Source organism: Tildeniella sp. (assembly GCF_059505325.1).
On the sequence record NZ_JCACKI010000076.1, the window covers coordinates 111,418 to 168,890 of the forward strand.

Genomic DNA, 57,473 nt, shown 5'->3' on the forward strand with positions numbered 1-57,473 from the left:
GGCAGCTTTTCGGAAGCAGCAAGGCAGCTAGGTATGGCTCCGTCAGCCGTCAGTCGTGCTGTCTTGCGCTTAGAAGATGAGTTGGGGGTGCGCTTGCTCCAGCGAACGACTCGCAGTTTGACGTTGAGCGAAGAGGGCGATCGCTTTTATCAACGCTGTCAGCACATTCTCAACGACTTAGAAGAAGCCGAACTCGAAGTCAAACAAGCGCAGTCCACGCCGATCGGCACATTGCGGCTTGATCTCAGTTTTACGTTTGGCAAACTGCATATCGCTCCGGCTCTGCTGCAATTTGCCACCCAATATCCTGAACTAAAGCTGAATGTTTCGTTTAACGATCGCTTACTCGATTTAATTGAGGAAGGCATTGATGCAACGGTGCGGATTGGCATACCCAGCGACAGCAGTTTGATCATGCACCACTTAGCCACTGCATATTACGTCACTTGTGCCTCACCGCAGTATCTCGCTCAGCAGGGTACGCCGACAGCGCCCACAGACCTCTTGCAGCATCGCTGTGTCAACTTTATCTTTCCCCAGACTCGACGAGAATATGATTGGAAGTTTGAACAAGCCGGAAAAGCAATTGATCTTGCCGTGAACAGCTATCTGCAATTTGATAATTCAGAAGTCATTCTAGAGTCGGTCATTGAAGGAGCGGGTGTAGTGCAATTACCCAAATTTATTGCAGCGAAGGCGATCGCGCGGGGCGACCTGCAACCGATTCTCCAATCCTACGCACCTCAGGCTGGTTTGCCGATCGCCGTGCTGTATCCGCAAAAACGTTATCTCTCAGCTAAGGTGCGCGTCTTTATTGAATTTATGACAAAATTAATGGCTGCACTCAAGCAAATTGATGTGGTCGATTGAGAGGATTGAGGACTAACCTGCGTTTCAATCTGCAAACGCAGTGCTAAGCGAGACTGACTTCCAGGCTTCTCGTTCGGCTTGCATCAAGTTGAGTTTTTAAGTGATACCGTTGAGTGCATCTTCGCCTAACGCCAGCCGCAGCGGTGGATTACCGCTTTCGATTACCTAAATCATTGCGACAATCAAAGCTGCTGGTTTGACTTCTTTACTTTTGCAATCCAGCCTTTGTAGGACTGCAAAATCTCTGCATAGGAAACAGAACTTTCAAACAGCAGTTCTGATAATGAGGGGGCAACGCGATCGGGAAACAGTTGATGTAGCGTTTTAGCGAGTTGCTCTCTCAGCACAAACTCAATGAACAACTTAGAAGAGGATGGAAAGGCATAGTCGCCTAGTTCCACTAAAGCGTGAGCATCCGCTTTGCGGCGATCGGTAAACTGAGCGATCGCCACTGCCCAATTGTCATCAAACTCATCTAACAAGCGATCAATGATAGTGACATCTTCTAGGGCAGCGTTGCACCCTTGACCAATGGAAGCGGAGACGGAGTGGGCAGCATCCCCAATAATCAGGACGCTATCACCGTGATGATAGCGACTACAGCGAGTGGTTAAAATCCTGGAGGGCGATCGCTTCAGAAAGGTCTCTGCTTCTGCTGCGGTCATCCGTTGACCTACCTCAGGGAAACGATCGCGAAAGAATTGCAGTACCGCTTCTGGAGTCGTTAGAGCAGCAACCGGATTATTCTGAGGGGGAAAGAGGATCACACCGCTCATGCTGCCATCGAATTGATGGAGCAGCACAACAAACATACCGTCGCTTCTCCAAGAGTGGATTTTGCCTGGCTCCAAGTGCATGTGGGACGATGGATCGAGGCGAGGCAAAAGCACCGCTTTGTAGTCTGTGGAAACATAGTTCTGCTCAACCTCAAGCAGTTCTGGGTTGAGGAAATGGCTTCTTACCACCGATCGAGCGCCATCAGCTCCAATCAACAGGTCATAGTTCACTGTCAGACTGGGTGACGCTTCAGCGGTTTGGGCGGCGGTTTGAAACGTAATTGTTTTTGCGGCAAAATTGACTTCAGTACAGGAATGATTGAAGTGAAGCTTAAGACGACTGTCGGTGTATTTTTCAGTCAATTCCAACAAGGTGATGACTAAGTTGGTGCGATCGAGCGTGACCAGCGGTTTCTTTCTCGATGTCGCTCGTGTTTTGCCGTTTTGTTGATGGAAAATGGTGCCGCTCATCTCCAGGCTGATCGCTCTCACAGCATCTTCAACCCCCTCGATCTGACCCAGCGCATTCATGCCCCGTTCGGTTAAGGAAATTGGGTAGGTTCTGGCATTGGAAAACTCGATGACTCGCGGATCACTGAGGCGATCGTAGAGGTCAATCTGATACTGATCACCGCGACGCAGCAGATAGTGAGCCAGAAGCACACCACTCGGTCCAGCGCCAACAATCACAACTTTCTTGACCACACTTCCTCCAAAGCAAAACTTACTAGCTTACAGATGCAGAAGGTTAGTAGCGGAACTCACGCTTAACCTTCATGTCCGTAGGCATTCGTGATTTGTGTCGGGTCAGATCAGGCAGTTGCTCCGGCTGGTACCTTGAGCGTCGCCATGTCAATTACTAGACGATAGCGCACCTCTCCCCGCTCCAGCCGATCGAACCCATCGTTAACATCCGCAGCAGCAATCACTTCGACATCAGCAGAGATTTTGTGCTGGCTACAGAAATCAAGCATCTCCTGGGTTTCCAGCGTGCCGCCGACCCCCGAACTTGCCAGCCGTCGCCGTCCGATCGTCAGTAAAAAGGGACTAAAATCCAGAGCTTTAGGGATGCCTAAACAGCAAAGTGTGCCGTCGAGTTTGAGCGATCGCAGATATGGATCAAGCGGATGGCGAGATGAAACCGTATCGAGGATGAAATCAAAGCGGGAGGCTTGCGCTGCCATTTGCGCCTCGTCGGTGGATACGATCGCTTCGTCTGCTCCCAGCGCTTTGGCATCAACAAGTTTATCTGGAGACGTGCTGAACAGAACCACATGAGCACCCAGGGCATGAGCGAATTTCACTGCCATGTGTCCAAGACCGCCCAGCCCGACAACTCCAACCGTCTTGCCAGGTTTCACATCCCAATGACGCAGCGGCGACCAGGTTGTTACGCCTGCACAGAGCAATGGTGCAACGCTGGCTGGATCGAGACCGGAGGGAATGTGGTAGGCGAAATGGGTATCAACGACGTATTCGTTTGAGTAGCCCCCGCGCGTGATGCTGCCGTCGTGTTTATCGATGCCGTCATAGGTGGTCGTCACTCCCTCAAGGCAATATTGCTCTAACTGGCGTTTGCACGATGAGCAGTGTCCACAGGAATCAACGATCGTGCCGACAACCACCACATCACCGATGTGAAATTTCGTCACCTCCGCGCCGATCGCCGTCACCTCGCCCACCATCTCGTGACCCGGAACCAACGGAAAGCGGCTATTCCCTCGAATCGCGTGCAAATCGCTGTGGCAAACCCCGCAGAACTGAATCTTTACAGCGATGTCAGTGGGTCGCAATTCCCTGCGCTCAAATGCCCAGGCCACGAGGCGATCGCCCTGGCTGAGAGCGGCAAGTCCGTAAGACAAGCGCATTGATCCGATTGGTTTTAAGGCAGCCTTGCTTGGCATTGACGTTTCTTTCTTAATAGGGGTTGGCGACAAGCTACAACCATAGGGCGAATGTGATTTATTTACTAGATAGTACAATCGACATACACTTCTGAGATTGATGCAGCAAGGAAGCGCGACGAACTGAACGACTTAGCCGCTTTCGTGATGGTTGCCGACGAAATGAGCTTTACCCGCGCTGCGGCGAAACGCTCCATCGCCAGACCCCGCCAACGTTGACTGCGTTGATTGATGCTCTGCGACTCAAATCGGCTCATAGGCAAACTGCATAAACGGAAATGTCGTTCCAGTTTAGATCGAGAGCGAGTGTCGGATGTTTCAAAAAGTAGGCGAACCTAACAGGTGTTGAAGTCGCTTGTAAGTAGGAAGGTTCAATTAAATATAAAATCTGCGTCGGATGGGTATCGCCTTCGGCATTCAAGAAAAGCGAAGCGTCACCCATGCTGCTAAAGGTTTTGATGCGTTACGGCTATGCCTAACACATCCTACGTTTAATTTCACCCAGCTACTGAATAAGATGATGTAATCAGAATGAGCCATGAGTCCTGATGCCTTTCGCGTGCCAACCGATGCCGAAATTGACCATGCAGAACAAATGCTGGAAGTACCATTTCATCCCGACTACCGCGCCTTTCTCAAAAGCGGTAGCACGGTGGTAAATGCAGGCTTTGAGCCAGCGATCGTGCTTCCCGACTCTGGACATCTCTACCTGGTCGAAATGGCAAAAACTCAGGGCTATTTCATTCTAAACAGAGACAGAAGTGTGTTGAGACCGAATCCTGCCAGTCTTTGGGCTTGAGCTATGTTATCAAAGCCATTGTGCCGAAAAAGGTTGAGTGCGACATTACGAGCCAAAGCCCAGTTTTGCATCAAGGGCGGAGTCCGAAGGTTCTTTTCTGCATTTGGTGATCTTACGTCGAGATCAAGATGTACCCATTTTCAACGCTTCTACCTCAGTAGACTAGGAAACGCTATAGGCATGGTTGTCTTAGTACAACGCAGATGAGCTTCAACCCTATGATAAAGGTAAGAGAAAGGGGTTGCAGCGATCGAAGCTCACCAGGCTCTGGTACTGATAAACCTCGCGCGATCGCCGACGCTCGTTACTTCGCTAAGACGGTTTACTTCTAGTCTTTCCTTACTCCTCCCTCCACGTGCCACAATAGTTGGGTGCCGTAGCGGTCTGAGGAGACGACTTTGTGAGTGGCAGTCCAAATAATGTAGGCATTTCCATCATTCTGTACATCATCGGCATCATGCTGGTGCTGACGGCGGTTCTCATTGTGCTGAAGGGAATCGGCGTGTTGACGACGCTACCCAACTATGTGATTTGGGCACTGCTGCTGCTGTCTGCGGGGATTGGCATCATTGGTGGACTTCGTAACAGCCAGAGGCGCTAGAGCAGCTATGGGTCGATCGCTCAAGCCAAGCATGGTGGCATTTCTCGCAGTGCTGGCGATGACAGTGCTAGTTTGGGTTCTTCGAGGCATCGGGCTGCTGACCTTCATTCCGGGTTGGGTGCTTTGGGTACTCATTTTGCTCAGCATCCTGACTGCTATTTTGACGACAGTGCGTTAGAGGATTAGCAGTTGGATTAAGCGGATAGTTTAGACAGTTGGTTTTACTACATACAAGTGATGAACTCTTGCAGAAGAACTTGATCTTATGCCTCCCCGAAATGAAGCTTTATCTTCTGTCATAACTCCGTGGCTAGCCATTCTAGCCTCAATTATCGCTCCCTTGTGTGGACTTGCTAGCGGTGTAGATATTTTTTACTTTGGATTGTCGATAGCATCTTTTTCAGCGTTTTCTTCTGCTCTGATTATTGCGTTCATTTCTTTGCTGACTCTTTCTACTTATCAGTTGACAATCTCTAGGAAAATCACCTTTCTTCTTGCAATAGTTTTATGTATAGGTGTAGGAAAGCTTGTTGGAGAGGCAACGTATAATACTGGCATCCTTATCGAAGCCCATACGGGACCAGTCTCGGACGATGACTATTTTTCCTATGCATTAGCTGGAACGTTTAACGGCGCAATCGCTGGTTTTGGAGTAGGAAATTGGATTAAGAGTTTAGTTAGGGCAGGCATGAAGGGGCTATATCTTATTCTTCCAGTAGCGACAGGAATACTCATTGTTTGCTCTGGCATGAGTAGCCTCTTGCAAAAGTTCGACCTTAGTTTTATCTGTGCAGTATTGGGAGTAATCTTTGTGGTGATAAGCAAACCCCTTTACTCCATAAGGTGATCATAATTTGAGGCATCTGTGACATCGTGTATGTTGGTTCTGCCCGTTGCGCGATCGCCCTTGGTAGCAATCTCGGCGATTCCCTCACAACACTGGAATCGGCGCTGCAAGTTTTGGCTCATACTCCGGGGATTGCTTTGGAGGCGCGATCGCACTGGTACTTTACCAAAGCCGTTGGACCACCACAGCCCGACTACCTCAATGGTTGTGCGCTGCTGCACGTCACAATGACACCACAAGCGCTGCTCGAAACCCTGCTGCAAACAGAAGCCAAATTTGGTCGCGTTCGTCGAGAGCGTTGGGGGGCACGTACCCTTGACCTGGATTTGTTATTGTTTGGTGATGTCGTACTCGATACGCCAACGCTGCAAATTCCTCATCCGCGCATGACCGAGCGGGCGTTTGTGCTGGTGCCTTTAGCCGAAATCGCACCTGACTGGATTGAGCCAATTTCAGGAAAAGCGATCGCAGCATTAGTACAAACGGTAGACTGTTCAGAAGTCAGACTTGCTTAGCGGTCAGCAGTCAGCGGTCAGCCATCAGCCGAAACTCAAACCCGCCCTCCCTCGCTCCCTCTGCTTCCCCTTGCCCCCTCAACCCCTCACTTGTCTATGCCCCTCGGTCGTGAACCCCCTCAACTGCTCAAACAACGCCTACTCTACCAAGGGCGCAAATTTTCGTTTGAAGCCAGCCGTTACCGCTTACCCAACAGCAATGAAGGCGAGTGGGAATGCATTCGGCACCCTGGTGGCGCTCTGGCTGTGCCTGTGACTCCTGACGGTAAATTGGTGATGGTCAAACAGTATCGCTTTGCAGTGCAGGGACGGCTGCTAGAATTTCCGGCTGGCACCGTTGAACCCGGTGAAACGCCCGAAGAGACAATTTATCGTGAAATTGAAGAAGAAACGGGCTATCGTGCCGATCGCTGGCAAAAGCTCGGCGAGTTTTTCGTCGCTCCTGGCTATTCTGATGAGATTATCTACGCCTATTTAGCTCAGGATTTAACACTGCTGGAACACCCGCCGGGTCAAGATCCTGATGAGGATATTGAAACCGTTGTGCTGACGATCGCAGAGGTCGAAGAAGCCATTCAGCTAGGCGATATCGCCGATGCAAAATCGATTTGCAGCTTCGTATTAGCACGTCCTTTTTTGCAATAGTTGCTAGCGGTTGCTTAGCTGTTAGCACTTGGTTGTTAGTTGTTGGTCACTAACAACCAAAAACCAAAAACTAGAAACTTTGCCCATGTCTGACCTCATTCTGTTTTGGCACCGTCGGGATTTGCGAATCTCAGACAACATTGGTCTGGCAGCAGCTCGCGATCGTACGCAAAAAGTCGTCGGTGTGTTTTGCCTCGACCCAAACATTTTGCAGCGTGATGATGTTGCACCTGCAAGAGTGACCTATATGATCGGCTGTTTGCAGTCGCTTCAAAAGCGGTACACCGAAGCAGGCAGTCAGCTCTTGATCGTGAACGCTGAACCGCAGAAGGGCATTCCTGCACTGGCAACGGCACTCAATGTCAGCGCCGTTTTTTGGAATCTGGATGTGGAACCCTATGCAAAGGAACGCGATCGCGCCGTTCAGAAAGCCCTTCAAACAGCCGGGATCGCCTTCCAGAATTTCTGGGATCAGCTTTTACATAGACCCGATGACATTCGCACAGGTGCTGGCGATCCCTACACGGTTTACACGCCCTTTTGGCGCAACTGGAGCAGTAAGCCGAAAGCAGAGCCTGTAGATGAACTCGCTAAGGCAGAAGGCTTGACAGAGAGCGAACAAAAAGCTGTCGTCAAAGCAGGTGCGATCGAGCTACCAACCGCGAAAGATTTGGGTTTTGTCTGGGACAATGCGCTGCTGCTGGAGCCGGGAGAAGCCGCCGCACAAGAACGCCTGGAAGCATTTTGCGATCGCGCCATTGCCGATTATCAAGAGCAACGCAACTTTCCCTTCAACCCCGAAGGAACGTCACATCTCAGTGCAGCGCTGAAGTTTGGCGCGATCGGCGTTCGCACTGTATGGGCAAAGACTGCGGAAGCGGTGGAGCAAACCCGCAGCGATGAAGCTCAGGATGGCATCCGCGTGTGGCGACAAGAATTGGCATGGCGGGAGTTCTACCAGCACGTCATGTACTTTTTCCCTCAGCTAGCAGATGGTGCCTATCGCAAACCGTTTCAAAATTTTCCATGGGATAACAATCCAGAGCACTTTCAAGCGTGGTGCGAGGGCAAAACAGGCTATCCGATCGTCGATGCTGCCATGCGTCAGCTTAACGAACTCGGCTGGATGCACAACCGTTGCCGCATGATTGTTGCCAGCTTTCTCACCAAAGACCTGATCATCGATTGGCGCTGGGGTGAAAAATATTTCATGCAGAAGCTTTTTGATGGCGACCTGTCTGCCAATAATGGCGGCTGGCAGTGGAGCGCCTCAAGCGGCATGGATCCGAAACCGCTTCGCATCTTCAACCCTGCCAGTCAAACAAAGAAGTTTGACTCCGAAGCCGAATACATTCGTCAATGGCTACCAGAACTCCGAAGCATTGATACAGAAGCCCTCGTGACAGGTGACATTTTACCGTTGGAGCGCGATCGCTGTGGCTATCCAGCCCCGATCATCGATCATAACCAACAGCAAAAGCGGTTTAAGGCAATTTATCAACAACAAAAAGAGAAATAAAAATATCTTGTTCAATCCGGCGATCGCAGCGCTGATTATATGAGTTAACGATCGCCCTTATTATTTTCTTAGAAGCGTATCGTCTTGGTAAGCCTTATCGTTAGAAGCTATCTGAAAACCCGGCATTCCGTTCTTTGTGAGTTTACAAAGATAGCCTGTGGTTGCAATCGCTCAACGATCGCAGTTCTTAAAGGACTTCGGATAGCTTCTCAGGATTGCGCTCCTTGTCACAGCAAGTTATTTACTACCAGACTCAAGCATCACATCAGCCTTTTGATCAGCCAGTGGTTGCCCAAAGCCTCGCTCAATAAAGTAGCTGTTGAGAAACGTGCTGGCAAACGACAGCACAACAGGAGCGAGAATCAATGCCAGCAAGCCGTGGACGGCAAAGCCAGGGACAAAAACGGATGCTAACCAGAAGCAAATACCGTTCACCACCAGCGAAAACAGACCAAAGGTCACAAAGTTAACGGGTAGCGACAGAACACTGAGTACTGGTTTGACAACCGCATTGACAAACCCGATTGAAACCCCAGCCAACAAAGCGGCAGGAAACGTTGCGATCGTCACTCCAGGCACAGCCAGGTCAACAATCAACAGACTTAACGCCGTAATTAACGTAGTCAAAGCAAAGCCAAACATAAATTATCCTCCAAAAATTAGGTAAACAGGCGACTGTGCGTTGTCACAGCCATTCAAAACAAACATTGTGTACACGCACTAGACAGTGGTTTGTTGCTGTTTGATCGTTTCGTCATGCTTGGCGATCGCCCACACAGCGTGGACAATGCCAGGTACCCAACCCAATAGTGTGAGTAGAACATTAATGACCAGAGCGCTGCTCAGACCGTAGGTGAGAAAAACACCCACAGGCGGCAACACAACAGCAAGCACATAGCGAAGTAATGTCATCATGATTGATTGATCTCCTTAAACGACTAGACTCAAAAGCATTAGCAGTCATTGCTTTCGCTCATTCATAGTCGCAAATCTCTCTTAAAATTTCTGGTGTGGGAAACCCCTGGTTTTGGCGTAAGATACCTACCAGTCAATTCTCCGTAATCGCCCTAACCAGCTACCTCTGCACACTCCAAAGCGTTAGCCAGGCTCATGAAGCGATGAGTGCTAGTGCAGAAACGGACTTTCCTAGCCGTGCAATTGGTTTATCCTGGAGGAATACTGTTAACGGAACTTAACAGAGCCAATTTGTCCCTCGTCTACCTATGAAATGCATTATTGATCGCCGCGCCCAATTCTCCGCCAGTCACCGTTACTGGTTGCCAGAACTCAGTGAGGCTGAAAATTTTGAGCGGTTTGGTGCCTGTGCCCGATCGCCCGGTCATGGACACAACTACGTCCTCTACGCCTCAATGGCAGGCGATTTAGACGAATACGGCATGGTCTTAAACCTGTCGGATGTAAAGCAGGTCATCAAGCGCGAAGTGACCAGTCAGCTTGATTTTTCGTATCTCAACGATGCCTGGTCTGAGTTTCAGGAGACGCTGCCGACCACCGAGGCGATCGCTCGTACCATCTGGCAGCGGTTGGCGACCCATTTGCCGATCGTTCACATCCAGCTTTTTGAACATCCCGAACTCTGGGCAGATTACTACGGAAACAACATGGAAGCCTATCTCACCATCAGCACCCACTTCAGCGCCGCGCACCGTTTGGCTCGTCCTGATTTAAGCTACGAGAAAAACTGCGAAATCTACGGCAAGTGCGCTCGTCCCAATGGGCATGGTCACAACTACCATCTTGAAGTCACCATCAAGGGCGAAATTGATCCCCGCACAGGCATGATCGCCGACCTCGTTGCCGTCCAAAAAGCGATTGATGATTATGTCGTGGAACCCTTTGATCACACTTTTTTGAACAAAGATATTCCCTACTTCGCTGAAGTTGTGCCGACCGCTGAGAACATTGCCGTTCACATTCGATCACTCTTGCAACAGCCTATACGCGAGGTCGGCGCACAGTTGCACAAAATCAAACTGATCGAAAGCCCCAATAATTCCTGCGAAGTCTACAGCACTGAAGAAGAACCAGGGATGACTCAAATGTCGGTGCGTGAGCCTGTGATGGTGAAGGGGTGAGGCAAGGAGAGCGGAGGAAGCAGAGGGGGGCAGAGGAAGCAGGGGGCGCAGGACTTCAAAACGCAAAACTCTCTTCCTTGCCCCTCCGCTCCCCTGCTCCCCTTGCCATCATGTCGCCTTTGGTGACAACGATCGCCCCTTGCCTTGCTGCCTGCGATCGTCCAATCGAACAACCTTTGCTTCATTACTTTCTCGCGCCACCCGAATCAGCAGCCCCGCTGAGACGAGACTAGAAATCATGGAACTGCCGCCGTAGCTGAACAATGGTAGCGGTAAGCCTGTTGTGGGCAATGCACCTGTTGCTACGCCGATATTGAGCAGCGATTGTCCCACCATCAGCACCATCACGCCGATCGCCACGAGACGATACACCGGATTTTGTGTCTTCATTGCTACCCGGAGCGCCAGCGTTGAGTATGCCAACAGCATCAGCATCAGCGCCAAACAGCCAATAAAACCAAACTCTTCTGCAAACACTGAAAAGATGAAGTCTGTGTACTGAATGGGGAGATAGAATAGCTTTTGCTGCGATAGTCCAAAGCCTGTGCCCCAATGTCCGCCAGAGCCAACAGCCAGCAGGCTTTGCACCAATTGGTAGCCGTCCCCGGTCGCATCTGCCCAGGGATTCAGAAACGATAGAATCCGTCGGCGCTGATAGCTTCTAAAGCTGACGCTGATTACTGCCAGACCAATGCCTGCCAGTGCCGTGCCACTCATGTAGGTGTAGGGCAACCCTGCTGCCAGCGCCACAAACCACAGCAACATGCCGCAAAGTGCCGCCGTACTGAGGTTTGGTTGCAGCAAAATGCCCACCAGCACTAACCCAAAGATGCCCAACCACAGAACACGAGTGCCCCGCTTTAACCGCTCCCACTGCCCAAAAATGCGGGCGCTTTGCAGTACTAGAAATGGTTTGATCAGCTCGGATGGCTGAATCTGAAAGGAACCAAGAAAGAGCCAGCGCGTGGCACCGTTGACGGACGTACCAGCACCGGGAATCGCCGTGATCAGAATCAATCCCAAAATAATGACCAGAAACCAATCGGCAATGCCCACGATGTAGCGCAATGGCGAATGCACGACCAGGTTAAACCCTACCAGTCCTACCAAAATCCAGATGATCTGCACCTTGAAGTAGTAAAGACCATCGTTACGATCGGCATCCGCGATCGCATAGGATGCCGAAAACAAAACCGCTAGCCCAATCAACAGCCACAAAAACGTCAACCACCGTAGCCACCGTGCTTCCGATGCCCAGCCCTGAGCAGATGTATCGAAAAAGGGAATAAAGAGGCGCAGGTTCACGACAGTTAGGGGGAGAGGAGAGAGGGGGAGGCAGGGAGAGGGGGGAAGCAGGGGGAGCGGGAGAAGAAGAATGAGACCTAAATAAATTTGAGTTCAGTATAGGCTAATCAGTTTATGCCAGCTTGGTGCAAGGGGAAAGAAATTTTAGGAAGAAACGCAGAGGGCAGAAGGCACAAGGTAAAAGCGATCGCTGGCAACTGACTGCTCTTAGAGGATGTTTTAAAAGTCCAGATGCGTGTAGCTCTGGCGACTGAAGTCGCGGCTACACGCACAAAACCTGCCTACGCAGGTTATAAAACCCTTACTCTGCGGTAGTCCGCGCAGGCGGACTTTGTTTACGTAGTCGCGGTTTTAACCGCCAGACACTTTTCAAACAACCTCTTAAACTCAAAACTTTCTCTTGTTTTTCTCGGCGTTGCTGAATGGCGGGATGAATTGCTCTCATCCCTTTTCTTGAATGACTGAAGGGCTATACCCTTGTATCTTAAAAACCAGAGAGGTAGACCGCCAGCCGAAGCTTGCCTGTGTAGCCACAGTTTAGTGAAATGGTAGGAGCCGTAGACGGCAAAAGTAGTCGTGCCCGTCTGCGCGATGACGACCGAGCCTACCAGGAGTTAGCCTACTCCCCACTCCCTTGACCAGACTGGTAACGAACCAATTTACGGATACGATCGCGTGGCAACCCCAATTCTCGACTGATCGCGGCTTCGATTTGTTCTGGTTGAGTGGTTGGAAACTCAAACGTTACGGTCTTAAGCGCCGAGTTGGCTGTTTTGATCGTGACAGTCGAGTACCCCTGTCGTGCGGCGGTGACGACTGTAATGGACTGCACAGTGCGCAGCGGTTGTTTGGGTTGGCGATTGCCTTCCAGGTAAGGCGTTACCTTGTTCGATCGAGCTAATATTCGGTCTGTCAACATGCCACTGGTCAACCAAAAGCTAAGTCCTAGCAATGGCAACAAGAGCCAAAACTCTAGCCCTAACGATCGCAGTACTTGAGTCCATCGCAGTCCAGTCATGGTTAACAATCTAATTGATTAGGCAAAGTATAGTTATGGCGGTCAGCGGTCAGCGGTCGGCGGTCAGCGGTCAGTGGTCAGCGGTCAGCGGTCAGCGGTCAGCAGTTAGCGGTCAGCGGTCAGCAGTTAGCGGTCAGTGGTCAGCAGTCAGCGGTCAGCGGTCGGCGGTCAGCGGTCAGCGGTCAGCGGCTTCTCAAGCTATAACTTACTTGCCAGAGAGTAAATTAAAAGCTGATAGCTGATAGCTGATAGCTAATAGCTGATAGCTGATAGCTGATAGCTGATAGCTGATAGCTGATAGCTGATAGCTAATAGCTGATAGCTAATATCAATCCTTGTTCATTCACCAAAGCCTGTCTACCTTTCCCCGATCGCCTGAATCTGTATGCCTGAATTAGCCCAGATCGTCGTCTATCCTATCAAAGCTCTTGATGGGGTGACGATCGCCCAAACAACTATGCTAGCAAGTGGAGCGCTAAAGCACGATCGTGAGTTTGCGATCGTCGACTCACAGGGCAAATTTGTCAACGGCAAACGAACCGCAGCGGTGCATGGCATTCGCTCTAGCATCGACCTGAGTGCCCGTACCGTTTCGCTTAGCGTGCAAGACAAGCTTCAAGTAACGACCTTTCATTTGGATGCTGAACGGGTGGCGCTAGAAGCATGGCTTAGTGCTTACTTTGGCTTCCCAGTGCAACTGATTCAAAATACGCAGGTAGGGTTTCCTGATGATACAGATTCGCCTGGACCAACCGTTGTCAGCACTGCCACACTACAAGCGATCGCAGACTGGTTTCCCAACCTGAGTGTGGAAGAAGTGCGTCGCCGCTTTCGATCGAACCTGGAAATTGCTGGCGTAGAGGCGTTTTGGGAAGATAGACTCTTTAGTGAGGGCGATCGCACAGTGCCCTTTCAAATTGGTGATGTGCCGTTTGCAGGCGTTAATCCGTGTCAGCGCTGCGTTGTGGTCACCCGCGATCCCGTAACGGGCACAGGTTTGCCCCACTTTCAAAAAACCTTTGTCACCAAGCGCCAGGAAACCTTGCCCACGTGGGCAGAGGCTTCGCGTTTCAACCACTTTTTTAGGTTAGCAGTGAATACGCGCACCCTGGCTTCGCAAGCAGGAAAGGTTTTGCGAGTCGGTGAGCAGATCACGCTGACTGACTCATAGCGTCTTTCTGCCCTTTAGCGCTTTATGGCAACGAAAATCCGGTGCGTTTTTCTACGTAGTCCAGCATGTGCTGGTAGGACTCAGGGTCACTTTGCTGCGTCACGACGATCGTCGTGTTGCCATCCAAGAGCGAAAACGACACCTTTGCATTCGGCGTATAGCAAAACGCGGTGACTCGATCCAGGTCGATCACGTAGGTACTGCGCTCATAGTTAAGTTTGATCCAGTAAGCCACAAAACATCCTTGTTTCTGCCAGTTTGCGGTTCTGGGTACCGATCGTGGCTGCACGCCTACGATACCTCAACTGCCACTGTGTGAATAGGGGTGTGTACCCACCGCGATCGCTGCCTGGTTTAATGCCATGCCTGCCGGCGCTGAAGCAGTTGCCTGTTCGCCTGTGCTATCGACATTCGTGGTGTTGCCTGGTGAACGTACCAGTGCCGCCTGAATAAACCCTTTGAACAACGGATGCGGTGCGCTGGGGCGAGATTGAAACTCGGGATGGAATTGAGTAGCGATAAAAAATGGGTGATGAGGCAATTCGACAATTTCGACCAGGCGACCATCGGGCGAAGTGCCGCTGATCACATAACCCGTTTCCGTGAATAGGCTGCGGTAAGCATTGTTGAACTCGTAGCGGTGACGATGCCGCTCATAAATGACTTCTTCTTGATAGAGGTTGAACGCGAGGGTATTGGGTGTCAAACGGCAGGGATACAACCCCAGGCGCATAGTGCCGCCTAGATCAACGACATCCTGCTGTTCGGGCAAGAGGTGAATGACAGTATTGTGTGCTTCGGGGGCAAATTCGGCGCTGTGGGCATCGGGCAAAGCGGCAATATGGCGTGCCCATTCAATGACCAGGCACTGCATACCCAAACAGAGACCAAGATAGGGAATCTGGTGCGTACGGGCATACTCGATCGCCGCAATTTTGCCATCAATCCCGCGAATGCCAAACCCGCCTGGCACGATGATGCCATGCACACCGTCTAGATGATGGGCAGTTCCCTGGTCTTGAATATCTTCAGCGTTAACCCAGCGGATGTTGAGGTCGCTATCCAGGGCGATCGCCGCATGGCGCAAGGCTTCCATTACAGACAGATAGGCATCGTTTAAGCGGACATACTTCCCGACGATCGCAATTTCGACCTGTCGTTTAGGGCTATAGAGGCGATCGACCAGCGTTGCCCATTGGGTCAGGTCAGGTGGACGTTGTTCCAGTTGCAGTAAATCGAGTGCCTGATGTGCCAGTCCTTCTTTCTCCAGGTTGAGTGGCACTTCGTAAATGCTGCTGGCATCCTGAGAGGTGATCACGCACTCGACGGGCACATCGCAGAACCCCGACATTTTTTCTTTGAGTCCCGGCGGTAACGGGCGATCGCTACGGCAGACGAGAATATCGGGCTGAATACCGATCGATCGCAGTTCCTTCACCGAATGCTGCGTTGGCTTCGTTTTCATCTCACCCGCCGCAGGAATCCAGGGCACCAGCGTGACGTGCATATACAGCACATTTTGTCGTCCCACATCTTTGCGAAACTGGCGAATTGCCTCTAGAAACGGCAGCGACTCAATATCGCCCACCGTACCACCAATTTCAGTAATAACCACATCGGGGTTCGTATTCTTAGCAACCCGCAGCACCCGTTCCTTAATCTCATTCGTAATGTGAGGAATCACCTGCACCGTGCCGCCTTCGTAATCACCCCGTCGTTCTCGGTTCAGCACTGCCTGATAAATGGAGCCAGTTGTGACACTGTTGAGCCGAGACATGGACGTATCCGTAAAGCGCTCATAATGCCCCAAATCCAGATCGGTCTCGGCACCATCTTCAGTGACGAACACTTCGCCATGCTGAAAGGGACTCATCGTACCTGGATCGACGTTAATGTAGGGATCGAGCTTTAAGATCGAAACAGAGTATTGCCGCGACTTGAGCAATCGCCCTAAACTGGCTGCTACAATCCCCTTACCGATGCTAGAAACAACACCGCCCGTCACGAATACAAACTTGGTCGCCATAGAATTAGGGAAGGTTGCCTGTGGTATCCCGTTCATTCTGCCATAAGGAGCAGTTGGGGTGAGGGATGCCGTTGGGTTATCAGCTATTAGCTATCAGTGGTCAGCGGTCAGCTATTAGCTATCAGCGGTCAGCTGTCAGCTATTAGCTATCAGTGGTCAGCGGTCAGCTATTAGCTATCAGCGGTCAGCGGTCAGCTATCAGCTATTAGCTATCAGCTTTTACTTGACCTTCTGGCAATCCAGGCACAGCTTTAGAATCCATTGACTTCTGTCTCTGATTTCTGACTGCTGACCGCTAACCGCTGACCGCTAACTCAGCGCAGCGCCTTTAGTTCTTAACTAGCAGTATGCAAAAAACTCTCATTAGTATTGGCTTAATCCTTTTGAGTTTGGGTGCTGTCTCCAGTGAAGCGGCAACACCCAAACCAACAACATCAGGTGGCGCAGCACAGACCAAGCCTTCGGGTGCAGATGCCTTAACAGGGACATCGGGTGCCAGGTCGCGCGTTCAACCAGCAGGGGCAGGTGCGCTTGTCGAAAAGTGGCAAACCTTTAAGGCACCGGGTGTTGAACTAGCGTTACCAGAAAATTATCGCGGTGGTAGTCCCAATACGACAGGCTTGCAGACGCTGATTAAGGGCATTCGATCGCTCGGAACCGATTACGAGCAGATTGCCAGCATGGTGGAACAAAATCCCAGCACCTTTCTGCTCATTGCCGTAGACCCAAAGCCCGATCGTACAGGCGGGGTCACCAATGTTGTGATTAGCGCTGTTAATGTACCCGAAACCGTTACGGTCGATGCTTATATTGATGCCGCTGTACAGTCATTGCCTACACCCATTCGGACGATCGAGCGCAAAACGGTGCAGGTAGGGCAAAACTCAGCCGGACGGTTGGTGACAGAAGCCAGCGTGCCGTCCAGCGCCGCTCAGTCCGATGCCTTGAGACAGTTGATTTATGTCATCAAGCAAGGCAAGACACTGTGGACAGTCGCGTATTCAACCAGAGCAGGTGACTACCAGCAGCGACTGGCAATGTTTGAGCAAAGCATTCAATCCTTTAAAGTGCAGACTGGTCAGAAGCCAGCCAGTACAGCAGCACCGAAAAAACCAGCCAGTGCTCCACCCATCGGCAACAAAAAGCCAATACCAGTAAAGCCGATCGAAGGCAAAAAGCCGATCGCAACACCCATGCAGAATCCAAAGCCAGATGGCACTGCTGACCGAAAGAAGCCGTGAGTAAAGAGCTATCAGCTATCAGCTATCAGCTATCAGCTATTAGCTATCAGCTATCAGCTATCAGCTATCAGCTTTCAATTTACTCTCTGGCAAGTAAGTTATGGCTTGAGAAGCCGCTGACCGCTGACGGCTGACGGCTGACCGCTGACCGCTGACCGCTGACCGCTGACCGCTCAAAGACTCAATGATTTAGGACAGCGATCAAGCAAGCCGATCGCTACAATAAGGATGATACAAAGCACTATAGGAGCGCGCGGTCTTCATGCCAGGTCAACTCTTGCTAGTGGATGATGAACCAGGCTTGCGTGAGGCGGTGCAGGCGTACCTTGAAGATAGCGGCTTTATCGTTGCGGTTGCCAGCAATGCCAATGAAGGCTTAGCTCTGGCAAAGCAAACGCTACCCGATTTGGTCATCACCGACATCATGATGCCTCAGGTCGATGGCTATCAGTTTCTCAAACAGTTGCGCGATGAGCCACAGTTCAAAACAGTGCCAGTGGTGTTTCTGACTGCTAGAGGCATGACTTCCGATCGCATTCAGGGCTACAACGCAGGTGCCGATGCCTACTTATCGAAACCCTTTGATCCCGATGAATTGGTGGCGATCGTCACCAATCTGTTGCAAAAGCGTGATGTCGTGCGTGCTGCTGGCGAAGACGAACCGCGCAACATTGACGACGTGATTCGAGAAATCGAAGAAATCAAGCGGCTGTTGACGAAAGGAGGCTCGATCGCCCAGTTGCCCAACACCGTCCAAATTGATTTCACACCCAGAGAGCAAAGCGTCCTCAATCTCGTCGTGGATGGTTTGATGAACAAAGAAATTGCCCGCCGCCTCGAAACCAGCGTCCGTAACGTCGAAAAGTACGTCAGCCGACTCTTCAGCAAAACAGGCACCAGCAGCCGGACAGAACTGGTGCGCTATGCGTTGGAACATGGGCTGATGAAGTAGTTTTTGGTTGTTAGTTGTTAGTTACGCGATGTGCGACTTTCCTGAAAAGCCTGCCAAAACTGCCCTCACCCTAGCCCTCTCCCGATGGGAGAGGGAACCGGAACGGTCTGGAAGCCCTTCTCCCTGGGGAGAAGGGTGGGGATGAGGGCGAATTAGTTGCACATCGCGTTAGTTGTTAGTTTTTGGTCGTTAGTTGTAAAGCCCGTAAAGCCTTTCAGTCATACAAGAAAGGGCATCCAAGAAAGGGCATCCAAGAAAAGAAGAGAGCAGAGGCGGCAGAGGAACGCTAACTCACAACTCACAACTTTTATCCTTCATCCTTCATCCCTCATCCTTCTCCAACGCTGCCCTTGCCAGCACAATTAGCCCCTGCACTCGAATGCCGTGGCGACGAAGGGTCTGGGCAGCAGAGCGAGCGGTTGCGCCAGTGGTGTAGATGTCGTCGAGTAAGAGCACGGAACCAGTAGGATGGCGTTTGCGAAAGGCCTTGCCAAGGCTGAAAGCATCTGCCAGGTTTTGTTCACGATCGCCCGCCGAGAGCTGAAACTGAGCGGTGGTTTCGCGCGATCGACTCAGTCCTTGTTTTTGTAGCGGCAATCGCGTTTGCTCACAGAACTGTTCTGCTAACAGATCTGCCTGGTTAAAGCCCCGTTGCTGTTGCTTCGTCGGATGCATGGGAATGGGCACGACTGTAAAGGTTGTCGCTTGCTTTGTTGCACCTAACCAGGCAAGTGCCAGCCATTCTCCAAGAGGACGCGCCAGATGTGGCTTGTTTTCATATTTGAAGGCGGCGATCGTCCGTCGTAGCGCACCACTGTAACGTCCCCAGGCAAATACAGGCAGTTGCTCCTCCTGCGACCAGGCAGGGTTGGGAAGCTGGCATTGCTGAAGCTGACGCTGACAGGCTTGGCAAAAAGCAGCGGCGGTCGTGCGGTGGCAAAGCGGACATTGCGCCTGCAACACCAAATCAAGCAGCCCATTGAATCGTTTGACAAAGCCGCTCATAGTTAGAGGCACCTCAAAGCTGTAAAATTTGGAATGTAAATTTGGTAGAGCGCAGAAGACAGGGGCAGGAGTGCAGCAGTCAGCGATCGCAATTAACGGCGCTGGATACGTGACATGGCTGGCTCAAGTATGCCCAACTAGCGATACTGCTATACCTGGAAGAGCCTTGCTGATCGGTTGGTTTAAATTTCGCATGCTGTAGTGGTTCGATTGGTTGTTCGCTCAGCCGATCGCCAGCACTCAACGCCCAATGCTCAAAGCACTGATGATCATCTAGGTTCTTCAGAGGAGAGCAGAGGCAGGAACAAAGCATCTAAACCTCACTCCTCTCCCCTCACCGTCTCCCAACCGCATGATGGTAGAGGCGAAAAACTGAAGATTGATTCATGTTTGCTATCCCTTGCTACTGTGGCTAATCTCTACTGGCTCAATCAGATTCAACCGCACCATCGTGCTTTGGTTGGGAACAAAGCGTTCTACCTGAGCCAGTTGCTGCAAAAAGAGATCCCCGTCGCGCCAGGGTTTGTTGTCTCGGCTCACATGTTGCGCCAGTTTCTAGAAGCGATCGACTGGTCAGAACCGCTCTTTGCTGATCTGCCCCACTCGTCGCTACGGTTAGACATTGAGAATCCACGGCAGCTACAGGCGATCGCTCGACAGTTGCGCCAGTCGATTGAGGTGCCAGCTTTGCCAGCCGCGTGGTTGGCAGAAATCAACGACGCAATACGACAGTTGCACACGCCGATCGTTGTCTTGCGTCCCTCTCTGTTTGTCAAAACCACTGCTAGCACTGCTACCAAAGTAGGCGCGATCGCAGATGGGAGAAGTTCGGCGTTGTTTGATATCCAGATCTGTTGCGCCACTGAAGCCGATGTTGCTCAAGGGTTAAAGCGCTTATGGGCACAGCTCTTTCGGGCAAAGAGCCTGTTTTACTGGCAGCGTTTAAACATTCATTTGCAACAGGTCAAGCTAGCCGTGCTGGTGCAACCGCTTCGTTCCGCGATCGCGTCTGGTAGCGTTCAAATTCTGGATGATATGTTACAGATCCAAGCCACCAATGGACTGGGTGTGGCGATCGCCTGGGGAGAGGTTTTGCCGGATGTGTATCAGGCTGACGCAACAAGTGGTATCGTGCAGGCGCAGCAGTTGGGCAAGCGGACAATTGTCTATCAGGTGGCAGAGAGTATTGCCGCGCATCAGAACGCCAGCGAGATACAAGCACTAGAGACACACGATCGCACTAGCGCCAGCGATCGGAGGTCTCACCCCTTTGTTACTGCACCTAGCCTTGATGAACCAACCGTACCAACGGCTGAAGTCGCTCTAACCCATTATTCAACGCCTTTAGCCGCGCATCCCCACGCTCTCCCACTGCTCGCCTACTTGCCAGACGAAGCTCAACGAACGCACTTTTCGCTGAATGACACACAAATCGGCGCTCTAGTGACGCTTGTTCAACGTGTGATGGCAGACTTCAGCAACGTATCGGTTTTAGAGTGGACACTCCTGGCAGAACCAGATGAATCGACACAGTTTTGCCTGACTCAAGTCATTATGCTCTCGTTACGGACGCAAACGCTTCACAACCTGGCGTTGACACCGACTCTGATGACAGCAGCCTCAGAGCCACCCTTGAAGCAACAGGCAGAAACAGCGAGTTCAGCAATAATGACTTCCCAATCGTCTCCAATCAGCCAGTCGCAAACATTACTGGTAAACGGGCTGGCGGCAGCACAGGGGCAAGCGATCGCCAGAGCTAGAGTCATTTCACAGCTTGACGCGATCGATCCCATTCCTCCTGGCACCATTTTGGTGGCTGAAATGTTACCGCCACACTGGCTAGGGTCGATCAAACAGGCGGTTGGCATTGTGCTTGAGCAGGGCAGCATGACATCGCACAGTGCCATCATTGCAAGAGAGTTAGGTGTCCCGGCAGTGATAGCGGCTGCCAATGCCACTCAGCGTATTCAAACCGATGATCTCATCCTCATTGATGGCGATCGAGGCGCTGTTTATCGGTTAGCAGGTATGCCCGATTCTGTAGCGAGTGCGCCTGCTTTACCTGCCAGAACGATTGCTCCCAGCGATCGCCCACCGCTGAGGACGCGACTGATGGTGAATCTCAGTCAACCCGATCGCCTTGAGTCCATCGCTGCCTTGCCGATCGATGGCATTGGTCTGCTGCGCGGAGAGCTGATGGCGCTTTCAGCGTTAGAGTATCAGCATCCTTTGCAGTGGCTACAGAGTGGGCGCAGTGCTGCCCTGGTTGAATGTCTGGCGACTCGCATCAGTCAATTTGCAGCGGCTTTGGCACCGCGACCTGTGTTCTACCGTTCGCTTGATTTGCGATCGCACGAGTCTAGAGGATTGCCAGGTGGTGAAGCAGTCCCGCTTGAGGTCAACCCTACGTTGGGTCTACACGGTACGTTTAGCTACTGCCTCGATCCAACCCTATTTGAGTTGGAACTGACCGCACTGGCGCAGGTGCAATCTGCTTACTCCAATATTCACCTCTTGCTGCCCTTTGTTCGCACGGTGGAGGAGTTCTCTTTTTGCCGTCAGCGGGTGCAAAAAGCTGGGCTGGCGAACAATCCCCAGTTTCAGCTTTGGATTATGGCAGAGGTGCCGTCGGTGTTGTTTTTGCTGCCAGACTACGTTCGTGCAGGTGTTCAGGGTATTGCGATCGGCACCAATGACCTCACCCAGTTACTTTTAGGGGTTGACCGTGATAACGCTAACATGGCATCTACCTTTGATGCCCGACATCCAGCCGTCAGAGCCGCGATCGCCCAACTGATTCAACAAGCCCATCAAGCAGGTATCCCCTGTTCGGTGTGTGGGCAAGCTCCCTCTCGTGATCCTGAGCTTGTCGAAACGCTCGTCCGCTGGGGCATTACTTCGATCTCGGTTGACCCTGATGCAGTCGAGTCTACTTACTGGGCGATCGCACGCGCTGAACAACAGCATTCTTAAACGAGATGCAGTCTTGGAACTGGTATCAGGCAACGGTTGCAGGGGCAGCGCCATTGGTAGAAGCTGGGATATCCTCGCGGGTGAGGTAGGAGAAGTCAGCAAGGACTTCCTCGATCGTCATGCCAGAGGCGAGATAGGAAAGGACATCATATACGGTGATCCGCATTCCTCGGATGCAGGGTTTTCCACTGCGTTTGCCAGGTTCAAGGGTAATGATGTCTTGGTAGTTCATGGTGGCTGCTAGGGCTGCGATTGCCCCTTATTCTAGCAAGCTGCTTACCCTTCAAAAGCGATCGCAGGCACTCAAACAGTCGCGCCACTGAGAAAATGGTGCTGCTTAACAATTGAGTACGGCGATCGACGTGATTCGATAGAATGCAAGTAATTTAAAGGGGTTAGCTTTGTGCCTGCACCGATCACCCTGCAACTTCCAGAACGACTGTATCAACGCCTGGTTAACACTGCCCAGGCAACTCAGCGTCCACTCGAAGAAGTCATGATCCATGCCTTAGAAGTGGGTAGCCCTCCTGATTGGGACGATGTTCCAGAAGAATTCCAGGCTGCTTTAGCTGCTCTCGATCGCCTGGATGATGCTGCGTTGTGGACGATCGCCCGCAGTCATCAACCTTCAACTGAAATGGTTCGCTACGATGCGCTACTAGATCTCAATCAGGATGGTATCTTGAGCGATTCCGAGAAGTTTGAGTTAAGCCAACTCCGACAGTCCGCCGATGCCTTTATGCTGCGTAAAGCTCATGCTGCCGTACTGTTGCGCTGGCGCGGTCACATGGTTCCTAATCCTTAAAGTTTTGTGTCCAGCTACATTCCAGTTGAGTTACGCAATCAGATTGGGGTCAGCGATCGCAATCAATGTTGTTACTGTTTGACTCAAGCCGTCAACAGTGGCATTGATTTGTCATTTGATCACATTCTTCCGCGCTCAAAAGGTGGAGAAACAACCTTTGACAACGTTTGTTTGGCGTGTCGAGCCTGCAACGAATTCAAATCTGACCTGACCGAATTTGCCGATCCTCTCACTGAAGCTGTTGTGCTTCTGTTCAACCCTCGTCGTCAGAAGTGGACAGATCACTTTGTCTGGAGTGAGGATGGCATACGAATGGAAGGGCTAACTACAATTGGAAGAGCTACGGTTGTAGCCTTACAGATGAATCGGGCAACGATCCGAGTCGCCCGAAAACGGTGGGTATCCGGTGGGTGGCATCCACCCAAAGGCTAAGCTATGCTGCTCAAACAGTAGGGGCTATAGGCTGTACTCTTTTACGTCGACAAGGACTGACAATGCCTAAATGCTGTAAGGCGACCATGAACGCAGCCACGCGAGTTTACACCCCAAACTTCTCGTAAATGTGTTCCAGTGAGTACGGCGATCGCCGTGATTCGATAGAATGCAAGTAATTTAAAGGGGTTAGCTTTGTACCTGCACCGATCACCCTGCAACTTCCAGAACGACTGTATCAACGCCTGGTTAACACTGTCCAGGCAACTCAGCGTCCACTCGAAGAAGTCATGATCCATCAGTTAAGCCCCAGATTTGTCGATGCGGGATTGATCAAGTGCGAGTGCCTGTGCAACGGTTGCCATTACCCCGTCCCAATCGCCAGGAGTATGCTGCCGAAACAGCCGCATGGTGGGATACCAGGGGCTATCCTCACGGTGCAGCAGCCAGCGCCAATCGCCTGCAAACGGTAAAACAACCCACACAGGCTTTGCTAATGCTCCTGCTAGATGAGCGACAGCGGTATCGACTGAGATAACAAGGTCTAGCTGCGCGATCGCCCCTGCCGTAGCCGCAAAGTCCTGAAGCTGCGGACTTAAATCATGCAAACGATGCTGAAACCCATACTCAGCAATCTCTGCTGCATGAGCGCCAACCTGAAGGCTGTACAACTCCACATTGAGAGGGCATAACGCCTGCATAAAGACGGCTAAAGAGGCGGTGCGGTTGCGGTAAGACTTACGCTGTCTGGGATGGTTGAGCGCCACACTCGCCCAGACAATGCCGATTTTGAACGGGCGATCGCTGAGCGGGCGATCGAGGCTTGCTTCAACGGGCAACTGTTGATCGACACGCTGCGATCGATCAGCCTCCGGTACAGATAGATAGGGCACCCGGTTAGGGATCGTCGCTAGCGATTCGTTCAGAACGTAGGGCAAGCTCATCAGCGGCAGGTGAACATCAAACTCAGGCAGGGGTGAACCTTGCGGAATCAGTTGAGCGATCGCGGGCATGGTGGCAAAGAGACGGATCAGGTTGTCAGGGCACTCGACCATCACGCGACTCTGCTCTGCTAGAAAAGGCACGTAGCGTATGTACTGAATAGCATCGCCAAGCCCTTGCTCGGTGTAGAGCAATAGGGTTCGCCCCTCTAAAGCAGAGCCATCCCAAACGGCTCCTGGCAATGATGGGCGTTGCAGATCCTGAGCGTCCCAGCGCCACTCATATTCGCTCAAGCCCCTCTGATAGTCACCTGCTGCAAGTAGCGCCATGCTCAGGTTTAAGTGTGCCTCGGCAAATTGTGGTCTCAGGTCGATCGCCTGTTGACACTGCTCGATCGCGTCCTCCAACTGGTTCATTTCGTAGAACGCCACCCCTAGATTGTTGTGCGCGTCGGCATTCTCTGGCTCCAGGGCAAGCGCTTGCCGAAAATGAGCGATCGCTGCCTCAAACTGCTGCTGCTCCTGCAAACAAAGCGCCAGATTGTTGTGTACTGCTGCCCAATCCGGTTTAAGCGTCAGTGCCTGTTGATAATGGTTGATCGCTTGCTCACTCTGCTCCATCAACCTGAACGCATTGCCCAAGTTAAACTGCACCTCAGCATTACCTGGTTGAAGTGCTAAAGCGGTTTGATAGTGCGCGATCACCGCTTCAAACTGTCCCTGTGCTTGCAGTGCATTACCCAAATTGTTATGCGCCTGTGCATCGTCCGGTATCAGCGCGATCGCCTGCCGATACTGCGCGATCGCCGCCTCCAGGTTTCCTTGCTGTCGTAAAGCGTGACCCAGATTGTTGTACGCTTTGGCATAATTGGGTTTTAGTACAATTGCCTGCTGATAGTGCGCGATCGCCTGCTCAAGTTGGTTTTGCTTCAGCGCCAGATTGCCCGCGTTAAAATGCGTAGGAGCATGAGATGGATTGAGCCTGAGCGATCGCTGAAAATGTGCCGCTGCGGTATTCCACTCTCCCTGATCCTGCAAGACTACAGCCAGGTTGCCGTGCGCTTCAAAATGATTCGGGTCAAGGGTAATGACCGTCTGGTAGTGCTTGACGGCTGATTCAAGCCTGCCTGTTTGAGCCGCGATCGCGCCCAGCAAATGTAGCGCTGCGATCATATGAGGCTGTTGTTCCAGCACCTGACTGCATAGCCATTCTGCTTGTACTAGATTCCCCAACCGATATGCTTGCAAAGCCGTCGCCATTGCTTCAGAGATCGCTACCATTTAAAGAGGGAGTAGGGCGTAGGGAATGGGGTGTAGGGTAGAGGGTGTAGGGTATGGGAAAAGATCTCAAGAAGTCCTGAACATTAGTAGTACATTGACGCACTGGTAGTACACTGCAACTGCATCCCCAAATTTTAGTTCAAACGCACGTCCGATCGTCCCCTTTCGTTAGGGCAAGGGCTAAAGGCTAAATTAACCCAAAACTCAAAACTTTCTTACTCCTCACTCCTCACTCCTCTCCCCCTGCCCATGCTGCTTTCCCTGCGAATCGAAAATTTCGCCCTGGTAGACTACTTAGAGCTAGATTTAAGTACAGGACTGACTGTGCTGACAGGCGAAACGGGCGCAGGTAAGTCGATTATCCTCGACGCGATCGATGCCGTTTTAGGGGGCAAAGTGACCAGTCGTGCGGTTCGTACAGGAGCCGATCGCGCTGTTGTAGAGGCAGTCTTTCGGCTAGAGCCTGACCTCGTATCCTTGCTGGAACAGCACGAAATTCAACCGTCTGACGACGCTCAACTGATCTGTAGCCGCGAGATTATCGCCAGTCAAAGCAGCCAGCGAAGCCGATCGCGCATCAATGGTACGTTGGTCAACAAGCAGCAAATGGAGCAACTGCGCGATCGGCTGGTAGAACTCACAGCGCAGGGACAAACCGTGCAGATTGGGCAACCGCCTCTCCAGCGCGAATGGCTCGATAGTTACGGTGGTGAGACGTTGTTACAGCAGCGATCGCTCGTTGCTACAGCTTTCTCTGCCTATCAACAAGCGCTACAGGCATTAGAAAAGCGCCGCAAATCGGAACAAGAACGCCTCCAGCAGCTTGACCTGTTTGAGTATCAGCTTAAAGAATTGAGCGCTGCCAATCTCACTGAACCTGATGAATTGGATCAGTTGGAGCAAGAACGCAAGCGCCTCGGGCACAGCGTTGAGCTTCAGCACCAGAGCTATCAGGTGTATCAGGCTCTCTATCAGAATGATGACGGTACTGAAGCGTGCGCCGACCTGTTGGGCAAAGCCGAAACGACACTGACGGCGATGGCTGAATATGACACGCAGCTTCAGCCGATTCTTGAACTCGTCAGCACTGCTCTGGCGCAAGTAGAGCAAGCCGGACGCGAAATCAACGTCTATGGCGAAACGCTGGAATCTGACCCGCAGCGCCTTCAGGAAGTGCAGGAACGCATCGTTGAACTGAAGCAACTTTGCCGCAAGTATGGTCCCACGTTGGGAGACGCGATCGCTCTTTACCAGCGCCTCCAGGCTGACATGGACGAACTCACAGGCGGCGGTCAATCTCTAGAAGATTTGGAACGTACCTATCAGGAACGGCAGCTTGCGTTGACCGAAGCCTGTGCTGCACTCACTCAACTCCGACAAGCAACAGCCAAGGATTTGGAAGAGCGACTGGTGAACGAACTCAAACCACTGGCAATGGAAAAGGTGAAATTTCAGGTCGGTATTTCGCCAGCTTCTCCATCTGCGCTGGGAGCCGATCGCGTCACCTTTCTTTTTAGCCCCAATCCGGGTGAACCGCTGCAACCGCTGACCGAAATTGCCTCCGGTGGCGAAATGAGCCGTTTTCTACTCGCCTTACAAGCCAGCTTTTCCCAGATCGATCCCGTTGGTACTCTGGTGTTTGACGAGATCGACGTGGGCGTTTCGGGACGAGTCACACAGGCGATCGCCGAAAAACTCCATCAGCTTAGCCAACATCATCAAGTGCTCTGTGTCACCCACCAGCCGATCGTGGCTGCGATGGCAGATCAGCACTTGCGCGTGAGCAAGCAGGTGATTGAGGCGGGGAATGGAGGTGGGGGGATGGGGGATGAGGGGGATGGGGGAGCAGAGGGAGCAGGGGAAGATACGGAGGCTCAAACCTCAAACCTCAAACCTTCAAACACTCTTCCCACTCCCCACTCCCCCAATGCCGTCCGTACCGTCGTTCGTGTCACAACCCTCGACAGTCAACAACGACGGGAAGAACTGGCACAGCTTGCAGGCGGTCAGTCAACCTCTGAAGCCAGCGGCGCGATCGATGACGTTGCCTATGCCTTCGCTGACTCGCTTTTGAAACAAGCCGCGAATTTGCGGGAGATGCGATCGGGCGAACCAAAGCTTATTACGGAACCAAAGCCCGCTGCTGAAGCAAAGCCGAAAGCCACAAAAACCAGAGCTTCACGGAAAGGGTGATTGTGATGAATGGCGATCGGCAATTAATGATGGTACTAATGCTCTATTTGTGTGATTACTCGTTGAGCTATTTTATAATAGTCGTCTATGTGGGAATTACAAACATACTTCATTGCAGCGAAACTTAGAGTTGCAGACACAGCCTGTCCAGCAATTGGAATATATTTAGCAACTTGCTTTGCGGCTAGACGTACCCCAACTTTTTTAAGTACTTGCATAATTAATTGTTTGGTCAAAACCTTTCCAAGCATCTGATTACCCATTGCATCGCTAGGCTATAAACCAGTGTCTTTGTTTGAGTATCTAGATATTCAATTTGCTCAGGCAGTAAGCCAAACCGACCACTAATCTTGGGAAGCAACTCTATTAAGCATCCAACATCAGCAGCAATATCAACACCAGGAACTGGAATGATTGCAACGCCTCCGGCAATCAAGGCTCTTTTAGTAACCATTGAGCTACATTCTTTCTTGATTTGGTCGAGCTATCTATCCCGTGAGGGTGCCATACGTTCTCCTAGTTGGCTGTTGATTTGAACCAGATATTCAATTCAGTACAGCTTCAGTCTTCCCCTCTCGTGAAGCTAGGTAACGCTTAGCTCGAAACGCTCCTTTAAGTTGGAGTGCAACCAGATTGAGCCATGCTCAATCTGGTTGCACCTTGCCACTTGTTGCCTTTGGACAGAGTTGCTCTATGCAAGCAGTTTCCCGATTTCTTGTAAGGAGTGAAGGCGACGATAGATGCCTCCACTTGGCGGCTTTGCTCAAATCCCAAACGCTCCAGTGCCCGAATTGCTTCTCTGCTTGAGATTCGCGGCAGTCTAGGCATAGCTGACTTCAATGCTTGTCACAAAGCGGGGAGAGGTTTCAGGAAGAGAAAATTCCTCCAAGTAAAGCCGCGTTGCCTCTGTGACTCCCGCGATCGCCTGCTCGATCGTGTCCCCTTGATCAACCGTACCAACCTCTGGACACTCAGCGATATACATATCCTCTTCTTTGTGAAGAATCACTGTAAAGCCACGGCTTTTCATCTAAATTGCCCCATCGCTATTGTTTTCCGCTGCTTGCATTTGTCGCAGAATAGCAGCTTGAATTTTGGCATCAAAATCAGGATCGTCTACGGTTGTAATAATGTTGCGTGGACGATCGCCCAATCGATCCAGATACGCCCGAAGCGCTGCCTTGTCTTCACGATGTCTGAGAAAGTATTGTCTCAATTCCTTGTCAGACATTGCAGCGTAATTGACCTGGCTCATCAGAATACCTCCCCATTGGGCACAATCTGAAATTCAAGCGTTTCCATGTTTCCAGCCAAAACATATAGGTTGCTGGTTCGATCGTCAATACAGACAAGATGTATAGGTTGAAGCATGACGTAGGTTAGCCAATAACTAAGACGGTACAATCCCTTCAATTGAGCATCAGTCGGCATTCAAGTCACTCATCCTACACACCGCTTATTCTAACATTCAGCTTGTGAAAGGCTGGGCAGACAGTACTCTATTGAAAACACAACTGCCCCCGGAAATCACTAATTTTTTACGTATCTTCTAATACTAAAACACTCATCAAACTTTTGAAATAACTCGTTTGACTCTGCAATTCCAACCTCTTGCGCCCAACTTTCAATGCAGAACAGAAATGCCTGAAGATCTCGTTCCACGAGTGTTATTGCCTTCTCAAAATGAGAGCGCGATACGCTGATACAAAAGGCTTTGCTAACAGACTCAATGCCTCCATCTGACCAAATATGAATGACATCGCCTTGCATCTCAACCCACGGGCTTGGGTCATGCCCTAACCAGGGTGTTTCGCCTGTCTGCAAAAAATCTAGCCACTCTCGCCATGTCTCAAGACCACAGCAACAACTTGGAGAAATGGTGCCTTGCCTTTCAGATAAAATCTGTATTCCGCCTGGTAAAGCCAAACTCTCCGTTTCTAGGATTTGCTCTATGACGGTTTGTTGATTACCTAAAAGTTCTATTTGATTGTATACAGCTAATTGTGCAAAGACCAACCCGATTTCTGGATATGTCATCTCTCCACACAAGCGGATCATGGAAAAGGGTTCAAATTCTGAAACTTCCCAAGGGCAAACAAATTTACCTTTGTAATAAGGCGTTTCTATAACAGCCTGCATTTGGGTCAGTGAACTCATCAACGTCTACTGCTTTTAGAGATTGAATATTCATCAATAAGGCGCAAAAGAATCACTACTGCTAACCGAAACTGCATAACAATCAATTCTCACCGCAGAGAATGTAGAGCATTTAACTTTGCGCCTCTGCGGTAAATCTCTTGTCCGGTTCTAGCTTTCGATCGCCACTACTCCTTCCCCTTTCCTTTCAATCGCCACCTTCCCTGCCCCATCCTGCCGCTGCATCGAAGCATAGAGGCGGTTCAGCGCGTTTACGTATGCCTGCGCGGATGCGACGATGATATCCGTGTTGGCGGCGTGACCAGAGAAGATGCGATCGCCCTGACGGAGGCGGATAGTAACTTCGCCGATCGCGTCAATGCCAGCGGTGACGGATTGCACCGAGAACTCGATCAGTTCGTTGGGCACGTTCACCACGCGGTTGATGGCTTTGTAGACGGCATCGACTGGTCCTGTACCCGTCGCAGCATCGGTGAGTTCTTGACCATCGGGAGTGCGGATGGCGATCGTGGCGGTAGGGTGGGCGCGATCGCCACAGGACACCTGCACCAGTTCCAGTCGGAACAGTTCGGGAGCCTGCTGAATTTCGTCGTTGACGATCGCCTCCAGATCCCAATCGGTCACGTCTTTCTTTTTGTCTGCCAGTTCCTTGAAGCGAACGAATGCCTTGTTGAGTTCCTGATCGGCAAGGTCAAAGCCCAATTCTTTGAGGCGCGATCGAAACGCATTACGTCCCGACAGTTTGCCCAGCACGATCTGGTTGTCGGTGAGACCAATGGATTGAGCATCCATGATTTCGTAGGTCAACCGATTTTTCAGCACGCCATCCTGGTGAATGCCGGATTCGTGAGCAAAGGCATTGGCACCGACGATCGCCTTGTTCGGCTGCACCAGCATTCCGGTCAGGTTCGACACCAAGCGTGAGGTTTTGTAAATCTGGCGCGTATCGATGTTGGTGAGCGGTGCTTCAGAGTCCACCGGACGACCCAAAAAGGGATTGAAGTACTGTCGTCGCACATGCAGCCCCATCACCAATTCTTCCAGCGCGGCATTCCCTGCCCGTTCGCCGATACCGTTGATGGTGCATTCTAGCTGTCGGGCACCGTTCTTCACCGCTTCCAGGAAGTTGGCGACGGCAAGCCCCAGGTCATTGTGCCCGTGAACAGAGATGACAGCCCGATCGATATTCGGCACATTCTCTTTGATGCCCCGAATCAACGCGCCAAATTCCGCAGGCGTGGTGTAGCCAACCGTATCGGGAATGTTGACGGTGGTGGCACCTGCCGCGATCGCCCGTTCCAGCACTTGATAGAGAAATTCTGGCTCAGAGCGTCCCGCATCTTCGGGCGAAAACTCCACATCGTTGACGAAGGATTTGGCATAGGCGACCATTTCACCCGCGATCGCCAGCACTTCGGCACGGGATTTTTTCAGCTTGTACTGCAAGTGAATGTCTGATGTGGCAATGAATGTATGAATTCTCGATCGCGCCGCTGGTTTCAGTGCTTCAGCCGCTGCTTTGATGTCGTTGTGGGTCGTTCGTGCCAAGCCGCAGATAATCGGACCACCCTCAGCGCCCACGATCTCGGCAATTTTTTGCACTGCTTCAAAGTCGCCAGGACTGGAATAGGGAAACCCTGCCTCAATCACATCCACACCCAATCGTGCCAGTTGGCGGGCGATCGTCAGCTTTTCGTCGATGTTAAGTGCGGCACCGGGAGCCTGTTCGCCATCCCGGAGTGTGGTGTCGAAAATAATGACGCGATCATGATTGGGTTGAGATTGGGTTTCCATAGAGCAAAATTCCTGCTGTTATGCAAGCAACACTTTAATTATTCTAGAGGTAGGAGGAAGGGCGTGGGCGATTTATGGTTGTGGAAAGCAAAGACCGCAGAGACGCAGAGGCGCTGAGATTGAGCAATTTAGTAGTCTGATTTCTCGATTTCTTTGCGGATCGCGTTCAGGTCGATGTAGCGATCGGTCACGTTCCGCAGTTCGCGGGCGATCATGCCTTCGGTGGAGACAACGGTGATGTGGGTATTTTTGGAGCGCAGGAGTTCGATCGCCCGCTCAAAATCGCCATCACCGCTAAAAAGGATGACTCGGTTATACTGCTCAACGGTATTGAACATATCCACCACGATTTCAATGTCCAGGTTCGCTTTCTGCGAGTAACGACCGGAATTGTCGTCGTAGTATTCCTTCAGGATTTTCGTTCTCACCGTGTAGCCCAGACTGATCAAGGCATCCCTAAACCCCCTTTGATCCTGGGGGTCTTTTAGCCCTGTATACCAAAAGGCGTTGATCAAGTTTACGTCTGTATCATTGGTGAAATGCTCTAACACTCGTTTTGGATCAAAGAACCAGCCATTTTTTTGTTGAGCATAAAACATATTATTCCCGTCCACAAAAATAGAAAGACGGCTTGTTGCATAAGTCATAGAAACTAAAGACCTAAACTTTGTAGAAAATAAATGAATGACTATTGTAACAACTTGTTTTAGAGCTGTTACCAAAAAGGCAATACAGTCATGAAGTAATGACTTGGACTTAATGCAAAGACAGAAACTAATGGTTAAATTTGCCTGTAAGCCCTGCCAGCTCTCTATTTCCTGACTTTTTTAATCAAATAACTCGCTCTTAGACAGAGGCTTTCTAATTCAATGCATCCCCCTATAGAAGGATGTATCGCTCAAGACCTCTCTAAAGAGACAGTTATGGTTTGGCATAAGACGATCGACCAGTGAACATTAGAATCAGTAGCTGCTCATTTGAGAAGCATTACTAGAAGCCTGAACAGTAGTTCTATGCCCAAGAGATGGAACCATAAAGCTTACAGAAGCCAAGTGCCCTTATTATTGCAAAAATCTTCAAATCCTGCCTCGTTAGAAGCTAATTTTTCTGAGTAAGTAGCAATTAGGAAGCGTGGCTACAGAGACGGATTGCCTATGCAGGTGAGCAAACTGTATCTTGGTTCATTGATGCGAAAGCGGACTTCCCTCGATCGCCTAAGCCTAGCGGTGACTATGCCTAGCCAAGAAGAACTGCAACAGAACCAATCTGAAGCCGTTACATTAAGCATGGTATGAAAAGCAAACTAGTGGAATCTCACGATGCCTGACTGCGATCGCAGCGAGTTTGCCTACTCGTCATCGAATGGCGTTGCAGGCGTTTCAACAGGTTCTGGGTTCCACTCTAATGACGGCTCGGCAGCACGGGGTACTTTTATAGAGCTTGCGGTATAGAGCGGTTGAAACGGCACCAGTTCTAGCTGCTGAGTCTGTGATCGAGGTGGTTCTCCTCGACGGCGACGAGAAACGTTTTCTTCGTTTGTGTCTTCAGCAACCACTTCATAGAGTAAAGCAAGCTTGTCAGAGGTTTTGCCTTTGCGTAGCACTCGCCCTAACCGCTGAATATGTTCGCGGGTAGAACCTGTGCCTGAGAGGACGATCGCCACACTCGCTTCGGGTACGTCCACACCTTCGTTCAGCACCCGTGAAGCAACCAGGGTGCGATAGTCACCTGCTTTAAAGCTTGTCAGAATGTCGTGCCGTTCCTTCACGCCTGTTTGGTGGGTAATGGCAGGAACTAAAAACTCCTGAGAAATGCGATAGACCGTCGCATTATCGTCTGTAAAGATGAGCGTGCGATCGGGATAGTGCGTGGCTAGCAAATCGGCGAGGACGCGTAGTTTGCCTTCAGTACCAAAAGCGATCGCTCGTGCTTCTCGATGTGCCAGCATTGCCCGTCGTCCCGCTTTGGAACCAGCACTTGCTTGCACAAACCGCTGCCAGCCCTGGACGGAACCGAGAAAGATTTTGGCATCTTGCAAAAACTGGTTCCGTAGCTGGATCAGCTCATCGTAGCGATCGCGCTCTTTTTGCGACAGCCGTACCTTAATTTGTACCGCTTTGTGCCTCGCAAGCGCTGTGCCCGACAGTTCCTCAGCGCTTCTGCGGTAGACCTCTGCTCCAATCAGGGTGTTCAGGTCTTCGTGTCTGCCGTCCGTGCGATCGGGCGTTGCAGTTAATCCCAAACGATAGGGCGCGATCGCATATTCGGCAATGACCCGATTAAAGTCACTGGGCAAATGGTGACACTCATCAAAAATCAGCAGCGCATATTGATTGCCCAAGGTTTCCGCATTAATCGCCGCACTATCGTAGGTGGAGACGAGAATAGGCGTTCGATCTCTAGAACCGCCTCCCAATAAGCCAATCTCAACATCGGGAAACGCCGCAACAAGGTGGGCGTACCACTGATGCATCAGGTCTAGCGTTGGCACCATGATCAGCGTGCTACGTTTAGTTGCCTGCATCGCCATTTGCGCCAGATAGGTTTTGCCAGCGGCAGTGGGCAATACGACTAACCCCATTCGACCAGCAGCTACCCACGCCGCTAGAGCTTCTTGCTGGTGTGGGTAGGGTTCCATTTCCAGCTTCGGGATGAGTTCCGCATCGTGAAAGGCTTTGGCGCGATCGTCCAACTCCGTTCCTGCTGCTCGCAATGCCGTGACGAGGTTGCGATACTGCATCGCCGGGATGCGAAAGCGCTCAACGCGATCGTCCCAGGTAGCGAAGTCTAGCCACTCTTTGCCGCGCGGTGGTGGGTGAAGGATGAGAGTGCCGCGATCGTACGACAGTGTAGGAGTTCGAGCCATAAAATCTCTACCTAAGCATCGGGATCGATCCCCATTGCCCTCAGTTGCTCTGCTAATTGTGCGGCTTTTGCCTCGGCACGTTCTGCCCGTTGCCGTTCTTGCTCTGCCCGTTGCCGTTCTTGCTCTGCATTTTCGGCTCCAGTGGGAATGACCACGCCCTCAGCATTACACCAGCGCAGCCAGCGATCGGCTTTACCTTCAAACGTGCCGTCCCACAGCGTTAGACCAACGCCGATCGCCTCTAACCAGGACGTAGACATTGCTTCATAGCGACCTGCCCGTAGTTCAAACGATCGCAGCAGCATATCGCCTAACCGCTGAAGTGGGTCAAACACAAGGTAATACGCCACGCCCATCCGCGCATAGTTGTTGAGCTTACTACCCAACTCGTTACCTTCTTTGTTAGAAACAATTTCGATGACCACATCGGGTGGTTTGCCAAACTCCCAAACAAAGTAGGTGCGATTTTTCTTCTCACGCCAATCTTGTGGCACTTCCACATCCAGACTCAGAAAAACGTCTGGCACTAGCGGAGGCTGGCGAACCGCGTAAAATACGCCTACGTTAGCCGCTAGTAAAAACGATCGCTCAGGCAATACGGACGGATTACTGTACAGCGGTTCGGTCAGTAAGCGTTGCTGCTTTTCGGAGATGAGATTATCCACAGGTACATCGTCTTCGATCGCCAACTCGCTAATATCTGGCAACAGGTCAGCGTCGATCACCCCTTCCAGGTCATCGTCTTCGATCGCCAACTCGCTAATATCTGGCGACACGTCAGCCTCAATTACCACTTCTGGAGACATGGGCATATCCTCTCGTGCTACCTGCAATAGTAGCGGTTTCGGTAGAGAATTGGATGAGGGACGGTAAAAGGAAGAAGGTAAAAGGAAGAAGGCTAAAGGAAGAAGGCTAAAAATTTAACCAGTGAGCAGTGATCAGTGAAAGAAAATTGAGGATTGGAGACTGATTCCTACAACCGCTTCCCCCGCCGCCGCCGCTCCCCTTGCCTCCCCTGCTCCCTCCGCTCCAGCCCTCTAACAACTAACAACTCCTCCCACATGACTTCTTCCCCTCAGCCCACTCTTGGTATTGCGATCGTCGGTACGGGGTTTGGGCAAAAAGTCCACATTCCGGGCTTTCAAGCACATCCTCGGACGCAGACTGTAGCGGTCTACCATCGCGATCGCGCCAAAGCAGAGTCGATCGCGCAGCAATACGAGATTCCTCACGCGTGTACCACGATCGAAGCCATTGTTGCCCTGCCTGACGTTCAGGGTGTAAGTATCTCTACGCCACCATTTCTGCATTACGAACAGGCAAAAATAGTGTTGAATGCCGGGAAACATTTACTGCTCGAAAAACCAACGACGCTTTCAGCCAGAGAAGCGCTAGAGTTGCAGCAATTAGCGATCGCCAAGGGGGTCGTTGCCAACCTCAACTTCGAGTTTCGCTGCATTCCAGCCTGGTTGCGGTTGGCAGAGCTACTGGCAGAAGGCTACGTTGGTAAGCCGCGCTTGATTAAAGTGGACTGGCTCGTATCCAGTCGTGCCGATGCGTCTCGTCCGTGGAACTGGTATGCACAGAAAGCGCTGGGTGGTGGTGCGCTGGGTGCGATCGGCTCCCATACCTTTGACTATATCGCCTGGTTGTTTGGTGATATCAAACAGCTTTGCGCCCGTCTAAGTGTCTCTGTACCAGTACGTCTCGATCCCGCCAGTGGACAACTCAAACCTGTCGATGCCGATGATGTTTGCACGATTCTATTGGAGTTAGCCGATGGTACGCCCTGCCAAATGTGCTTGAGTGCGGCGACGTATCAAGGGCGAGGACACTGGCTAGAAGTGTATGGCGATCGCGGCACGCTCGTCCTCGGCAGCGGGAATCAAAAAGATTATGTCCACGGCTTCAAACTCTGGGGCAGCCATCAGGGCGAGACACTGCAAGAATTAGAAATTCCTAAGCGGCTAGAATTTCCTGAAACGTTTCAGGATGGGCGGATTGCGCCATTTGTACGCATTATCGATCGCTGGGTAGAAGGGATTGATGCAGGAGGGGCGATCGCACCTTCCTTAGAGGACGGTTATAAAGCACAGCGGTTGATGGATCGGGCACATGAGTCGCATCAAAGTGGACGATGGGTCGCTGTGGCGTGACGCGAAAACTAAATCACTACCTCACGTTTATGCTGCCAACTGCTCATGTAATTTACCGGGTCTTCACAAAACTTGGATTAGACTGAGTCCAGAAATTAACAACATTAAGCAGCAGGCTATTCAGCATGTCACAGAGTCAAGCAACCATTCTTGTCACTGGTGGTGCAGGCTACATCGGCTCTCATGCCGTCCTGGCACTTCAGCAGGCAGGTTATCGCGTCATTGTGCTAGATAATCTGGTATACGGGCATCGAGACATCGCCGAAGCGGTACTAAAGGTTGAATTGGTGGAAGGGGATACGAACGATCGCGCCCTTCTAGACAAGCTCTTTGCCACCCACAACATCAGCGCTGTCATGCATTTTGCCGCGTATGCTTACGTAGGTGAATCAGTGACTGATCCTGCAAAGTACTACCAAAATAATTTTGTGGGCACCTTGACGCTATTAGAAGCAATGCTCGCAGCCAAGGTGAAGCACTTCGTCTTCTCGTCTACCTGTGCTACGTATGGTGTGCCCACGATCATTCCGATTCCTGAAGATCATCCCCAGAACCCGATCAATCCTTACGGCGCAACGAAGTTGATGGTGGAGCGCGTACTAACCGATTTTGACAAAGCCTACGACTTTAAATCGGTCTGCTTTCGCTACTTTAATGCAGCGGGTGCCGATCCTGAAGGTCGTTTAGGAGAAGATCACAACCCCGAAACCCACCTAATTCCGCTGGTCTTGCAGACGGCACTAGGGTTGCGTGACTCGATCGCCATTTTTGGCACCGACTACCCTACGCCCGATGGCACTTGCATTCGCGACTATATCCATGTCACTGATTTGGCACAGGCTCACGTGTTGGGACTGTCCTATCTACTCAACGGTGGCAACACGACCACCTTTAACCTAGGCAACGGCAATGGCTTTTCGGTGCGCGAGGTGATTGATACGGCGCGTCAGGTGACAGGACACGAAATCACCGCGATCGAGCACGATCGTCGCCCTGGTGATCCACCTGCGCTGGTTGGCAGCGGCGATCGTGCCCGTAGTATCCTGGGCTGGAATCCTCAATATGCCGATCTACAGACCATTCTTACTCACGCCTGGAAGTGGCATCAAACGCGCCATGCGTCCTAGCAATCACAGTTTTATGCCTGACTCCAACCGCTTGCTAAGAGCTTGCTAAAAAATAACTGCACACTTTTGGATCAGCGAAAAGCTGATAGCTTTTCGCTGACGGCTGACGGCTGACGGCTGACGGCTACAGACCATGCTGTTATTTCTGTACAATTCCTGAGTGCATGGCAATGACGAGCAAACCTTAATCCCACTAATTCAATCACCGCATTCGTCTCTTGCCATCACGTGCAACTGGCGATCGAATCACGACGCATGAATTCTTTTGTCACATTTAAGTTGCGTAAACTCTCATATTGTGAATGAAGAACATAAGAGCTGTGATGTAGATTGCCACTGGAGAAGACGGCATGGCTATTGTGGATGTTGAGATGGTTCAAAGCGGCGCGATCGAGCGGCAAAATAACGAGATTTTTATCTCTTACTCCCGTAAAGATAAAGACTTTGTGCAAACTTTAGACGCATCGCTGCGGCAGCTTGGCTACAATCCCTGGGTTGACTGGGAGGACATCCAGCCAACAGAAGACTGGTGGGTAGCGATCCAGGCAGGGATTGAAGCAGCAAATAATTTTATCTTTGTGCTTAGCCCAGACTCAATCGCGTCCAAAGTCTGCGGGCAGGAACTGGAGCACGCGATCGCCAACCAGAAACGACTGGTGCCGATTATGCGGTGCGAAGGGTTCGATGTGGCAACCATTCATCCGATGCTGGCGACCCACAACTGGCTATTCTTTCGAGAGAGTGATCACTACGATCGCGCCCTTCAAGTTTTGGTAACGGCGCTAAACACTGATTTGGCACACGTTCGCGCTCACACGCGCTTACAAACACGGGCGATCGAATGGGAGCGAAAAAGCCATAACGATAGCTTTCTCTTGCGCGGCACCGATCTGGAAGATGCAGAGCTGTGGCTGGCGCAGACAGCGGGCAAGAAGCCTGAGCCAACGGAGCTGCAAGGGGCATTTATCAACATCAGCCGCAAAGCCGAGACAAGCCGACAAAAGGCTGAAGTGCTTCGTCAGCGGTTTTTAACGGGCGTTGTCAGTGCCTTCTCTGTAGCGGCTTTGGGCATGACAGGCTTTGCCTTCAAGCAAAAAATTAAAGCTGAAATCGTCTCTCAAACGTGGGCTGCCAAAAATTTTCTCACGTCGGGGCTGGAGCTAGAAGCGCTGAGCAAAGGGTTGCAAACAGGACGGCAGCTTCAGCAAATGAGCTGGTTTCTAGAACCAAGCACCCAGCTACGCGCCATCACAGCGTTACGACAGGTTCTGTATAGCGTTACGGCACAGAACACGCTCCAGGGGCATCGAGGGTATGTGATGAGCGCCAGTTTTAGCCCCGGTGGAACGGTAAGCGGAGCCATGCCTGGAGAACTGATCGCCTCCGCCAGCGCTGACCAAACCATCAAGCTCTGGAACCGGGAGGGACGACAGCTAAAAACGTTGACTGGGCATAGCGATCGCGTCAACAGCGTCAGCTTTAGCCCCGATGGCAAAACGATCGCCTCTGCCAGCACCGATCGTACCGTCAGAGTATGGAGCCGTGAAGGGCAGCTCTTACGCACCCTCAAAGGGCACAGAACAAACGTCATGAGTGTGAGCTTCAGCCCCAATGGCAATTTGCTTGCCTCTTCCGACGAAGATGGTTCTGTCAAGCTATGGGACAGCAACGGGAAAGCGGTAAGAACATTCAAAGCACACGCTTTTGCGGTTTCTAGCGTTCAGTTCAGCCCCGATGGGCAAACGATCGCCACGGCTGATGGCGATTTCACCGTACGGCTCTGGACGCTTGACGGACAGATCCTCAAAACGCTCTCAGGACACACTGAGCCAGTCATTAGCGTACGTTTCAGCCCCGATGGTAAGCGACTTGCCTCTGCTAGTGAAGACCAAACCATCAAACTATGGTCAATCGATCGGGCAAGACCCCAACAGTTTGGACGAGAGCTACAGACGTTGACTGGACATAGCGACGCAGTCAAAAGCGTGAGCTTTAGCCCGAACGGTCAACTCCTGGCTTCTGCGAGCACAGACAGCACCATCAAACTCTGGAATCTAAAGGGTGAAGTGATCAAAACCTTTCAGGGACATAGCAACTGGGTCAACAGCGTTAATTTTAGCCCCGATGGTCAAACGCTGATCTCTGCCAGCGGCGATCGCACCATCAAGCTCTGGGCGATCGAGCCACAGCCCCTCGTCAGGCTCAACGGTCACAGCGACATGGTGAACAGCGTTCGCTTTAGCCCCGATGGTCAAACCCTTGTCACAGGCAGCAGCGACAACACCATCAAGCTCTGGCACCGTCATGGTAAAGAGCGCCTGACGCTAACTGGGCATCAAAAGCGGATTCTCAGCATTGCCGTTAGCCCCGATAGTCAAACCATTGCTTCTGGCAGCGAAGACGGCACCGCTAGACTCTGGAGTATCACTGGACAACCCCTCAAAACTCTGCAAGGACATCAAGGTACCGTTTGGAGTGTCGCGTTTAGCCCCGATGGTCAGACCGTTGCCTCTGCCAGTCAGGATGGCACCATCAAACTCTGGCACCGTGACGGGCAATTACTCAAGACCCTACAAGGGCAAAGCGGAGCCGTCCTTAGCATTGCCTTCAGCCCCGATGGTCGCTTCTTGCTCTCTGGCAATAGTGACTCCACTACTATACTTTGGAGCAGCAACGGCGATGAAATCAGGACGCTTGCAGGGCACAGTGGACCCATCGGTGCAGTGACCTTTAGCCCCGATAGTCAGATCCTGGCGACGGGCAGCGATGACGGCACTGTTAAGCTCTGGAACCGGGGCGGTGATCAACTCTTTACGCTGCGAGGACACGGTGGTTTCATTATGGGCGTAGCGTTTAGCCCCGATGGTGCGGCGATCGCCACCGCCAGCACGGACAAAACCGTTCGCCTGTGGAGCATCGACGGGCAGCAGTTAGAATCCTTCGACGAGCACGAAAATTGGGTCAGAAGCGTCAGTTTTAGCCCCGATGGTAAAACCCTTGCCTCTGCCAGAAAGGACGGCACCGTGGTCTTGTGGAACCTGAACCTTGATGACATGCTAACGCGTGGCTGTACCTGGATACGCCCTTACCTCACAACTAATCCAAACGTCACCGAACCTGAACGTGCCCTCTGTCCTTAAGCTATAGCCACGATCGCTCATGTCTTGGTCGCACCGTGAGCGACTATTTCTAGCAGCGATCGTGTTCCGATTTGCAGCGATCGCGCCCTGACTGCCAGCACTGTCGCTCGATGGTGCAAGTCCGATCGGTGGACAGCAGCTTTTCTCATCTCAAACAGGAACAATCGCACTCCAAACAGCAATACTCTAAGAAAAACTTAGACCATTGCCACTCAAAACGAGAATCTCCTTATCTCAACCGCGATCGTTCTCGCTTTGAACCGGAACGTTCTCACTTCAAACAGGAACGTTCTCACTTCAAATCGGAACGTTCTTACTTCAAACCGGAACGTTCTTACTTCAAATCGGAACGTTCTCACTTCAAATCGGAACGATCGTGTTTCAAGTAGGAACGATTCCGCTGGAGTGCTGCGCGAACGCATTTCAGATAGGAACGTGCTCACTTCAAACAGGAGCGATCGCGCTTGCAACAGCAATGATTCACTTCCAAACCGAAACGATGCGAGTCGAAATCGGAACAATCCAGAACGGTAGAACCCTCGCCGTTTATGCAATGCGAAGCGCTTTTGAAACTCCCCGCTTTAACACCTTCTGGAGGGGGCTTGGGGGACGCAGCCGTCCCTCAAATTCGGGGGTTTGGGGGGCAGCCCCCCAAGGATCGGATTCCCACAGAACTGGTACAAACCCAGCAGACTTCAAACCAGAACGGTTCCTTTCCTTTCCTTCGGAACGCTATGCGAACGGAACGCTACGCGAACGGAACGCTTCGCTTTTCTTGAATGCCGTAGGCTATACGCGCTACTACCCAGAATCTTCATCCTTTCTGGAGAAACTCTGACACTTTGCGGAGAAAGCTAGAATGCTGAGGTAGAAAAAATGCAGCGCTGTCTCCGAGTTGCCCCTATGGACGCTAAAGCGAAGACGGATTTTTTTGTCAGCTACAACCAAAACGATCGCGCCTTCGCCGAATGGATTGCCTGGATACTGGAAAGTGAGGGCTATACCACCATCATTCAGGCGTGGGATTTTGGCGCAGGGGGAAACTTTGTACTAGAGATGCAAACGGCAGCCGCCGAAGCAGAACGGACGATCGCCGTTTTATCGAACCATTCGTTGCGATCGGGGTTTGTGCAGGCAGAATGGGCAGCCGCCTTTGCAAAAGATGCCACGGGGAAGGCACGACGGCTTATCCCCATTCGGGTAGCAGACTGTACCCCCCAGGGACTGTGGGCGCAGATTTTGTATGTCGATCTGGTGGGCAAGCCGGAGGACATCGCCACAGAACTGGTGCGGCAAGAGGCAAAAAAAGCCGTCAAGAAAGAGCGCGGTAAGCCGACTCAGAAACCAATTTATCCAGACTCTACACCTCATACCAAACCGATCTATCCGCCGAGTATCCTACAGAACCTCCCCTACGGCAGCACGAACTTTGTCGGGCGAGAGACGGAACTCGCGCAGATTCATGAGCAGTTGCAGCGGGGTTCAACCGTTGCCATTTCGGCAATCTCCGGGATGGGCGGCATTGGCAAGACCGAACTCGCGTTGCAGTACGCCCGCCAACACTGCCGCGAGAGTGATTATCCTGGTGGACTCTGCTGGATACGGGCACGGGAAGACGTAGGCACGCAAATTATTAGCTTCGTGCGATCGTGCCTGGAATTAATTCCCCCAGACGACCTGGAATTAATCGAAAAAGTGCGGTGGTGCTGGAGACGGTGGCGCGAAGGAGCCGCATTACTTATTTTTGATGATGTGCAGGAGTACGACGATATTGCACCGTTTCTGCCACCGCAAGACTCGCGCTTTAAGGTATTGCTCACGACGCGATCGCACTTTGGTTCGCCCGTGCAGGATATACAACTGGAGGTGCTGTCGGAGGCAAAAGCGCTGGAATTGTTGAGAGCGATCGTCAGCCAGGGTAGAGACACCACAGATCCCCGACTTCTTCAAGAAGTCGGGGATCTAGAACGGCAGCTTTGTGAGTGGTTGGGCTATTTGCCGTTGGGAGTGGAGCTAGTGGGACGGTATTTAGCCCGCAAGCCCGATCTTTCCCTCGCCGTCTTGTGGCAACGGTTGCAAGACAAACGCCTGGACGCGATCGCCTTTAAGCAAGCCGAACCGGGTATGACCGCATCGTTGGGAGTAGCCGCTGCATTTGAGTTGAGCTGGCAGGCATTGGACGAGTCCGCGCAGCAAGTCGCCGCCGTGTTGAGCCTGTTTGCCCTGGTAGAAATCCCCTGGACGCTGGTAGAACAGTGTTTGCCAACCCTGGATGCGGAGGAGCTGGAGGAAATCCGCGATGAGCAGCTATTGGGCACCCATCTGCTGAAGCGCGTGGATCAGGGGATGTACCAACTGCATCAACTGCTGCGGGAATTTTTTGCGGCGAAGCGATCGCAACGAGCAGATGACTCGGCATTGCAGCAGAGGTTTTATGAGGGGGTGATTGCTGAGGCGGAAAGAGTTCAGGAGAAGCCGGAGCGATCGCTGACCAAGGAATCGACCATCATGATTTCCCATTTGCAAGCGGCGATGGAACGGTTAGCCAGACCAGAGCAAGCACTTGATTTAGCAACATGTCTACATTGGACAGCAAGCCTCTATCACGGTCAAGGGCGCTATGTAGAAGCAGAACCGCTCTATGTCCGATCGCTCTCGATTCGGGAACAACAGTTGGGCAACGATCATCTCGACGTGGCAACCAGCCTCAATGGTTTGGCAACACTTTACCAAGCTAAAGGACGCTATGCAGAAGCAGAGCCGCTGTTTGCGCGATCGCTCTTAATTCGACAACGGCAGTTGGGCGATGACCATCCCGATGTGGCAACGAGCCTGAATAATTTAGCTCACTTGTACTACTTCCAAGGACGGTATGGGGAAGCCGAACCGCTGTTTATGAGGTCGCTGGAAATTCAGCAACGGCAGTTGGGCGACGACCATCTTGACGTGGCACAGAACCTGAATGACTTGGCAGTCTTGTACAGTTCTCAAGGACGGTATGGAGAAGCGGAACCGCTGTTTATGAGATCGCTGGAAATTCAGCAACGGCAGTTGGGCGACAACCATCTCGATGTGGCACGGAACCTGAATGACTTAGCAATCTTGTACAATTCTCAAGGACGGTACGGGGAAGCGGAACCGCTATATGTACGATCGCTGGAAATTCAGCAATGGCAGTTGGGCGATGACCATCTCTATGTGACATCGAGCCTAAACAATTTGGCTTTCTTGTACTATTCTCAAGGACGGTATAGGGAAGCGGAACCGCTCTATCTGCGATCGCTCTCAATTCGACAATGTCAATTGGGCGATGACCATCCCGGTGTGGCAACGAGCTTGAACAATTTGGCAGCGCTCTACCGATTGCAAGAGCGTTACACGGAAGCAGAATCATTTTTCCTAAAAGCCATTTCCATAAGGCAGAAACAACTTCCTGCCGATCATCCTCATCTTGCAAGGTCTTTGCACAATCTGGCAGGAGTTTACGATCAGCAAAGACGCTATCGAGAGGCAGAACGCCTTTATCTGCAAGCACTCCCGATCTTTTTGACAAAACTGGAAGCCAATCATCCCTGGGTGCAGGAAGGCACACAAAACTTTCGCGCTCTCCTCCAAAAAGCCATTCAGGAGCAGCGATCGGATGAACTGTCGGATGATGTGATGACGCGGGGGGTGTTGAGGGTGTTAGAAGAGGGGTATGGGGTGTGGGGTGTGGGAGAGGGCGATCGTGTAGGAAGGGAGGGCGATCGCAATGACGCGATCGCACCATTTCAGCGAAAATAGCAATAGTTGCGATATGGCATCTCATGTCTGCTAAAGACATTACTCACGCTATTGTTAAATGCGCGCTCGAAAAAGACGGTTGGACAATCACCCATGATCCCTACTATCTCAAAGTGGGTGGCGTTGAAATGTACATCGATTTGGGAGCAGAACTGATGATCGCCGCAGAACGCGATGATCAAAAAATTGCGGTTGAAATCAAAAGTTTTCTCGGTGCATCTTCAATTTCAGAATTTCATACCGCACTGGGGCAATTTATCAACTATCAACTTGCCCTTGAAGAAAAAGAACCGACACGAACCTTGTATTTAGACGCTCCGCTCGCTATCTACAATGAATTTTTTACCCTACTTTTTATTCAAAAAGTCATACGAAGAATGCAACTCAAACTCCTCATTTATGATGAACAACAGGAGACGATTGACGCATGGATAAACTAACCGCCTATCGAGACATGATTCAAAACCTGCTTACTGAATACAGCGATCGTCGTTCCGATCAAGAGGTCGAATCCCAATGCATCTTCGATCTTCAGCGCGATCACTACCAAGTTGTCAATGTGGGTTGGTCTAATCATCACCGCACTTACGGCTGTGTGATCCATTTCGACATTAAAGACGGCAAAATCTGGTTGCAATACAATGGCACCGAGATCGATTTCGCTCAGGCACTCCTCGATCGCGGCGTTCCGAAGTCGGATATTGTGCTTGGTTTCCAGGCTCCCCATCGTAGACCGCTAACGGGTTATGCCGTGAGTTAGTTTCGCTGGATGCAAGAAAGAGCACAAAACGTTCGCACTCTCCTTCAAAAAGCCATGCAAACGCATCGCACAGATGACCTCATGACGCGATCGGTGTTGCAAGCACTGGAAGCAGCAGTGGATTGAGGCACGATCGCGTTGCGGCACAGAGTGTTCGGGAACTTGAGTGGCTTTAGGCGATCGTCGGTGCACCAGAGACAGGTTGAAGCTTATTCATCGCCAATGATGGCACTGCGATCGAGCAAGAGCAAATCTCGCAAACTATTGGTGTCCAACTCAGTGAGCCAGTTTTCGCCTGCACCGATGACGTTTTCTGCCAGTGCCTTTTTGCTTTCGATGAGTTCATGGACTTTCTCTTCCAATGTGCCGTTGCAGACGAATTTGTGTACTTGCACATTCTTGGTTTGCCCGATGCGAAAGACGCGATCGGTTGCCTGATTTTCCACTGCGGGATTCCACCAGCGATCGAAGTGGAAGACGTGATTGGCACGAGTCAGGTTTAAGCCTACACCACCTGCTTTCAGCGACAGAATAAAGATGCGAGGTCCTTGAGGATCATGCTGGAAGCGATCGACCATTTCCTCGCGCTGTTTCTTCGACGTGCTGCCGTAAAGGAACAACGTTTCTCGTCCCAACTGACGCTCCAGATGCGCTTTCAACAGCTTGCCCCATTCGGCAAACTGGGTAAAGATGAGCGCGCGATCGCCCTCTGCCACCACTTCTTCCAGCATTTCTTCAAGCCGCTGAAGCTTGCCAGAGCGGGTGAGAAAGGCTGAAGTATGAAGGCTAAAGGCTAAATCACCGTCACTGCTTTTATCCTTGATCCTTGAGCCTTTATCCTTTCCTTCCCTGCCTTCTTCCTTCAAAAAGAGGGCTGGATGGTTGCAGATTTGCTTCAACTTCACCAGCAGCGCGAGAATGATGCCTTTGCGCTGAATGCCTTCGGCGGCTTCGATCTCAGCTAAGGAGCGATCGACGGTGTGCTGGTAAAGGGATGCTTGTTCAGACGAGAGTCCGCAGAAAACCGTCATTTCTTGCTTATCAGGCAAATCTTGGATGATGTCGCGATCGGTCTTGAGGCGACGGAGCAAGAAGGGCTGGACGAGCGATCGAAGGGTTTGCAGAGAGGCGGTATCGCCATAGCGCTCGATCGGGGTAGCAAAGCGCCGCTGGAAGAAGTTTTTGGGTCCCAGATAGCCTGGATTCAGGAAGTCCAGAATTGACCATAGTTCAGACAAGCGATTTTCGACCGGGGTGCCCGTTAGCGCAATGCGAAACTGCGCGTCAAGCTCCCGGACTGCCTGTGATTGTTTGGCATCGGGGTTTTTGATGTTTTGCGCTTCATCCAGCACCACACCTTGCCACACGATCGTTTGCAGATCTTTGCTATCCCGCTGCACCAGCGCGTAGCTCGTAATAATGAGATCCTTACCCTGTGCTGCTTTGGCAAAGGCTTTCCCTTGCGGTCGCTTGTCGCCGTGATACAAGAAAGCGATCAACGTGGGAGCAAATTTTTTGACCTCACGCTCCCAGTTGCCGAGTACTGACGTTGGGCAAACCAGCAGTGTGGGATGCTCCAAGGTTTTCTGCTCTTTGAGGTGCAGCAGAAAGGCGAGGAGCTGAATGGTTTTGCCCAAGCCCATATCGTCCGCAAGGCAGGCACCCAAGCCCCATTGTTCCAGGAATGCCAGCCAGCCAACGCCTCGTGACTGGTAGGGACGCAGTGTGCCCCGAAAGTTTTTGGGTGTGGGTAATGCCTCAATCTGGCGATTGCCGCTGAGGGTGGTGATCAGTTCTTGCAACGGACCCGATGCCTCGAAGCTCACTACGGGTAGCTTTTCGATCGTCTGCGTATCCCCGGTACTAATCCGCAGCGCATCCTCCAGAGACAGGGCGGTCTGGTCTTTGCGGCTGGCGAAAAAGGTTTGGGCAGCGCGAATGTCTTGGGGACGGAGTTCGACCCATTCGCCGTTGATTTCAACCAGGGGCGCGTTGAGGGCAACCAGGCGATCGAATTCCGCTTTAGACAGGCTTTGCCCACCAATCGATAACTCCCACCGAAAGTTAAGCAGACTTTGCAAGCCCAGCCGTACCTGACCTTTGTTGAGCTTTGCCGACTGTGCCTGAATTTTTAGCCCCAAACGACTTGCCCAGCCGCCCTGATTTGCCAGACTCGGCGGCAGCACTACACCAAGCCCGCTATCCTGCAAGCGCCACGCCGTTGCTTTGATAAATTCGTATGCTTGCAGTGCCGTGAGCGCACAAAACTGGGGACGTGGTGCCTGCAAACTCGGTTCAATTGGCGCATAGAGGCGAGACGCAAGCCCCAAACCCATCAGCAGCGTTTCCTGCGGACGATCGATCGATCGACCCTGGTAATGCAATTGCTCCACCGGGTTGCCCCAAATCGTGGGTGCATTCACCAAAAACGTCTCATCATCCGCTGACTGTAAGAAGTATTCTAGTCTCCACTGATTCTGACCTGCTTGACTCTGACCTGATCGAGGCTGACCCACTTGAGGTGGATGCAAATACAGACAGGTGCGAAACAGATTTTGCTGTACGCCCTGAAGCTGCAAAGGTGCCGTCCAGTTTGCCAGCGCGGTCTCTAGAGCATCCAGCCCAGCCACATTCTCAGCAACAGGTACGATCGCCCCCTCTTGCCCTAATGCCTGTAGCCACGATCGCACCGCACCCGACATTGTTTTTTCTGCCGAAGCTGATAACGAGTGCTGCTGAGCCAAGAGCCTGATTTGAGCATCCAGAGTGCTGCTGAGAAAAGCTTGGAGGAGAGCCTGGGGCGGCGTAGGCAGTGGGAGAGCGAGAGAGCAGCTTTGCGTTTTGACTGCTTTTGCGTTATTTGCCTCCTCTCTGCGTCTCTGCGTCTCTGCGGTTGCCTGCCCGTTACCTTCGTCCTCCTGCTCATACAACCGACAGGCAACAGGCATTCGATCGACAAAATGCTTCCATCGCACCTGATCAACGGCACTATCCAACAGCGGTTGCCAACGCGCCCAGGCAGTTCGCTCTCCTCGCTCTAACCCTGGCAAAAACTTTGATCGCGCCAGCAAATCCAAACTCCAGCGAGCAGTATGAGACCAAAAGCGCAGATCACCACTGAGAAAGGAGTCATCCACATCAACGGTGCCTAACGGCAAGGAATTGAGAAAGGTAATGGCGGCGATCGGGTCAAGACAAAGCCCCTCGACGCGCCACGGATAAAGGAAGCGATCGCGATCGTCGACAGTGGCATTCTCCACCACGGCAGAATGCTGCGGGACGATCGCGCCCGTCGGCAGTTCCAGTTCATCCTCTGCCAGATAGGATGGCACTGCCAATACCTGCGTCTGCCATTGACCAGACATCGTGGTGGCAAGTGTCGCTACCGCTGCTTCTTGAGTGGAGCGCGATCGTCTTGCTTTAGAGGCAGTAGCAGTGGATCGATCAGCGATCGGTTGTAAAAACGATTCTGGAAGGTGAAGGTGATTGGTTTGCTGTCGCGATCGCAACAGCGCCTGCAACTCCGTGGGAGACATTGCAAAGGGGTGGGTTTGCAGAGTCATGTCTAGATGAGTCAACCCAGCAGCGTAGGGTATCTCAGGTGTGATTCTGCGCCAGACCTCGCCCCAAAGAAAGAGGTAGCCTTGAGCTGAGGCAGCGTGTTCACCAGAACCGTGCCTCGTTTCCGCCTCTGCCTGAGAGTAAATGAACCAGCTACCGTGTAAAATTGCCATGCGCGTTAGAGAAGTTCAGACTGCGCTGAAAGAAGTTGAGCGTTTGAAACGATGTTGTAAAAGCGCTGTGGTGATCAATAAAGACAATAAGCTCTCCAAGAAAGAAACTTATGCCGCGCGATTTTCAGATCATGCTTTACCTGCTTCAAGCTTGATTAACTCCATCTCATGCAATCAGTGTTGCTACTGCAACGGTGTCAATTGATGGCATTGAACAGTACATTCGCCGCTGTTAAAGCAATGTCCAGGACGTTTGCGAGAATCAACGTTGCAATCGTTTGCCGATGTGGAAGTCCAAAAAGCGAAAAGAGTCAGGTTTAAGGTGCCGCTATCACAGTTTTTAAAGACAGCAAACCGTCCAGCCGAAAGCCATTGTCACTGCAAAATTGATGTACACGACATCGTTCATGGTGTGCCTTTTTTCTACACATTTCCTTACAAAACTAATCAAGTGTAGACATTCATAGCGCTCAAAGCGAAATGATGGACAACCTCCTGAAAATTCGCAAATCCAGGTTTAGCCGCCGCGATCGCCACTGCATCATCCATCTTTATTGTACAACCTGAAACCTGATGTCAGAGTACCGAAAGCGCGTAAGCTTGGTTTACTTCCACGGACTGCTTCAGCATAGACCCTAACGCTAAAACATCTGCTGCTCCTTGCTGTTCGCCACTATCTTTGAATTTTCGTTCAAGCGCCTTTTCAAATTCTTTAACATTTTGAATGGCTTACTTTTGGCGATCGGTTGCATTCAAAGCCGTATCTGAATATCAATGCTACGATTGCGAAAGAAAACAAAAAGAGCGATGAAGAAGGATAACACACTACATGAAAGAATTTGAGAAGTCGATATCCTTTGATGGTAGGGATATTCGGCTGAAGGTTGGTTTACTCGCTCCACAAGCAGGCGGAACCGTCCTCATTGAATCGGAAGACACTGCTGTATTGGTCACTGCAACCCGCGCCGCTGGACGAGAAGGGATTGACTTCCTCCCGCTGCTGGTCGATTACGAAGAACGTTTGTATGCCGCTGGGCGCATTCCTGGTGGCTTTTTGCGGCGTGAAGGTCGCCCGCCCGAACGCGCCACGTTGACAAGCCGTTTGATCGATCGCCCCTTGCGTCCTCTCTTTCCCGGTTGGCTGCGCGATGATATTCAAGTTGTTGCGACCACGATGTCGATGGACGATCGCGTGCCGCCCGATGTGCTGGCTGTTACAGGCGCGTCGATCGCCGTACTGCTGGCAAAGCTACCGTTTAACGGACCAATGGCTGCCGTGCGTGTGGGCTTGGTTGGTGATGATTTCGTCATTAATCCCACCTTTAGCGAAATCGAAGCGGGTGACCTGGATCTGGTGGTTGCAGGTACGCCAGATGGTGTGATCATGGTCGAAGCGGGTGCAAACCAGCTACCAGAGCAGGACATTATTGAAGCGATCGACTTCGGCTACGAGGCAGTGCGTGACTTGATTCAAGCACAGCTAGACTTGCTGCAAGAATTGGGCATTGAGCAGGTCAAAGAAGCACCTCCGGAGGTCGATTTGACACTCGAAAATTTCATCAAAGAGCGAGCCACGCAACCAGTGAAAGAGGTGCTGGGTCGCTTTGAGAAAGATAAAGCGGTGCGGGATACGGCATTGGATGAGATTAAGGCATCGGTGGTGGCGGCGATCGCCGAACTGCCTGATGAAGATCCGGTCAAACTGGCAGCCGCTAAAGCGCCCAAAGCGTTGAGCAACACCTTCAAAGAAGTCACCAAAACGCTCATGCGTCGCCAGGTGATTGAAGACAAAGTGCGGGTAGACGGTCGCCAACTGGATGAAGTGCGTCCGATTTCGTGTCGGGTTGGCGTTTTGCCACCACGCGTACATGGCAGCGGGTTGTTTAACCGGGGACTCACGCAGGTTCTATCAGTCGTCACGCTGGGTACGCCTGGTGATGCCCAGGAAATGGATGACCTCCATCCTGATGAGAAAAAACGCTACCTGCATCACTACAACTTCCCGCCCTACTCGGTGGGTGAGACACGCCCTATGCGAACCCCTGGTCGTCGTGAAGTCGGTCATGGTGCCCTGGCAGAACGTGCCCTCATTCCCGTTTTGCCCAAGAAAGAAGATTTTCCGTATGTCCTGCGGGTCGTCTCCGAAGTACTGTCCTCCAACGGTTCCACATCAATGGGATCGGTCTCCGGCTCCACCCTGGCGCTGATGGATGCAGGCGTTCCCATTACTAAGCCTGTGAGCGGTGCGGCGATGGGTTTGATCAAAGAAGGCGACGAAATCCGCATTCTGACCGATATTCAGGGCATTGAAGACTTCCTGGGCGACATGGACTTCAAAGTAGCGGGTACGGATACGGGCATCACCGCTCTCCAGCTTGACATGAAGCTGAACGGTCTACCGTTGGCGGTTATCGCTCAGGCAATCAACGAGGCAAAGCCTGCCCGACTGCACATCCTGTCCAAGATGCTGGAGGCAATCAATCAGCCACGCGCTGAAATGTCGCTCTTCGCACCGCGCTTGCTGACCATCAAGATTGATCCCGATATGATCGGTATGATCATTGGTCCCGGTGGTAAGACCATCAAAGGTATTACTGAAGAAACCGGAGCCAAAATCGACATCGAAGATAGTGGCATTGTCACGATTTCGTCGATCGATGGCGAATCGGCGAAAAAAGCACGCAGCATCATCCAGGGGATGACGCGCAAGCTCAACCAGGGTGATGTGTATGTCGGTAAAGTGACTCGTGTGATTCCGATCGGTGCGTTTGTCGAGTTCCTTCCCGGCAAGGAAGGCATGATCCATATCTCGCAGTTGGCAGACTACCGCGTGGGCAAGGTGGAAGATGAAGTGAATCTTGGCGATGAAGTAATTGTCAAGGTGCGCGAAATCGACAGCCGGGGACGCGTCAACCTCACGCGTTTAGGGATTCACCCTGACGAAGCGTCGGCAGCTCGTGAAGCGGCGGCTGTAGTTTAAGCCAGTTCGGGCTGAAGCAAGAACGATCCCCCACCGTTTTAAGGGGGATCGACCGCTCAAGCGCTTCGAGCGACTGTTTTAGCTCGATCGCTACCTAGACTTTATACACTCACTGGTAGCAGGTGCGGTTTTGATGGCACGATCGCAGTCCCAACTGCCGGAGTGGTTGCATTGGTTAGACTCATGCCCCAGTACAAACACCTGGGCGATCGCCCATTGCTTCAAGCTTCAGCACGGCGATGTGGTATACACTCCCCATCAAACCTCTGGGCGCGGGCAGTATGGACGAGTCTGGCATTCTCCACCTGGCGTACTGACCGCTAGCTTCGTTCTGGAGCCGATTCCCGTTGCACAATTGCCTGTGATCAGCCTGGGAGCAGGGCTAAGCGTAATTTATGCTGTTGAAGATTTGTTGCCCGCTTTGCAAGGCACTCTACGCTTGAAGTGGTCAAATGACGTGCTACTAAACGGGTGCAAGCTAGCAGGTATTCTGTGCGAAGCGACTGCCAATAGCAACATGGGACGCGTTATCGTCGGTATTGGGCTAAACTGTTGCGTTGATTTTGAGCAAGCTGGTCTGGATGCTGACACGATCGATCAGGCAATTAGTTTGCACCAGGTTATCCCGATCGTCCCTGACACACTGCTGCTATTAGAACGCCTACGTCATTATTTACTGCAAACAGCAGGTTTACTTAAGCCAGAACACGACACTGAAAGTACTGGATTAACGGTATTATTACCCGCACTCCGAAATCGTGATGCACTGTTAGGTCATCTCATTTGCGTCGATACAGGTAGCGAACGGGTTGCCGGAGAAGCAGCCGGAATCAGTGATCGCGGTCATCTCCTGTTGCAACTGCCCAACGGCGAAGTGCAATCGTTCGTATCAGGACACATTCTTTGGAAAGAGCGTGAGGGGCGATCGTCGTATGAGGCTACCCTACTTGAAGCCAAAGTCCTTGCAGTGCCGCAAGACGCTTAAGCCATTTTATTGGTGCGCTTTCTTGAATGTTTGAGACAAGCAGTGAAAGCGATCGATCGCTTACAGCCAGGTAGCGAGATAGGAGTGATATACGGTGTATTTAATAGTACATTTGCTCATATTTGTGGTAAACCTGGAAAATATACGGAAAGATTCTGCCTATCCACCTTCAGCCGCGTATTCTGCGGAAAGATTCTACCTAACCACTAAATTTAGGGCATTATGCTGAATCATTCTGACCATCTACCCAGTGCGGGATCTTAGGCAGAAAGTTTCCGTCTAATAATAGTTCGACTGCTTTGTTCTCGTGGTAAAACGTAGTTTCAGAATTTTCGGTTAGCGTTCAGCATTAATGTTGTTGTAAGGCAGATATGATTATGTCTTGAGATCATCGCTCGACGCTCGGTATTGGATTTAGTGTTAGGCTGCTTGCAGTATCGTCAGTAAAAGGGAGAAATCATGAATCCTGAAACAGAAAAACTGATGCAGCAATTAGAACAGCCATACGAAGGGGTTGAAATGAAGCCTTTGTATACGGCTGTGGTCACGGTAACGCCTGGTCAAGAAGGCCATGCTCGGATGTCGGGTCATGCGAAAAGTGCTGATGGATTACTAACTTTAGACCTCGCGATGCCACAAGAGTTGGGAGGGCGTGGTCAAGGAACCAATCCAGAACAACTATTTGCTGCTGGATACGCCGCTTGTTTTCATGGAGCACTTGCATTAGTTGCCAGAAAAATGCGGGTTGATGCGTCTCAATCAGCAGTGACGTGTGCAATCACGATCGGCAGAGATCCAGCAGATGGTGGATATAGACTTGCGGCTGATTTGAAAGTGGAGATGCCAAACTCAGACCGCGAAAAAGCAGAGCAGGTTGTGGTTCAAGCCCATCAACTCTGCCCATACTCCAAAGCAATTGCTGGTAATGTTGACGTGAAGCTGACAGTAGTTTGATGGGTGCATTGGTGCATCGGTTACGGTCAGCAGTCGAACAATTCGGTTGCAGCGGACGTGAAATGTTTTCGTCTATCGCTAAAATTGGTTGGTCGCCGCTGAACCGCATCGTTAGCTGGCTTCGGTTACGGGTGGGGCGGTAGTTGGGAGGCTATCTGTCGGAGTTTTATGCTTGGAGAGTAGTTGAAGGCATCACTCTTTGATTATGGATAGATGAAAAGCACTGGAGTTCATACATGACCTTTATCAAGAGACTCCTCTCGATCGCAGTCTTCATTTTCTGCTTTTTGACTGCAATTGTTCTATTTGCCGTTTCAATTGATAGCACCATTACGGGCGAAGACAAGATCTTTAGCGATATATTCCTTTTTATTATCGGCACTCTCTCATTTCTATTTGCAAGATGGCTATGGCGCACTGCTAAAGCGACAGTGCATCTTGATCCGATTGAGATTACCGATTCTGTAATTGGAGACATTCAATCTAGTCCAATATCATGATCCACTCCCTATGATTGCTTTGGGGCGGGTGCAGTTTTGATGGAAGCCTTCAGACAGTCAGATGCAAATCGGCAATAATGTATGCGATTCAAGTATTCAACCACTAGCCCAGCCCAAAACGAATTTGACAGCTTGCCAAGACTTCCATTACTGCTGCGTCGAGAAAATCAGGAATTGGAGCGGTTGGGTTGGTGGATAGTGGAGCTACAGTGAATGTCTTACCCTACGAATTTGGTTTAGAGTTGGGAGGGATTTGGGACGATCTCAGAGCCATCATTCAAATTTTTCCTCGAATTCGATGTTTGCTTCTACCGTTCAAAACTGGAGTTTGAAGTCAAACCTAAATCCTCGTAGCCAGCCAGCTAACAAGTCGCTGCACCGGAACGTATAAAGGTTATTTGTGGGAGTTCAAAGTTACCTGCGTCCGCTCATCTCAATCGTTAGCCCGCTGGATTACGGTTGCGGCAGGTTTTTGTAGGATGTGTATAGCCTACTCTTCGAGAAGCAAGCTACGGCATGGCTGCGCTAAAGGCGACAGCCGTAACGCATCACAAGCCCCGGAAGCGATGCGTGACACTGCGCTTTTCTGCGATGCTGGCACGGCTTTACATATCGTACGCAAGCATCCGGTTTTATTAAATCCACGATCCTAAGCAACCGCCTAAAGTAGTCATCTTAATTGGATGGTGTCCAACCTTGCATCACATTGGGTCGAGGTACAGAGAGCGGAAAAAGCATCTGGAAGGCGGCTTTGCGATCGACTTGCGGTTCAGCCGCTAACCGCCACAGCGTCTCGTAGAAGAAGAACGACACGCCTGCAAACTCCTGTTGCCGCACTGCCTGGACTTGATCGCGTACCTGCCGCATCGGTACGGTACGCTTCTTCAGCCCGGTTAAAATGCCGATGCCCGTTGGAATATGTTGTCGAGCCGCTTGAAGTTCTGGTGCTTTAAGCTGTGCCGTAAACGCTTGCAGATCATTCCCATAGACCTGAAGCACTAATTCTTCGATCAGCCCTTGCTGCTCCCATGTGCGCCAGTCTTGCAGCGAGTTGTTGTATGAAAAGTCGTAGTTATTGGGTGACAGCGTGAGTAAAACATCGTTCTTCCGCGCTTTGATGGCACGAAAAAGCTGCGTTGTGAAGCGGGTGATTTTGTTTGCCCGCCAGCGTACCCAGGCAGGATCTTTAGGATTAGTTGGCGGCGCTTTACCCTGATGTTCACGCTTGTAAAGCTGCACGGTGTAATCATCATAGCCAAACTGGTAAGGCAGCCCAAAATGGTCGTCCAGCTGAATACCGTCGATGTCGTACTTGGTGACCAGTTCCAGAATGAGGGTCTGAATCAACTGCTGCACCTCTGGTTTAAAGGGGTTGAGCCAAACGCGAGGATAAATGCCTTCTTGCCAAACCTGTGTACCGTCCTGCTGCTGCGTCAACCAATCGGGATGCCGGATTGCCAGTGCCGAATCTTCGGGTGCCATGAAGCCAAACTCAAACCAGGGAAGCACTGCGATCCCCTTCTGGTGAGCCTGCTGCACGAGTTCTGCTAGAGAATCGCGCCCCTCTAGCCCGATCGGTCGTGGGTCAACGGCAGCACCGATCGCCTGCTTTGCGACAGCACTGGGATAGGTTGTGTAACCCCAGTTCCAAACAGCAGGATACACGGTATTGAAATGAAGCTGAGCCAGTTGCTGTACCGCATCCTTGAGCACTGTCGGGCTAAACAGCACCGCACTATCAACATTGGTTAGCCAAACGCCACGAATTTCACTGCGAGGGGCGATCGTACGTCGAGAAGTGGGTTGTGCAGTTGTTGGCATCACCACACTGACCAGCAGTAATAAACTCCCCACCAATAGCAGCAAGAAAACTCTCAGCCTGGACTGCCATGCCTGCTGATATCTACTGTTTAGTAGAAATTGCCTGGCATCATGCAGCGATCGACTTAGTTGTTGGATAACCACACGTATCATGAAATTGTCTTTAAAGAGAAAAGAACTAGGCTTTTGGTTAACGGTTCGGTTGAGCGGTTGCAGATTGCCTCGCACAACAAATGAGAAGACTTTCAATTGTCCGCTCTAAGCGGGTTGTTCTACTGTTGGCACTTATGAATAGAATTCTTCGTACTCATCATGGTCACCAATCCAAAACCATGTAACTGTGTCCCTCTCTAGAACACCAAGCGCACGATGGCTTCGCGTCACTCGTACTGACCAAATTCCTTCTTTGCTGTTGATGCACTTGAAATGTAGCGATGGATGAAATGGGTTCTCTGACCACAATCGGTATGCTTTTCTTGCTCCTGCTCTTGCTTCATCACTCAGTTCTCGATAATTCTCCCAAAAGGCGGGCAGCGTTGCTGACTTCATAGCTGCTCATAATTCATCGGGACTGATTGACCCGCTGCAATCTCTTGTTTTGCTTTCCGAGCTGCCGCAACTAAATTCTCTTGTGTTCGCTTAAATGAAGCATCCCATCGCTGCTCATCTTCCAAATCAGCAATGTATTCCCGAATGTGATCTGCAACTTTTTCTTGCAAGTCATCCGGTAAAGATTCAACCATCTTGACAATTGTTGTGATAGCAGGGGAAGACATAAGCCGATTTGGAATGATTCAGTAA

The 57,473-nt window shown here is 51.4% G+C and carries 54 protein-coding genes and 2 pseudogenes (1 of these 56 running past the window's edge); 29 read left to right on the forward strand and 27 right to left on the reverse strand.

The window, feature by feature from the left end; translation table 11 throughout:
• A protein-coding gene (locus AC5JO6_RS28540; RefSeq protein ID WP_496084436.1) for a LysR family transcriptional regulator crosses the window boundary here: on the forward strand, nt 1-870 show its 3' portion. It extends 48 nt beyond the left edge of the window; only the last 870 of its 918 coding nucleotides appear in the window; its start codon lies beyond the left edge, outside the window; its stop codon occupies nt 868-870.
• Between the two features lie 182 nt (nt 871-1,052).
• Here the strand turns inward: AC5JO6_RS28540 and AC5JO6_RS28545 are convergent, their stop codons facing one another.
• The 3 genes from AC5JO6_RS28545 to AC5JO6_RS28555 all read right to left on the reverse strand — a co-directional run bounded on the left by AC5JO6_RS28545 (nt 1,053) and on the right by AC5JO6_RS28555 (nt 3,807).
• Complete coding sequence (locus tag AC5JO6_RS28545; protein ID WP_496084437.1) at nt 1,053-2,351, reverse strand: FAD-dependent oxidoreductase; 1,299 nt, start codon at nt 2,349-2,351, stop codon at nt 1,053-1,055.
• Between the two features lie 107 nt (nt 2,352-2,458).
• Complete coding sequence (locus AC5JO6_RS28550) at nt 2,459-3,550, reverse strand: NAD(P)-dependent alcohol dehydrogenase (RefSeq protein WP_496084438.1); 1,092 nt, start codon at nt 3,548-3,550, stop codon at nt 2,459-2,461.
• Nucleotides 3,551-3,615: 65 nt separating this feature from the next.
• Nucleotides 3,616-3,807, reverse strand: coding sequence for a hypothetical protein (locus AC5JO6_RS28555; RefSeq protein WP_496084439.1), 192 nt, complete (start codon nt 3,805-3,807; stop codon nt 3,616-3,618).
• Nucleotides 3,808-4,088: 281 nt separating this feature from the next.
• On the opposite strand from AC5JO6_RS28555, the gene AC5JO6_RS28560 reads away from it, so the two are divergent.
• The 7 genes from AC5JO6_RS28560 (at nt 4,089) to AC5JO6_RS28590 (ending at nt 8,476) form a co-directional block, all read left to right on the forward strand.
• Complete coding sequence (locus tag AC5JO6_RS28560) at nt 4,089-4,349, forward strand: SMI1/KNR4 family protein (protein WP_496084440.1); 261 nt, start codon at nt 4,089-4,091, stop codon at nt 4,347-4,349.
• 400 nt (nt 4,350-4,749) lie between these two features.
• Nucleotides 4,750-4,950, forward strand: coding sequence for a hypothetical protein (locus AC5JO6_RS28565; RefSeq protein WP_496084441.1), 201 nt, complete (start codon nt 4,750-4,752; stop codon nt 4,948-4,950).
• Entirely contained in the window at nt 4,922-5,128 is a 207-nt protein-coding gene (locus AC5JO6_RS28570) for a hypothetical protein (protein ID WP_496084442.1), read from the forward strand. The genes AC5JO6_RS28565 and AC5JO6_RS28570 overlap by 29 nt, the downstream gene beginning before the upstream one ends.
• Nucleotides 5,129-5,215: 87 nt before the next feature.
• Complete coding sequence (locus tag AC5JO6_RS28575; RefSeq protein WP_496084443.1) at nt 5,216-5,797, forward strand: hypothetical protein; 582 nt, start codon at nt 5,216-5,218, stop codon at nt 5,795-5,797.
• 26 nt (nt 5,798-5,823) lie between these two features.
• On the forward strand, nt 5,824-6,312 hold the full coding sequence (folK, locus tag AC5JO6_RS28580; protein WP_496084444.1) for a 2-amino-4-hydroxy-6-hydroxymethyldihydropteridine diphosphokinase: 489 nt from the start codon (nt 5,824-5,826) through the stop codon (nt 6,310-6,312).
• 96 nt (nt 6,313-6,408) lie between these two features.
• Entirely contained in the window at nt 6,409-6,957 is a 549-nt protein-coding gene (locus AC5JO6_RS28585; protein ID WP_496084445.1) for an NUDIX hydrolase, read from the forward strand.
• Between the two features lie 85 nt (nt 6,958-7,042).
• The gene (locus tag AC5JO6_RS28590) at nt 7,043-8,476 is read left to right on the forward strand and encodes an FAD-binding domain-containing protein (protein ID WP_496084446.1); all 1,434 of its coding nucleotides are present in this window, start codon (nt 7,043-7,045) and stop codon (nt 8,474-8,476) included.
• Between the two features lie 237 nt (nt 8,477-8,713).
• Here the strand turns inward: AC5JO6_RS28590 and AC5JO6_RS28595 are convergent, their stop codons facing one another.
• Entirely contained in the window at nt 8,714-9,118 is a 405-nt protein-coding gene (locus AC5JO6_RS28595; protein ID WP_496084447.1) for a phage holin family protein, read from the reverse strand.
• Nucleotides 9,119-9,196: 78 nt separating this feature from the next.
• Nucleotides 9,197-9,388, reverse strand: a complete 192-nt coding sequence (locus AC5JO6_RS28600; protein ID WP_496084501.1) for a YqaE/Pmp3 family membrane protein — start codon at nt 9,386-9,388, stop codon at nt 9,197-9,199.
• 311 nt (nt 9,389-9,699) lie between these two features.
• Between AC5JO6_RS28600 and AC5JO6_RS28605 the strand changes: the two genes are divergently transcribed.
• Nucleotides 9,700-10,572, forward strand: a complete 873-nt coding sequence (locus tag AC5JO6_RS28605; RefSeq protein WP_496084448.1) for a 6-carboxytetrahydropterin synthase — start codon at nt 9,700-9,702, stop codon at nt 10,570-10,572.
• A gap of 108 nt (nt 10,573-10,680) precedes the next feature.
• On the opposite strand, the gene AC5JO6_RS28610 is transcribed toward AC5JO6_RS28605, so the two are convergent.
• Nucleotides 10,681-11,877 (reverse strand): FtsW/RodA/SpoVE family cell cycle protein, encoded by a 1,197-nt coding sequence (locus AC5JO6_RS28610; RefSeq protein WP_496084449.1) that lies wholly within the window; start codon nt 11,875-11,877, stop codon nt 10,681-10,683.
• Nucleotides 11,878-12,496: 619 nt separating this feature from the next.
• A complete protein-coding gene (locus tag AC5JO6_RS28615) occupies nt 12,497-12,895 on the reverse strand; it encodes a hypothetical protein (RefSeq protein ID WP_496084450.1) in 399 nt (132 codons plus the stop codon).
• 35 nt (nt 12,896-12,930) lie between these two features.
• Here AC5JO6_RS28615 and AC5JO6_RS28620 point away from each other — a divergent pair, with 35 nt between their 5' ends.
• Together AC5JO6_RS28620 and AC5JO6_RS28625 are read left to right on the forward strand one after the other, a co-directional pair.
• A complete protein-coding gene (locus tag AC5JO6_RS28620) occupies nt 12,931-13,137 on the forward strand; it encodes a hypothetical protein (RefSeq protein ID WP_496084451.1) in 207 nt (68 codons plus the stop codon).
• Between the two features lie 143 nt (nt 13,138-13,280).
• A complete protein-coding gene (locus AC5JO6_RS28625; RefSeq protein ID WP_496084452.1) occupies nt 13,281-14,066 on the forward strand; it encodes an MOSC domain-containing protein in 786 nt (261 codons plus the stop codon).
• 22 nt (nt 14,067-14,088) lie between these two features.
• On the opposite strand, the gene AC5JO6_RS28630 is transcribed toward AC5JO6_RS28625, so the two are convergent.
• On the reverse strand, nt 14,089-14,301 hold the full coding sequence (locus tag AC5JO6_RS28630; RefSeq protein ID WP_496084453.1) for a hypothetical protein: 213 nt from the start codon (nt 14,299-14,301) through the stop codon (nt 14,089-14,091).
• A gap of 66 nt (nt 14,302-14,367) precedes the next feature.
• A complete protein-coding gene (gene pyrG / locus AC5JO6_RS28635; RefSeq protein ID WP_496084454.1) occupies nt 14,368-16,092 on the reverse strand; it encodes a CTP synthase in 1,725 nt (574 codons plus the stop codon).
• Nucleotides 16,093-16,439: 347 nt separating this feature from the next.
• On the opposite strand from pyrG, the gene AC5JO6_RS28640 reads away from it, so the two are divergent.
• Both AC5JO6_RS28640 and AC5JO6_RS28645 read left to right on the forward strand, forming a co-directional pair.
• Nucleotides 16,440-17,333 carry a hypothetical protein gene (locus AC5JO6_RS28640; protein ID WP_496084455.1) on the forward strand — a complete coding sequence of 298 codons (894 nt, stop codon included), beginning with the start codon at nt 16,440-16,442 and terminating at the stop codon, nt 17,331-17,333.
• 262 nt (nt 17,334-17,595) lie between these two features.
• On the forward strand, nt 17,596-18,285 hold the full coding sequence (locus AC5JO6_RS28645; protein ID WP_496084456.1) for a response regulator transcription factor: 690 nt from the start codon (nt 17,596-17,598) through the stop codon (nt 18,283-18,285).
• A 321-nt stretch (nt 18,286-18,606) separates the two neighbouring features.
• On the opposite strand, the gene AC5JO6_RS28650 is transcribed toward AC5JO6_RS28645, so the two are convergent.
• Entirely contained in the window at nt 18,607-19,290 is a 684-nt protein-coding gene (locus AC5JO6_RS28650) for a ComF family protein (protein WP_496084457.1), read from the reverse strand.
• A gap of 408 nt (nt 19,291-19,698) precedes the next feature.
• Here AC5JO6_RS28650 and AC5JO6_RS28655 point away from each other — a divergent pair, with 408 nt between their 5' ends.
• Nucleotides 19,699-22,263 carry a putative PEP-binding protein gene (locus tag AC5JO6_RS28655; protein WP_496084458.1) on the forward strand — a complete coding sequence of 855 codons (2,565 nt, stop codon included), beginning with the start codon at nt 19,699-19,701 and terminating at the stop codon, nt 22,261-22,263.
• A gap of 25 nt (nt 22,264-22,288) precedes the next feature.
• Here AC5JO6_RS28655 and AC5JO6_RS28660 read toward each other — a convergent pair whose 3' ends face one another.
• Nucleotides 22,289-22,495, reverse strand: a complete 207-nt coding sequence (locus tag AC5JO6_RS28660; RefSeq protein ID WP_496084459.1) for a DUF433 domain-containing protein — start codon at nt 22,493-22,495, stop codon at nt 22,289-22,291.
• A gap of 171 nt (nt 22,496-22,666) precedes the next feature.
• Here AC5JO6_RS28660 and AC5JO6_RS28665 point away from each other — a divergent pair, with 171 nt between their 5' ends.
• Together AC5JO6_RS28665 and AC5JO6_RS28670 are read left to right on the forward strand one after the other, a co-directional pair.
• Nucleotides 22,667-23,068, forward strand: a complete 402-nt coding sequence (locus AC5JO6_RS28665; RefSeq protein WP_496084460.1) for a hypothetical protein — start codon at nt 22,667-22,669, stop codon at nt 23,066-23,068.
• A gap of 6 nt (nt 23,069-23,074) precedes the next feature.
• Entirely contained in the window at nt 23,075-23,500 is a 426-nt protein-coding gene (locus AC5JO6_RS28670) for an HNH endonuclease (protein WP_496084461.1), read from the forward strand.
• Nucleotides 23,501-23,802: 302 nt separating this feature from the next.
• On the opposite strand, the gene AC5JO6_RS28675 is transcribed toward AC5JO6_RS28670, so the two are convergent.
• Complete coding sequence (locus AC5JO6_RS28675; protein WP_496084462.1) at nt 23,803-25,722, reverse strand: tetratricopeptide repeat protein; 1,920 nt, start codon at nt 25,720-25,722, stop codon at nt 23,803-23,805.
• A gap of 249 nt (nt 25,723-25,971) precedes the next feature.
• On the opposite strand from AC5JO6_RS28675, the gene recN reads away from it, so the two are divergent.
• Nucleotides 25,972-27,915 (forward strand): DNA repair protein RecN, encoded by a 1,944-nt coding sequence (gene recN / locus AC5JO6_RS28680; RefSeq protein ID WP_496084463.1) that lies wholly within the window; start codon nt 25,972-25,974, stop codon nt 27,913-27,915.
• Nucleotides 27,916-28,147: 232 nt separating this feature from the next.
• Here the strand turns inward: recN and AC5JO6_RS28685 are convergent, their stop codons facing one another.
• From AC5JO6_RS28685 to AC5JO6_RS28730, 10 genes and pseudogenes are all read right to left on the reverse strand, one after another.
• On the reverse strand, nt 28,148-28,369 hold the full coding sequence (locus AC5JO6_RS28685; RefSeq protein ID WP_496084464.1) for a hypothetical protein: 222 nt from the start codon (nt 28,367-28,369) through the stop codon (nt 28,148-28,150).
• A gap of 278 nt (nt 28,370-28,647) precedes the next feature.
• A pseudogene (locus tag AC5JO6_RS28690) lies at nt 28,648-28,743 on the reverse strand (type II toxin-antitoxin system HicA family toxin); the annotation flags it as partial.
• Nucleotides 28,736-28,945 carry a type II toxin-antitoxin system HicB family antitoxin gene (locus AC5JO6_RS28695; protein ID WP_496084465.1) on the reverse strand — a complete coding sequence of 70 codons (210 nt, stop codon included), beginning with the start codon at nt 28,943-28,945 and terminating at the stop codon, nt 28,736-28,738. The pseudogene AC5JO6_RS28690 and the gene AC5JO6_RS28695, both read right to left, overlap by 8 nt.
• Nucleotides 28,946-29,170 (reverse strand): DUF6887 family protein, encoded by a 225-nt coding sequence (locus AC5JO6_RS28700; protein ID WP_496084466.1) that lies wholly within the window; start codon nt 29,168-29,170, stop codon nt 28,946-28,948.
• Nucleotides 29,170-29,346 carry a DUF6888 family protein gene (locus tag AC5JO6_RS28705; RefSeq protein WP_496084467.1) on the reverse strand — a complete coding sequence of 59 codons (177 nt, stop codon included), beginning with the start codon at nt 29,344-29,346 and terminating at the stop codon, nt 29,170-29,172. Before AC5JO6_RS28705 ends, AC5JO6_RS28700 begins: the two co-directional genes overlap by 1 nt.
• A gap of 99 nt (nt 29,347-29,445) precedes the next feature.
• Complete coding sequence (locus AC5JO6_RS28710; protein WP_496084468.1) at nt 29,446-30,072, reverse strand: hypothetical protein; 627 nt, start codon at nt 30,070-30,072, stop codon at nt 29,446-29,448.
• A 150-nt stretch (nt 30,073-30,222) separates the two neighbouring features.
• Nucleotides 30,223-31,866 carry a 2-isopropylmalate synthase gene (locus AC5JO6_RS28715; protein ID WP_496084469.1) on the reverse strand — a complete coding sequence of 548 codons (1,644 nt, stop codon included), beginning with the start codon at nt 31,864-31,866 and terminating at the stop codon, nt 30,223-30,225.
• A gap of 128 nt (nt 31,867-31,994) precedes the next feature.
• The gene (labA, locus tag AC5JO6_RS28720; protein ID WP_496084470.1) at nt 31,995-32,513 is read right to left on the reverse strand and encodes a low amplitude/bright protein LabA; all 519 of its coding nucleotides are present in this window, start codon (nt 32,511-32,513) and stop codon (nt 31,995-31,997) included.
• Nucleotides 32,514-33,214: 701 nt separating this feature from the next.
• Nucleotides 33,215-34,732 carry a DEAD/DEAH box helicase gene (locus AC5JO6_RS28725; protein WP_496084471.1) on the reverse strand — a complete coding sequence of 506 codons (1,518 nt, stop codon included), beginning with the start codon at nt 34,730-34,732 and terminating at the stop codon, nt 33,215-33,217.
• Nucleotides 34,733-34,743: 11 nt separating this feature from the next.
• Nucleotides 34,744-35,538, reverse strand: a complete 795-nt coding sequence (locus AC5JO6_RS28730) for a Uma2 family endonuclease (RefSeq protein ID WP_496084472.1) — start codon at nt 35,536-35,538, stop codon at nt 34,744-34,746.
• A gap of 255 nt (nt 35,539-35,793) precedes the next feature.
• Between AC5JO6_RS28730 and AC5JO6_RS28735 the strand changes: the two genes are divergently transcribed.
• The 3 genes from AC5JO6_RS28735 to AC5JO6_RS28745 all read left to right on the forward strand — a co-directional run bounded on the left by AC5JO6_RS28735 (nt 35,794) and on the right by AC5JO6_RS28745 (nt 41,155).
• Entirely contained in the window at nt 35,794-36,888 is a 1,095-nt protein-coding gene (locus AC5JO6_RS28735) for a Gfo/Idh/MocA family protein (protein WP_496084473.1), read from the forward strand.
• A gap of 125 nt (nt 36,889-37,013) precedes the next feature.
• Nucleotides 37,014-38,015: a UDP-glucose 4-epimerase GalE gene (gene galE, locus AC5JO6_RS28740; RefSeq protein ID WP_496084474.1), complete on the forward strand. Its 1,002-nt coding sequence runs from the start codon at nt 37,014-37,016 to the stop codon at nt 38,013-38,015.
• Between the two features lie 350 nt (nt 38,016-38,365).
• Nucleotides 38,366-41,155: a toll/interleukin-1 receptor domain-containing protein gene (locus tag AC5JO6_RS28745; RefSeq protein WP_496084475.1), complete on the forward strand. Its 2,790-nt coding sequence runs from the start codon at nt 38,366-38,368 to the stop codon at nt 41,153-41,155.
• A 17-nt stretch (nt 41,156-41,172) separates the two neighbouring features.
• On the opposite strand, the gene AC5JO6_RS28750 is transcribed toward AC5JO6_RS28745, so the two are convergent.
• Nucleotides 41,173-41,304 (reverse strand): hypothetical protein, encoded by a 132-nt coding sequence (locus tag AC5JO6_RS28750; protein ID WP_496084476.1) that lies wholly within the window; start codon nt 41,302-41,304, stop codon nt 41,173-41,175.
• Between the two features lie 227 nt (nt 41,305-41,531).
• Here AC5JO6_RS28750 and AC5JO6_RS28755 point away from each other — a divergent pair, with 227 nt between their 5' ends.
• The 4 genes from AC5JO6_RS28755 to AC5JO6_RS28770 all read left to right on the forward strand — a co-directional run bounded on the left by AC5JO6_RS28755 (nt 41,532) and on the right by AC5JO6_RS28770 (nt 45,698).
• Nucleotides 41,532-41,993 carry a hypothetical protein gene (locus AC5JO6_RS28755; RefSeq protein WP_496084477.1) on the forward strand — a complete coding sequence of 154 codons (462 nt, stop codon included), beginning with the start codon at nt 41,532-41,534 and terminating at the stop codon, nt 41,991-41,993.
• Nucleotides 41,994-42,058: 65 nt separating this feature from the next.
• A complete protein-coding gene (locus tag AC5JO6_RS28760; protein WP_496084478.1) occupies nt 42,059-44,938 on the forward strand; it encodes a tetratricopeptide repeat protein in 2,880 nt (959 codons plus the stop codon).
• A gap of 23 nt (nt 44,939-44,961) precedes the next feature.
• The gene (locus tag AC5JO6_RS28765; RefSeq protein WP_496084479.1) at nt 44,962-45,378 is read left to right on the forward strand and encodes a XisH family protein; all 417 of its coding nucleotides are present in this window, start codon (nt 44,962-44,964) and stop codon (nt 45,376-45,378) included.
• Nucleotides 45,366-45,698, forward strand: coding sequence for a XisI protein (locus tag AC5JO6_RS28770; protein ID WP_496084480.1), 333 nt, complete (start codon nt 45,366-45,368; stop codon nt 45,696-45,698). The genes AC5JO6_RS28765 and AC5JO6_RS28770 overlap by 13 nt, the downstream gene beginning before the upstream one ends.
• A gap of 209 nt (nt 45,699-45,907) precedes the next feature.
• On the opposite strand, the gene AC5JO6_RS28775 is transcribed toward AC5JO6_RS28770, so the two are convergent.
• A complete protein-coding gene (locus tag AC5JO6_RS28775; protein ID WP_496084481.1) occupies nt 45,908-49,432 on the reverse strand; it encodes a sll1366 family intein-prone helicase in 3,525 nt (1,174 codons plus the stop codon).
• Between the two features lie 829 nt (nt 49,433-50,261).
• Between AC5JO6_RS28775 and AC5JO6_RS28780 the strand changes: the two genes are divergently transcribed.
• The 5 genes and pseudogenes from AC5JO6_RS28780 to AC5JO6_RS28800 all read left to right on the forward strand — a co-directional run bounded on the left by AC5JO6_RS28780 (nt 50,262) and on the right by AC5JO6_RS28800 (nt 55,205).
• Nucleotides 50,262-52,412 (forward strand): polyribonucleotide nucleotidyltransferase, encoded by a 2,151-nt coding sequence (locus AC5JO6_RS28780; RefSeq protein WP_496084482.1) that lies wholly within the window; start codon nt 50,262-50,264, stop codon nt 52,410-52,412.
• Between the two features lie 133 nt (nt 52,413-52,545).
• Nucleotides 52,546-53,397 carry a biotin--[acetyl-CoA-carboxylase] ligase gene (locus AC5JO6_RS28785; protein ID WP_496084483.1) on the forward strand — a complete coding sequence of 284 codons (852 nt, stop codon included), beginning with the start codon at nt 52,546-52,548 and terminating at the stop codon, nt 53,395-53,397.
• A 459-nt stretch (nt 53,398-53,856) separates the two neighbouring features.
• Entirely contained in the window at nt 53,857-54,351 is a 495-nt protein-coding gene (locus tag AC5JO6_RS28790; RefSeq protein WP_496084484.1) for an organic hydroperoxide resistance protein, read from the forward strand.
• A gap of 236 nt (nt 54,352-54,587) precedes the next feature.
• Entirely contained in the window at nt 54,588-54,851 is a 264-nt protein-coding gene (locus tag AC5JO6_RS28795; RefSeq protein WP_496084485.1) for a hypothetical protein, read from the forward strand.
• An 81-nt stretch (nt 54,852-54,932) separates the two neighbouring features.
• Nucleotides 54,933-55,205: pseudogene (locus tag AC5JO6_RS28800) on the forward strand (hypothetical protein).
• A gap of 321 nt (nt 55,206-55,526) precedes the next feature.
• Here the strand turns inward: AC5JO6_RS28800 and AC5JO6_RS28805 are convergent.
• The 3 genes from AC5JO6_RS28805 to AC5JO6_RS28815 form a co-directional block, all read right to left on the reverse strand.
• Nucleotides 55,527-56,816: a glycoside hydrolase family 10-like protein gene (locus AC5JO6_RS28805; protein WP_496084486.1), complete on the reverse strand. Its 1,290-nt coding sequence runs from the start codon at nt 56,814-56,816 to the stop codon at nt 55,527-55,529.
• A gap of 141 nt (nt 56,817-56,957) precedes the next feature.
• Entirely contained in the window at nt 56,958-57,221 is a 264-nt protein-coding gene (locus tag AC5JO6_RS28810) for a ParE family toxin-like protein (protein WP_496084487.1), read from the reverse strand.
• Complete coding sequence (locus tag AC5JO6_RS28815) at nt 57,218-57,448, reverse strand: hypothetical protein (protein WP_496084488.1); 231 nt, start codon at nt 57,446-57,448, stop codon at nt 57,218-57,220. Before AC5JO6_RS28815 ends, AC5JO6_RS28810 begins: the two co-directional genes overlap by 4 nt.
• Nucleotides 57,449-57,473: the final 25 nt, after the last annotated feature.

Coding starts and splice junctions, on each gene's coding strand:
- AC5JO6_RS28550 (WP_496084438.1), bottom strand. CDS start 3,550: ATGCCAAGCAAGGCTGCCTTAAAACCAATCGGATCAATGCGCTTGTCT.
- AC5JO6_RS28555 (WP_496084439.1), bottom strand. CDS start 3,807: ATGAGCCGATTTGAGTCGCAGAGCATCAATCAACGCAGTCAACGTTGG.
- AC5JO6_RS28560 (WP_496084440.1), top strand. CDS start 4,089: ATGAGTCCTGATGCCTTTCGCGTGCCAACCGATGCCGAAATTGACCAT.
- AC5JO6_RS28575 (WP_496084443.1), top strand. CDS start 5,216: ATGCCTCCCCGAAATGAAGCTTTATCTTCTGTCATAACTCCGTGGCTA.
- AC5JO6_RS28585 (WP_496084445.1), top strand. CDS start 6,409: ATGCCCCTCGGTCGTGAACCCCCTCAACTGCTCAAACAACGCCTACTC.
- AC5JO6_RS28590 (WP_496084446.1), top strand. CDS start 7,043: ATGTCTGACCTCATTCTGTTTTGGCACCGTCGGGATTTGCGAATCTCA.
- AC5JO6_RS28595 (WP_496084447.1), bottom strand. CDS start 9,118: ATGTTTGGCTTTGCTTTGACTACGTTAATTACGGCGTTAAGTCTGTTG.
- AC5JO6_RS28600 (WP_496084501.1), bottom strand. CDS start 9,388: ATGACATTACTTCGCTATGTGCTTGCTGTTGTGTTGCCGCCTGTGGGT.
- AC5JO6_RS28605 (WP_496084448.1), top strand. CDS start 9,700: ATGAAATGCATTATTGATCGCCGCGCCCAATTCTCCGCCAGTCACCGT.
- AC5JO6_RS28615 (WP_496084450.1), bottom strand. CDS start 12,895: ATGACTGGACTGCGATGGACTCAAGTACTGCGATCGTTAGGGCTAGAG.
- AC5JO6_RS28620 (WP_496084451.1), top strand. CDS start 12,931: ATGGCGGTCAGCGGTCAGCGGTCGGCGGTCAGCGGTCAGTGGTCAGCG.
- AC5JO6_RS28625 (WP_496084452.1), top strand. CDS start 13,281: ATGCCTGAATTAGCCCAGATCGTCGTCTATCCTATCAAAGCTCTTGAT.
- pyrG (WP_496084454.1), bottom strand. CDS start 16,092: ATGGCGACCAAGTTTGTATTCGTGACGGGCGGTGTTGTTTCTAGCATC.
- AC5JO6_RS28640 (WP_496084455.1), top strand. CDS start 16,440: ATGCAAAAAACTCTCATTAGTATTGGCTTAATCCTTTTGAGTTTGGGT.
- AC5JO6_RS28645 (WP_496084456.1), top strand. CDS start 17,596: ATGCCAGGTCAACTCTTGCTAGTGGATGATGAACCAGGCTTGCGTGAG.
- AC5JO6_RS28650 (WP_496084457.1), bottom strand. CDS start 19,290: ATGAGCGGCTTTGTCAAACGATTCAATGGGCTGCTTGATTTGGTGTTG.
- AC5JO6_RS28660 (WP_496084459.1), bottom strand. CDS start 22,495: ATGAACTACCAAGACATCATTACCCTTGAACCTGGCAAACGCAGTGGA.
- AC5JO6_RS28675 (WP_496084462.1), bottom strand. CDS start 25,722: ATGGTAGCGATCTCTGAAGCAATGGCGACGGCTTTGCAAGCATATCGG.
- recN (WP_496084463.1), top strand. CDS start 25,972: ATGCTGCTTTCCCTGCGAATCGAAAATTTCGCCCTGGTAGACTACTTA.
- AC5JO6_RS28685 (WP_496084464.1), bottom strand. CDS start 28,369: ATGGTTACTAAAAGAGCCTTGATTGCCGGAGGCGTTGCAATCATTCCA.
- AC5JO6_RS28695 (WP_496084465.1), bottom strand. CDS start 28,945: ATGAAAAGCCGTGGCTTTACAGTGATTCTTCACAAAGAAGAGGATATG.
- AC5JO6_RS28700 (WP_496084466.1), bottom strand. CDS start 29,170: ATGAGCCAGGTCAATTACGCTGCAATGTCTGACAAGGAATTGAGACAA.
- AC5JO6_RS28705 (WP_496084467.1), bottom strand. CDS start 29,346: ATGCCGACTGATGCTCAATTGAAGGGATTGTACCGTCTTAGTTATTGG.
- AC5JO6_RS28710 (WP_496084468.1), bottom strand. CDS start 30,072: ATGAGTTCACTGACCCAAATGCAGGCTGTTATAGAAACGCCTTATTAC.
- AC5JO6_RS28715 (WP_496084469.1), bottom strand. CDS start 31,866: ATGGAAACCCAATCTCAACCCAATCATGATCGCGTCATTATTTTCGAC.
- labA (WP_496084470.1), bottom strand. CDS start 32,513: ATGACTTATGCAACAAGCCGTCTTTCTATTTTTGTGGACGGGAATAAT.
- AC5JO6_RS28725 (WP_496084471.1), bottom strand. CDS start 34,732: ATGGCTCGAACTCCTACACTGTCGTACGATCGCGGCACTCTCATCCTT.
- AC5JO6_RS28730 (WP_496084472.1), bottom strand. CDS start 35,538: ATGTCTCCAGAAGTGGTAATTGAGGCTGACGTGTCGCCAGATATTAGC.
- AC5JO6_RS28735 (WP_496084473.1), top strand. CDS start 35,794: ATGACTTCTTCCCCTCAGCCCACTCTTGGTATTGCGATCGTCGGTACG.
- galE (WP_496084474.1), top strand. CDS start 37,014: ATGTCACAGAGTCAAGCAACCATTCTTGTCACTGGTGGTGCAGGCTAC.
- AC5JO6_RS28745 (WP_496084475.1), top strand. CDS start 38,366: ATGGCTATTGTGGATGTTGAGATGGTTCAAAGCGGCGCGATCGAGCGG.
- AC5JO6_RS28750 (WP_496084476.1), bottom strand. CDS start 41,304: ATGAGAAAAGCTGCTGTCCACCGATCGGACTTGCACCATCGAGCGACA.
- AC5JO6_RS28760 (WP_496084478.1), top strand. CDS start 42,059: ATGGACGCTAAAGCGAAGACGGATTTTTTTGTCAGCTACAACCAAAAC.
- AC5JO6_RS28765 (WP_496084479.1), top strand. CDS start 44,962: ATGTCTGCTAAAGACATTACTCACGCTATTGTTAAATGCGCGCTCGAA.
- AC5JO6_RS28770 (WP_496084480.1), top strand. CDS start 45,366: ATGGATAAACTAACCGCCTATCGAGACATGATTCAAAACCTGCTTACT.
- AC5JO6_RS28775 (WP_496084481.1), bottom strand. CDS start 49,432: ATGGCAATTTTACACGGTAGCTGGTTCATTTACTCTCAGGCAGAGGCG.
- AC5JO6_RS28780 (WP_496084482.1), top strand. CDS start 50,262: ATGAAAGAATTTGAGAAGTCGATATCCTTTGATGGTAGGGATATTCGG.
- AC5JO6_RS28785 (WP_496084483.1), top strand. CDS start 52,546: ATGGCACGATCGCAGTCCCAACTGCCGGAGTGGTTGCATTGGTTAGAC.
- AC5JO6_RS28790 (WP_496084484.1), top strand. CDS start 53,857: ATGAATCCTGAAACAGAAAAACTGATGCAGCAATTAGAACAGCCATAC.
- AC5JO6_RS28795 (WP_496084485.1), top strand. CDS start 54,588: ATGACCTTTATCAAGAGACTCCTCTCGATCGCAGTCTTCATTTTCTGC.
- AC5JO6_RS28810 (WP_496084487.1), bottom strand. CDS start 57,221: ATGAAGTCAGCAACGCTGCCCGCCTTTTGGGAGAATTATCGAGAACTG.
- AC5JO6_RS28815 (WP_496084488.1), bottom strand. CDS start 57,448: ATGTCTTCCCCTGCTATCACAACAATTGTCAAGATGGTTGAATCTTTA.